The sequence below is a fragment of the Sulfurospirillum sp. E15m genome (assembly GCF_059415145.1).
This window is the reverse complement of the sequence record NZ_JCAHZS010000002.1, coordinates 115,344-172,243: the sequence shown is the minus strand read 5'-3', so window position 1 is coordinate 172,243 and position 56,900 is coordinate 115,344. Positions and strand designations below refer to the sequence as shown.

Below are 56,900 nucleotides of genomic sequence, written 5' to 3'. Positions count from 1 at the left end.
GCGTTGCATCAAGTCATCCACGTTGATATTCCCTCGTTTTGGACAGACCTTTCCAAATTAAGAACACATCTGAATGGCTTTTTGTTTCCGCATATCTTTATTCACACTATTTCGCCTGTTTCACCATCTTTTCATGCACGTTTTGATGCTAAAAAAAGACTGTATCGCTATGTACTGTACGATGGTGTTTACCAACCTTTTTTCGCCAATTATGCTTTACATGTAAAACCTTTAGAGGTACACCTTCTCAACCAATATGCAAAACGCTTTGAGGGATTCCACAACTTTGAGTATTTTAAAAAAACGGGTGGAGGAGCCACGAAAGACGAGCGTACGATTTTTAAGGCGGGTGCGTATCGTCATAAAAATTGGATCGTTATCTATTTCGCAGGCGATGCCTTTTTACGTTCACAAGTACGTATGATGTGCAGTAGCCTTCTTAAGGTCTGTTACGGTGAGCTTAGTGTAGAAGAGTTGATTGAACAAAGAGAGAGGCGCATGAAGGTATCCACAACACTGATTCCAGCGTGTGGACTCTACCTTTCACGTGTTTATTATTGATTAAGAAGCACTTTCCCGCCGACAATTACCTGTTTAACTTTTCCATAAAGCGTGTCTTGATGGTATAAAGAGTGCGTATTAGTGACTTCATAGGTATGATTTGGGTCAAACAGTACCACATCGGCATCATACCCTGCCTCAATTTTTCCTTTGTTATCAAGTCCAAGAACTTTCGCAGGGTTGATACAGCAAATTTCTAACAAAGCATTAAGGCTAATCAGATTATTTTTTACCAAGAAGGTATACGCAAGTGTTAAAAACTCTTCAATTGAACCTAACCCAAACTCTGCGTCCTCAAACGCAACATCCTTATACAAAATCGATTTAGGAGCATGTGCCGAGGTTAAAATATCAATCATACCTGCTTGAAGCCCTTTAATAAGTGCTTGGCGTTCTTCTTCTTCGCGTAAAGGAGGCATAAGTTTTGCATAGGTGTTAAACCCATCACAGCTGTTGTCATTTTTACACAAGTGATGAATAGAAACCTCCGTATAAAGCTTTTCGCTATTGGCTTTATGCTCTTTTGCAATGTCAAGCGAACGTTTGGTTGAGAGAGATTTTAAAACAACAGAAGCATCATAAAAACGTGCCATTTCAGCGACTTTTGCCACTTCTGCCGTTTCTGAAATTTTGGAAATGCCTGAGAGACCTAATTTTGAAGCCACAAAACCATCATTCATCAATCCATTATCGTCTAAATTTGGCTCATAACACTGCACAAAAACAGGTCTATTTTTCATTGTCGCATACTGCATTCCACGGCGTAACAAATTGGCATTTCGGTGTGAATCTGCCAAAATAGCCGCCGCACCATTATTGAGAAGCGTTGCAACATTATGCAACTGGTCTTCTTTTTGATCAGCAAGTGGTGCGCTAATTTTAAGGTCAATCTTGGCTTGATCGATTTTAAATTTAACCAACTCTAAGAGTGTAGCACTCTCAAGTCTTGGCGAGAAGTCTGACATAACAACTGCGGTTGTAACACCACCTTTAATACAACTGCTGGCTAGCTTGTCAATATGCTCTTGGTTGAGTGTGCTGTTTGAAAAACGTACATTGAGGTCTATAAAGCCTGGTAGTACAAAAAGCCCTGTTGCATCAATTTGCTCTTCATCCAACGCCTCAATCTGTTTTTCAACACGTACAATTTTTCCACCTTGAATTAAGACATCGCAAGGAGTTAATCCCTCTTGCGTTGGTACGAATGCATTTTTAATTAACATGGCTTCCTCTCTTTGATAGTTTTTGTTTAAAGCTCACTATACGCGCATACGAACGTTCAATCTGCTCTTTGCTTATTTCACCACTGCGAATCGCATCTGTGATGATTTTTTGTACTGTAAAAGGCATGCTAGCGTTATCGGCAAAATAGTTTGTAAAGACTAAGATATCAGCTCCCGCTTGAATGGTTTTAATAATGCGTTGTTTAAAATCAACACCACTGGGAAATGAATTGGTACGTAAATGGTCCGCAAAAACGACACCCTCAAAGTGCATTTTATCGCGTAATAAATTTTGAATCATGAGCTTGGAGAAGAGAGCTGGATTGCTGGCATCAAGTTCTTTTTGCATGGCATGTGACATGACAACAGCATCTAACTTATGATACGCAATCAAGTCATAATAAGGCTTAAGCTGTTCAAAGCGCCATGAGGCTGTAATATCCGCTTCATGGGAAAAGTCATCTTCTAAATTGGTACCGGCAGAGGGGAAATACTTCGCAACGGGAACAATATTGTGGGCATACATAGCATCCACAAATAACAATGCATAGGTCGTTACTATCTCTTCATAGGCAGAATAGCTTCGTTTGATTTGTTCTTCAGAAGTAACAGATTTTGCTTGTAAATCCAACACAGGCGCAAAATTAACATTAACGCCACTTTTTTCAAGCTCATCACTGATACTTTGATACAACTGTGCGGCTTCACTCATATCTTTTGTCGTTGCCATCAGATGGGCAGGATAAATGTGTGTGTAGCCTTTTTTCACGCTAAATAATGAAGGATCATCCCCTTCATATTCAACACTGACGATAAGAGGTAAGCTTTGAGGCGCTTGCACTTTGAGATAATCGGTTAGCTTTTTAAGTTGTGTGCTATTTTGGATATTTTTATCCGCTAGTATCACACCGCCCACTTTTTCGCGTTTAATATCTTTGGCAATTTGATCTACCCATTTTTCACCCTCTTTTGTACCATCAAAACCAATGACAATCATTTGAGCAATCATCTCTTCTAAAGAAGGTGTTTTTGCAGATAGCAAGGAAACAAGTAAAAATGGAATCAATAAAAATCGCATCATCAATCGGCCAATAAATCTTTAACACTTTGTTTAGGTGCTTTGCCCTGTAAAATAAGTGCTATTTCATGGGCAATGGGTGTATAAATTTGATGCTTTATAGAGAGTTCATGAATTGCTTCGGATGTAAACACACCTTCCGCAACCTCACCCAAAGCCTCTAAAATTGCATCCAGTTTTTTACCTTCTGCTAAAAAAAGCCCAACGCGGTAGTTACGTGAAAGTGTACTTGATGCCGTGAGAAAAAGATCACCTGCCCCGCTTAAACCTAAAAATGTCTCATCATGTGCACCGAAATATTTACCAAAACGGTGCATTTCAACGAGTCCTCTAGCAATAAGACTGGCTCTGGCATTGTTACCAAGTTTTAACCCATCGCAAATGCCACTGGCAATGGCTAAAACATTTTTATACGCACCGCATACTTCTGCGCCAATAACATCTTTGGAGGTATACGTTTTAATAAAAGAAGGAAAAAATGTTGAAAATTCTTTGGAGAGAGTTTCATTGGTTGAATTAATCACAACTGCCGTAGGAAGCCCTTGCATCACTTCGCTTGCGAAGGAAGGACCTGATAAAAAAGCCAGATTGCTCTCAGGAACGAACCTAGCAAAAACTTCATTTAAGAAAGCCCCGCTACCGCATTCTATGCCTTTGGCTGCGACAAGAATCTTTTGATTTTGAAAGACAAAATGCTCTTTTAACCATGAACGAACTACTTGAGCTGGCAAAGCAAAAACCAAATACTCACAGTGTAAAGCTTCTTCTAAACACACAAAATGCTCAATCGCTTTTGTTTGCCTTGATGTAATTTTACATGTAACCGTTTGAGAAATAGCGAAGTGCAGCGCCTGTCCCCATTTACCTGCACCAATGACAGCTATACTCATATCAACCCCAATGACACTATTTTAAGAAAGTCTTGCTTTTAAAAGCTCATTGACTTTTGCAGGATTTGCTGCACCTTTGCTCTCTTTCATGGTTTGCCCAACAAAGAATCCAAAGAGTTTATCTTTACCCGCTTTATATTCAGCTACTTTGTCTGCATTGGCTGCGATAATCGCATCAATAATTGCTAAAATAGCGCTATCATCACTCACTTGTTTCAGACCCAATTTTTCAATGGCATCATCCACGCTTACGCCATTTTCCATCAAATAATCCAGCACTTCTTTTGCCGCTTTACCACTTATGGTTCCATCTTCGATTCTTTTAACAATGGCTGCTAATTTAATTGCATCCACAGGAGAGGTAAGCAGTGTCATGCCATTATTCAAACGCGCCAAAAGCTCAACCGTAAGCCATGTGACAGAGTTTTTAGCACTCGCACCCTCGTGGATCATTGTTTCGTAAAAACGTGCCATTTCAACGCTGGAAGTAATGACATTTGCATCATACTCCTTGATACCATACTCTTTTAAAAAGCGGTCACGTTTCTCATCGGGAAGCTCTGGAATTTGAATGCATTCAGCCAGCATAGCATCAGGAACCACAACAGGCAACAAGTCAGGGTCTGGAAAATAACGATATTCAGCGCTATCTTCTTTTCCTCGCATACTTCTGGTCTCATTTTTTTCAGTATCATAAAGCCTTGTTTCTTGAACAACTTCTTTCTCATACACACCATCTTCCCATGCTTCACGTTGGCGCTCAACCTCATAATCAATCGCCTTTTGGATAAATTTAAATGAGTTTAAGTTCTTGATTTCCGCTCTGGTATATAGTTTGGTGTCCCCTTTTGGGCGAATAGAGACGTTTGCATCACAACGGAAACTTCCTTCTTGCATATTGGCGTCGCTAATGTCTAGGTAACGTAAAATGGCGTGCAATTTTTTAAGATACAAAATTGCCTCTTCACTACTGCGCATATCCGGCTCACTGACGATTTCAAGCAAGGGCGTACCTGCCCTGTTTAAATCCACATGAGAAACATTGCCATGGTGAATATTTTTTCCTGCGTCTTCTTCAAGGTGTGCTCTTGTAACGCCAATACGTTTGGTTGAACCGTCTTCAAAATCAATAATAATCTCACCGGCTTCAACAATAGGTATCTCAAATTGACTAATTTGGTACCCTTTTGGAAGATCAGGATAAAAATAGTTTTTGCGGTTAAAAATAGATTTTTGATTAATGGTTGCGTGAATAGCTGTTCCTAAGGCAATGGCTTTTTTCACAGCCTCTTTATTTAATACAGGTAATGCACCGGGAAGCCCCAAACAAACTTCGCAAACATTGGTGTTAGGTTCTTCTCCAAAACTGGTAGGACAACTGCAAAAAATCTTCGTTTTTGTATTTAATTGAGCATGAACTTCAAGTCCAATAACAACTTCAAATTCCATTAAGTACCCTTTGGATTAATCTAAAAAAAAGCGAATTGAGGCAAATCCTTCTACTCCAACGGCTTCACAAGCGCGTATGTGTTCAGGAGTGACAATGCCACCAAGCGCGAAACATTTAATGTGGATTCTATCATTTATTTCTTTTAACTTCTCTAAACCAACGGGGTTTGCTTTGCCAGGCGAGTGAAAAATCGGGCTAAACGTGATGGCATCAGCACCTTGTTTTTCAGCTTCCAGTGCTTCTTCTAAAGAGTGTGTGCTGATGATAACCTCTAAGTTTAATGCCTTAGCAAGAGGTATATCATTGATTTGAGTCGAGGTCAAATGAATACCATCCACCTGTAATTTTGCCGCTAAGGCGATATGCGTGTGTAAAAAGAGTTTTGAATCTCCTAAGGCATCTTTAGCAGCGGCAATGTGTTGGGCTAATGCTTCATACGCATCGGTTGATTTATCCCGTAAACATATATAATCAACATGATGACGAGCCTTTACATGTAAAAGCGTTTGCAAAAGCGTGTCTGGGGAAGATGTGTAGTAAGAAGGGTCAGTGATAAGATACTGTTTTATCATCGTTTTGGTGTGTGAGTTGCTCAAGAAGCTTAGTCTGTTTTTGAGACTCTTGAAGCTTTGCGCTTTGTATAAAAGCCATCTCAAAAATCGTTACAAAAAACATTCCAGAAAGGAAGAAAAAAAGACCGATAATTGCTGAAATGATAAAGCCAAAAGGGAGGAAAAGAAGAAAAGTATAGCCACCACCCGCTATTGCAAGTGCCCAAGAAGCCCCTTGCAATAAACTGAGTAGTTTTTCAAAACGCATTTGCTTGTTATTAGTGTTCTTCACTAATAAGTACCGCACCTGCAAGATAAACGTATGTTAAAATCATGAAAATAAATGTTTGTAAAAACGCTGAAAATGTTAATAACGCATACGCAGGAAGTGGTGCAATCCATGGTGCTAGCATTAAAACAACCGCCAAGAAAAGGTCATCACCTTTGATGTTACCGAAAAGTCGGAATGTCAAAGAGACAATTCTTGAGAAGTGTGAAACAATTTCAATAGGAAACATTAAAGGAGCCAATACTTTCAATGGTCCCATAAAGTGTGCAAAATAGTGAACAACACCATTCACACGAATACCTTCAAAGTTATAATAAACAAACACCATTAATGCAAGTGCTAATGTCATATTGAGGTTACCCGTTGGTGATTCAAATCCTGGGATAATACCAATAACATTGGCAACAAAAACCATTAAACCAATTGTTGCGACAAGTGGTAAATATTTGCGTGCTAATTCTTCGCCGATAACATCTTTGCCCATAGAGATGACCGCTTCCAGATATGCTTCCATAACGTTTTGTACGCCACTTGGTACAAGTTGCATTTTTGACGTTGCTATTTTTGCAAGTCCAAAACTAATTACGGCTACCAAGACAACATGAGATACAAAGATGAAATCATGGGAGTGACTAATTAGTCCTAAAAAGGTAAACATTTCACCCATTACACTATTCCTTCATTTTTTAATTTTGCGTGATTTTACTAAAAAATCATTTAATAGTTCATTAAGGCTTCGCTTTTTTGCGCAGTTCGCTCACTTGTTGCCCACCTATTCCCCAATTATCCATATCGACTTCATCAATCGTTACAACCGTTGTCGCTGGATTTTTACCAAGAACACTGACTAAAAGATTCGTAACCCCTTCAATGAGTTGTGCTTTTTGCTCTTTGCTCGCACCTTCCTTGGTGATTTTGATATTGACATATGGCATATTATTGCTCCTTGTCTAAAAGTTGATTTGCTCTCATTAAGGCCATATCAATATGGTCTGTAATATTTTCTTTTCCTACTTTTTGATCAAAACCAAGGCGTCGCATCTTGAACTTAATGCGCTCATTAACACCTGAGAGTACAAGAATCGTTCCGTTGCTTTGGCATAAATCAAAAAATTCCTCTAAAGCATGAAGCCCTGTTGCATCAATCATAGGAACATGACGCATACGTAAAATGAATACTTTTGGCGCATCTTCAAGCTCGCCTAAAACATTCTTAAGACGATCTGCTACCCCAAAGAAAAAGGGTCCATTGATTTCATAGACTTCAACATTTTGCGGCACTATTTTCTTGCTAATAGCATGGTCATCATCGACTTCAATAGGTTCATCTTCTTCATCAAAGGGCATTACAATAGTATCTTTCGTATCGACAATACCCGTTACATCAATCATTCGTTTGATAAACAGCAATCCAGCAAGCATAATGCCTGTTTGAACACCCGTATTTAAATCAATCAAAACCGTGAGGAAAAATGTCATCAAAAGCACAACAGCATCATTTCGCTCAGAACGCAACGCAATAGCTTTAAAATGGTGAAGCTCACTCATATTCCATGCAACAACAACTAAAATAGCGGCTAAAGCAGCCAAAGGAATCAGACTAATAAGCTTGGAGAATAAAAACATAAAAACCAATAACATGAGGGAATGAATCATCCCTGAAATTGGACTATAAGCACCTGATTTAATATTGGTAGCGGTTCTAGCAATGGCTCCTGTCGCGGCAATTCCTCCAAAAAGTACGGAGGAAATGTTAGCAATACCTTGCGCCATCAACTCTTTATTAGAGTGGTGACGATCACCTGTCATACCATCGGCGACAACACACGAAAGCAATGATTCAATCGCTCCTAATATCGCTATAGTAATTGCATCAGGAAAAACAGCACGTACTTTTTCCAAAGAAAAAGCAGGAATGTGTGGTAATGGTAACGTAGAAGGTAAATCACCAAATTTTGAACCAATGGTTTCAACAGGCAAATGAAATGCCCAAACCGCGAATGAAGACAAAATAATGACAATCATAGGGGCAGGAACACGTGGAAAACGATGACGCAATCGAATCAGCAACACCATGCTAATCAGTCCAATTCCAAGTGCATAATAATTTACATGTAAAAACTCTTTTGAGTAGAGTATCCACTGTCCTGTAAATTCTGCGGGCATTTTGGAAATCGGTAGCCCAAAAAAATCTTTGACCTGTGATGAAAAGATAATCAACGCAATACCCGTGGTAAAGCCAACGGTGACAGGATACGGAATAAACTTAATAATATTACCCAGTTTAAAAACACCCATCAAAAAGAGCATAGCTCCAGCAAGGAATGTTGCTATAACCAATCCATCATAGCCATGTTTTAAAATAACCGCATAGAGTACCACAACAAAAGCCCCCGTAGGACCTCCAATCTGATACCTACTCCCACCAAATAGGGAGATAATAAACCCTGCTACTATAGCGGTAAAAAGTCCCTTTTCAGGACTAACACCACTAGCGATTGCAAATGCCATTGCAAGTGGTAAGGCGATAATCGCAACTGTGGAACCTGCTACGATGTCCGAAGACAATTTCGCAACAGAGTAACCTTCCTTAAGGACCGTAAAGCTCCGTGGGAGCCAATATTTCACATTCATTGTGAAGCCTTATGGTAAAATTTTCTCTTGTCCTAACCGATAGAGTGCAAAATCAAATTTGATGGGATCATGGGGATCTATACGTTTTAATGTCTCCGTCAGCTCTAAAACAGCTTTAAAATCGTAGGATTTACGCTGAATGAGTCCTAACTTTTTTCCAACGGAAAAAGTATGGGTATCTAAAGGCATTAAGAGATCTTTGGTCTCTACATCTTTCCACAATCCCAAATCAAGTGTATCATCTCGTACCATCCACCGAAGAAACATATGCCATCTCTTGTAGGGGGATGTTGGATTGTCGGATGGAATTGTACCCAATAAAAACTGATATCCACGTGAACGATACGGATTAACTTCGTACAAAGTTTGAATCAGTTCCTTTAATCCATCCATCACATTTTGATGAAGCTTGTATCCTTGTAAAAAAATATTCTCTAAAGATTTTTTATCTTCTCGTAATCGTTTGAGGGTAATAAAAAGTGCTTGAATATCAGCACTTTGTTGAAAACGATAGTAGTGTGAATGAAGAGTCTTTCTGATAGTATCTTCATCTTGATTTAACAAGGAAAAATCCAAGCTTTCTAAAAAACGTACAATAACTTGTGCATTTCCATAAGCAAACAAGGCACAAATAAGAGCAATGTATTCGTCTTTGTAAGGCGATGCTATCATTAAAGGATCGGGCTTATCTGCTGTTAGTTCAGTGCTAGTATTTCGTTTGGATGCTTCGTTTTTTAGAAGCTGTACTATGTCTTCAAACGTCATTTAAAATATCTTTTTCATTACTTTTACTTTGAAGATAATCTGAAATTTGTATCAAAGAGAATGTAATCAAAAAGATCATAAACCCGGGGAAAAAGCTCAGCCACCAAGCGATATCAATGACCTCTTTGCCTTCGCTTAAAATCACTCCCCAACTCATTTGCGGTGGCGTAATTCCTATCCCTAAAAAACTAAGTCCACTCTCCGCTAAAATAGCCCCACTGACACCAAATGTAAAACTAATAAAAAAAATAGGCGCTAACAAAGGGGCAAAATATTTAAAAATAATTTTTAATTTACTGACATTGGCAAGCTTCAAAATCTTAATAAAAGGGGCATTTGAGATAGCAAAACTTTCACTACGAATCAAACGTGCCATTCCCATCCATCCTGTAATGGAGATAATAAATACAAGCACCCAAAGCGATGCATTCATATAGCTAATAAGAGCCAAAAGCAAAAAGAATGTAGGAAACGTAAGAAAAAGGTCAATCAAAACAATGACTAATTTATCAATGCCTTTTTGAAAAAATCCAGCACTAATACCAATCATCAGACCTAAAAGACTCGCAATGAAGGCACTGCTCAAGCCAATCAATAGAGAAACTTGTCCACCAATCATCAAACGAGCCAATAAATCCCTTCCAAGGCGATCTGTTCCAAGATAATGGTGCAAATTGGGGCTCAAAAGAATTGAAGAAGGATCAAGGGTATAAGCAGAAGTAGAATAAAAAAAAGGCAGTATAAAACAGAAGCCAAAAATGAGCACTACCAGTGTAGTGCTCACATACGGAAATTTTTTCACTATGATTTAATTCCTAAGAGAGTATCGAGCATTTGGTCTATCGTTGTAATAACTTTAGCATTAGCACTGTATGAACTTTGGTATTGAATTAAGTTAGTTAGTTCTTCATCCGTATTCACACCGCTTATAGATTGAAATTGCGTTAAAATGGTCGTATGTAAAGCACTATTTGTATCGAAACTGTTTGAAGCTGCCGAAGCATCAGTGGCAATGCTTGTTGTAAGATAACTATAATAGCCTTGAAAGCTCTCTTGGACGGTTGAGCCACTTTTATTATAAAAATTCAAAGTATCGTACTGCAGTTGTAGCATGCTATTGGCCACACTGTTATTGCCGGTGATAGGAGCAGAATAGCCATTCATTGAAGAAGGATCTTTTTTGTACTTTGTGGCAACATCAATATTAGAAGCGTCTGTTCCAGTTAAAAATTGATTGACACCGATAACACCAGGAAAATTTGTCCCGTGATCTTCTATGGCAATTGTATAGCCTGTATTATTTGTCGTAGGAGAGAGTGAAAAGGTTCCATTATCCATAAAAGTGGCTGTAAAATAATCATCGACATCATTTAAAGCATTATTATCGCCGTTATCATCTGTGCTGGTATTTAATTGTGTAACAATACTATCTGTAAACGTATCGTCTGTCATACTCGTAGCCGTACCAATAGTAATCGTTTTACGTGCTATTTCTTTACCATCATTGTCATAAATAATAACATCAAACGAACCGTTCTCAACGTTATTGTATGCATTTTGTAATGCTGTATCGCCTTTGAGGTCCAATGTAGGACTTTGCATATTTGATTGTGCACTTTGCGCATAAATATTATTGGTTTCTGTAATTAAAGTTTGTGCAAAACTATCAAGATTGTCCACATACCCCTGAAGTGTTCCATCTTGGGGATAGCCATCATTCACATCAGGATCAACGACACGACCTCTTAAATCAAGAATAGCACCTACTTTACCGCCAGAGAGCTGTTCTGTAAGATTGTAACGTGTGCCATCTTGAGATTCTGAATAAATTGAATAATAGCTGCTTTGGTTTGAACTATTGTCAATGACAAGAGGATGAAAGGTTGAGCCATCAACAAAAGAAGCACCTGAAATATTCAAATAATAGTCCGTTCCGCCATCAGTCATATTGGCATCAACCATACCATCACTGCTAATAGTACCTTTGGAAACAGAAATACCAACCAATCCTGAGAGCGTTAATTCCAAATTATCTCGTTGATCGCGTAAATCATTGGCATAATTACCCGGTTGGGACTCAATCGTGTTAATTTGTTTATTTAAATCAGCTAATTGCTGACCAATACTATTAATTTCATCTACCGATGTTTTAAGCTGTGCATTCAAGGAATCTTGAAGGGACCGTAATGAGTCACGTGTTGATTTAATATCTTTGGTTAAAGTAAGAGCAGATTGGACTAAGGCAATCTTTTGAGAACCCTCTGAGGCATTGGAGGCGAGGTCATTCCACGATGAAAAATAGTCATCAATATCTTGTGAAATACCCGATTCACTTAAATCTGGAAAATATTGTGCCACTTCTTGAAGCGTCTGCTTAGCATAACTATCATAGGCTAAATTGGTATTGGAAGTGCGTAATTTCGAATAAACAAATTCATCATGAATACGAACAACAGACTTGACAGTAACGCCTGAGCCGATACTAATCCCTTGAGAATTAAGGGCATCGCTGGCAGTAAACTGTACTCTTTGTCTGGTGAAATAATCATTGTCAGCATTCGCAATATTTTGACTGGTCGTAGCAACCGCAACTTGTGCGGCATTCAGTCCAGAAGTACCTGTGTTTAGTGTGCTAAAGAGACTCATGGCTATGCCCTTATTTTTAGAAACGATGCAGGTTTTTGCGTCGTCATTTTATAACCTTCCATATCTCTAGGGAAAATGCTATCAAGCAAGACGTTATAAAATTGACTAATGCTTACAACATATTTTGCATATTGTTTATTGCATACTTTAAGTTCTGAAAGCTTTTGTTTCATCAAGGCTAAAAGTTCTTTTTGGTCTGCATCTAAAAGTTCATCTAATGATTTTTTGCCACTCTCTTTTAGCATTTTCATCAACTCATTGTCTAAAAGAGATTTTTTTGTTTCAAAGGAATGAATTAAATCGTTTTTAATTTTAGCTCTTTCGAAAACCTCGGTATGTTTTGCGACTTTGATATCCGCTATATCTTTATGCGTTTGTTCAATGAGATTCTCGATATCGTTAATAGCATGATGCAAATAGTGTGTTAACATTGTTTATCCTTTACGTTACATGTAAAAGGATTAGAGCAACTCTTCCGCGACTGCATTAGCAGTTTTTGATAGATCGACTTTATAGGTTCCATTTTCGATCTGTGCTTTGAGCGCGGAGACTTTGTCTACCCCTTCGCTTTTCTCAGTTTTTGTAACACCTTTAGCGTTATCGTCTTTTGGTGCACTTGGTTGTATATACGCCGCATTCGACGTTTGAATTGTTGAAATCATTTTAAAACCTTTTGTGATTGGATTCTCTAACAACCATATCGTCTAAAATGATAAAACTTTAACGGTTTTCTTTTAAATAATTAAATAACATCTCGCTAAAGCCTAAATGACCGCTCAATGCATTACTCATGGTGTCGTTATACATGGATTTATAAATTTTATCGCCTGCATCCTTTGGGTATAAGCTATTTTGTTCATCACTGTTTAAAGCAATATCTAAAATCTGTTTGAGAAAAAAAGCTTCAAATTTATCTGTCTGTTCTTTTAAAAGTGCATCATTTTTACTTGTATCCATTTTTGAAACAGAAGCATTGTTATAATTAGCATTTAAAAGCGCTACGCTTGTGTCTGTTGTTTGCATTAGATCACCACCAATTGGGCTGTAATCGCACCTGAACGTTTGATGTTTTCTAAGATTGAGATAATGTCTTTCGGTTTAGCGCCAAGCTTTGTAAGCGCACGAGCGATATTAGCAACCGTCATACTGTCTTCTTTCATCTTGATACGGTTTTCATTAGGAGCGATAGTGACATTACCACCGATATCAATATTTTGATCGTTTGCGACATTATCATTGGGTTCTATTTTAATCGTAATATCGCCATGTGTGACCACAACAGGGTCCACGTGAATATTAACCCCTGAAACAATCGTTCCTGTTCGTTCGTCAATGACAATTTTGTCTTCTCGTTCATACTGCACATTTGTATTGAGTGTTCTGGCTAAAAATTCAACCGTTGTTAGATTGCTAGGTCTCATAAGGCGAATTGTTCGTGAGTCGGTTGCAATAGCAATTTTTGAGCCAAACGCATGGTTGAGTTCGTTTTGAACCGAAACTGCTGTATTAAAGTTAGCTTCTTTTAAAGAGAGATTGACAAATTCTTGATCGTGTAGGTCATATTCAATTTCACGTTCAACAATGCCACCACCAAAAATGTTGGCTGCGGCGGAGTGATTGATTTGTCCTTTTTCTTTACCGTTCATACCACCAATTGTCAAAGAACCTTGTGCTAAAGAATAAATTTTACCATCAACACCTTTGAGCGGCGTTAATAAAAGATTGCCACCTTGTAAAGACTTTGCATCACCAATGGAAGCAACAGAAACATCTAATTTATCACCTTGTCTGGCAAATGCAGGTAATTTTGCAGTGACAATGACAGCTGCAACGTTTTTGGATTTAATAGAGGCAGCATCAATTTTTACATTTACTGTTTGAAGAAGATTGGAAAGTGAGCGAAGGGTAAATTCAGAAGATGATCCATCACCCGTACCATTAAGACCAACGACGAGACCATAGCCAATGAGTTGGTTATCTCGTACACCAATAACGTTTGCAATATCCCCTAAACGCTGAGCATAAAGCGCACTGAGTGTCGTAAGCAATACGAAGGATAATTTTACAATTTTCATCAATTCCCTTTATTGTTTGGCTTTGTTGCCAAGATAAAAGCAATTAATGTTCCAATGTTATTTATGAGCTAAATGCTGTAAGATTTCTTCCATCATATCGATTTGAATACGTTGAATTTCAAACAACTCTTCTTGCTGATGTAAGATAAGATGATCGATTTTTTCATGGAGCATTCGGATTTCAACTTCAGACTTAAGATTAATCATGTAATCATTTTGAGCACGGATGCGGTCTTTTTCCTCTTGCCTATTTTGGCTCATCATAATAATAGGCGCTTGCATCGCGGCAATACACGAAAGAATTAAATTGAGTAAAATAAACGGATAAGGGTCAAAACTTTGGTTTTTAAACCACCAAACATTCATGCCAATCCATAGCAATAAAAAAGCGGAAAAAAGAATAATAAATGTCCAACTTCCCCCAAAAGTAGCTACTTTATCGGCAATTTTTTGACCAAAACTAACTTCTGCATTATCGCTAATATCAATTTTATCGGTTAATGTCGTGTTATTTTGAAAAGAATCTACAACTTTTTTTTCAAGTTCGGTGAGGTCACCTAATTCTTTAGAGAGAAAATCTGAAATATACTCTTCACGAAAAATATTGTACTCGCTCATCGCTAAAAGGCTATCTGCTGAAAAGGAAGGGTTTGTATTTTGTATATAATGTAGCAGAGGTGTACGAATAGCCTTTGCAGATATTCGCTCACTTAAAGGAAAGGGTTTATGCGAAATATCACTGATAAACGTTTTATTTTTCATGGCAGATAGTAACTTAAAGAGCTTTTACCGAATTTTTTCTGTTTTGTTCGTGTATAGATGCCTATTTGTTCTGGAAGTTGTAGCGTACTCATATGCTCAATGGCAATCATTTCAACATGAGACTCTGGCAAAGAAGCGATTAAAGTAAGGACTTTCGTGTAAATATCTTCCATCCCTTCTCGAATAGAAAACGGCGGATCAAAATAAAAATAGGTTTTACATGTAAAAGATGAAAATAGCGTTGGTAATACAGTAAAACTATCACCGTTATACGTCGTGGTTGCTTTTTCATCAATGGCTTTGCAATTGCGTTTTAAAACAGCAAATGCATTTTTATCTTTTTCAATAAAATAGGCATGTTTGGCTCCCCTACTCAAGGCTTCTAGCCCCATAGAACCACTGCCGCCAAACACTTCCACAAAATCTTTATCCATAATGTCATATTGTAACGTATCAAACAAAGAACCTTTCAATATGGCTTTCGTGCTTCGCGTGCTTTCCAGTGACGGTAATTCTAATTTTTTGCCTTTATATTTGCCAGCACTAATCGTTGTAAAAAGCATGTTAATTCCCATAATACCCTCGTATAGTTTGAATAAGGTCTGCTCTAAACTTTTCGGTTAAGGCAGTGATTTTTTCCTCTAAACCATGCGTGTTTTTTGTCTGTGGTAGCATATCATCGACACTGCTGTGCATCATAAGAAGATGCTGATAAAATTTATCAAGTTCAATAAAAAGAGAAGATTTTGAGAAAGGAATCACAAGATTGCCTTCGGCGGAAGAGACATAAAAAATGGGCTTATCGAGCTCAATTTTTTTATCGCTAATCACAAAATCACATTGTTTATACGGCACAATCATATCGCCTAAAAATCTTTTTAAAGCACGACTTAACAATAATGACTGACAAACAATTGCTATTTTCATTGAAACCCTTTAGAGATAATAATTGTGAAATATAACACACTAAATCTTAAAGTGTTAAACAAAAAAAAAGATGTGTCGATTTGGTTTACAGAAAATAATAAGAATGTTAAGGAGGGCTATTATGGACGTATTTAGTGCAACCAGCAAGCAGTTGGAAACTGCGACTGCACCCAAAGCAGTGACCCAAGTTCAGCAAAGACAAGTTGAACAATCCAATGACACGACAAAAGCAACGAAAGAGAATCAGCAAAGCGCATCACCCGAAACACTGAAAAAAACAGTTAAAGATTTAAATGAACAAATGGACTTATTAGATACCAATGTAACATTTGGTTATAATGATAAAATTAGCTTAATGTATGTCAATGTCATGGAAAAAAGTACAGGCAAAAGCATACGTAAAATTCCCACAGAAGAAGCAATGGACCTTTCAGCCAAAATGAAAGAAATTGTAGGAATGATTTTCGACAAAAAAGGATAAGCGATGGCATCTTCAACATCGAGTTTAAGCTCACTTGGACTTGGTAGTAGTGGTGTTTTAAGTTATGACGTTATTGATCAACTCCGTTCTGCTGACGAAGCAGCTCAACTTGATCCTATTGATACAAAACTAACCACCAATTCAACAATGCAAACAGATTTGAGTAAGATTACTTCATTGACATCAACGCTTAAATCTTCAGTGAGTTCATTGGCAGATGAAACCAATTACCTTCAACGCTCTACCTCTGTATCCAATACAGATGTCAGTGTCACAGCAGATGCAGGTACGAATTTACAAGATTTTACACTTCATGTCGATACCCTTGCAAAACAAGATATTTATCAAAGTACCGGCTTTGTATCACAAACCAGTACCTTTACAACCAATTCAGATACACTTAAAATCAATATTGGTGGAAAAGATTATGAATTTAGTGTTTCAGCATCGACAACACTTACTGATTTAAAAGATATGATTAATGATAAACTTGATGGAAAAGTAACAGCATCTATTTTAAATACCGGCGGAACAAATCCCTATCGACTCATCCTGAAATCAGACGATACGGGCGCGGATAATGCAATGACCATAACATCAGGAACAGCCTCTACTTTAACCAGTTTAGGACTCGATAGCGCAGACAATCATCTTCAAACAGCTACAGATGCAAGTTTTACCTACAATGGTATTAGTATCACACGCTCATCTAATATCATTGATGACCTTCAAAATGGTGTCACTATTACACTGAATCAAGCACAAGAAGCCGGCACAAATACAACTGTTTCCATTACACAAGATTGGACGGATGTTAAAGATCAATTGACGAGCCTTGTTTCATCTTATAACGACTTGATGACCAACTTAACTTCTGCAACAAAATACGATAGTGCCACAAATACCTCAGGTGTTTTTCAAGGAGTAAGCCAATTAAATCAACTCAGTACGGATATTCGCAAACAAATTCTTTCCGTAGATAGCCAAGGACGCAGTCTGGTTGATTTTGGTATCTCACTCAATGATTCTGGAACATTGGAATTTGATGAAAGTGCTTTTAACACACTTACAAAAACAGATTCAAAAGGTATTCAAGATTACTTTGTAGGAACGACAAATTATTCTACAACGACGGTCACAGGAAGTAATAGCATACCAGCAGGTGCATTGAATTTTACCTATGGTGATTTAACTATTAATGATATAGGCATTCGCTTTACAACTGACGCAAGCGCAACGGCAGAAGAGAACGTCTTAGCTCTTCAAAAAGCGATTAATGCTGCTAATATTTCGGGTGTTACAGCAACCGTTGGTAAAGACAACAATATCATTCTCCAAAGTGCAACAGGTGACGACATTACTGTTGAAGGCACAAGTTCAGCACTCTCTTCTCTCGGATTAAAAGCAAACACGACTTACGGTAAAAGTACGACAACAGAGGGCGTGTTTACAAAATTCAATAGTATATTAAAAGAGTATACCGATTCGAGTACAGGTATTTTGACACTTTATGCAGATTCTTTGACAACCGAAAAAGATTCTTTGACAACAAGAAGAGCTTCTTTGGTGGACCAACTCGATACAAAATATACAGCAATGGCAAAAAAATTCGCGGCGTACGATAGTATTATCAACAGTCTAACAACCAGCTTCCAATCTGTCTCATACATGATTGATGCTGCATCAAACAGTAGTAGTAACTAATAATTTATTCGATTTAAGGAACCCGTTATGTATTCAAATTTAGCATATGCAACTTATTCACAGAACAATGTCTCCATCGAATCATCTGAAAAGTTGATCAAGATGCTATACGAAGGTATTTTACGTTTTGCTTCTCAAGCGAAAAAAGCCATTGACGATGGTAATATCGAAAAACGTACTTATTGGATTAATCGTACATCTGCTATTTTTGCAGAGTTGATTCATTCACTCAATTACGATGGCGGTCAAATTGCCTTTTATTTAAGAGGTCTCTATACCCACCAACTCAGGTTGCTTACAGAAGCCAATATGAACAACGACACAAGCAAACTTGATGAAGTTATCAATGTTGCAAAAGAGCTTTTACAAGCATGGAAAGACGAGACAGATTATGTCGTGGATTAATGATTTCACCGTTGCTATTGTTGAAGAAAACCCTATGCGAATAGGTGAACTTATCGAAGAAATGCCTCAGTTTACAGATATTAACGAAGCTCGCTCGGCTCAAGCATTGATTCAAGAAGCGTTAGTCCTCTTACATGTTGAGCGAGAAAAAGTTTTTAACGCAATGCAAAAACTAAAAAAAACACGCGCTTTCATCACAACAACATCTTCTGAAACACACCAAAGAGAATACAGAGGGTAAGCCAAAAGCTACTCACCCTCTTACTATTTATTCAGCAAAACACTTTTGAAGCAATGTTTCACTTTCAGGTCTACTCATCAAAGAGACGATAATCGCTGTGAATGCAGACAACGGTAATGCAACAATCATAGCATCCACAAAAATAATTTTTCCACTTAATATCGAATTTGCGCCAAAAATAATTTTACATAAGCCTAGCTCTTTAGCTTCTTGAAAGTGGACAAATAAAAGCCAAAATGTAGAAGCTATGGTTCCGACTATCATTGAGGCTATGGCTCCTTTTTTAGTCATTCGCTTCCAGAAAAGTCCTCCAAAATACGTCGGTAAAAAGATACTGGCACACAACGCGAAAAAGATAGCCGTACTGCGCGCGATAATAGCGGGTTGTTTATCAAAGATATAGGCTAAAACCACTGAGACAATAATCATAAAAACAACGCCTATACGCGTAATAAGCATTGAGTTTTGATTGTGCTTGCCAATGAGTTGTTCAAATACATCACGACCTATTGCCGTTCCCATCGTATGAAATTGACTGGATAGTGTACTCATAGCCGCTGAAATCAAAGCAAATAAGAAGATAAACGCAAACCATTTTGGCATCGCAGCATTGATAAAATGTGGAATCACCTTTCCCACACCACCCGTACTTTGAAGCGCATTTTTACCTTCATTAAATTCATAATACCACACATTGGTGACCGACCCTACCAGATAGATAATACCTGTCATAGCAATGATAAAAATTCCACCAATTAAAACCGCGCGGTTAAGCTCATTTTTACTTTTTACCGTCATAAATCGTACCACCAATTGAGGTTGGGCCAAAACACCAATGCCCACACCCATCGCAATCGTTGTAATAATAAATAGCCATCCTTCGGATAAAAATGTAGGCATTTTATTCCACCCTTGAAAGCCCCAATTCATCGAAAGTTTCATTAAAAAATCAGGACTGCCTGCGGTTAAATCTTTAAGATTCACCTGAGCCAAAGGTGCGACGGTTTTATCCCAAACGGTATCGAGTTTAGAAAGCCCTTCGTTGATGCCGCCCACAGCATTAAATACCATGACCAAAAGAAAAATCATTGCAACAAACATGATAACACCTTGAAGTGCATCGGTCAGCATGACACCTTTAAGCCCGCCGGCTAAAACATACCCTGTGATAATAATAGAAAAGACAAGCAATGCCATATGGTAATCGGTATGAAAATAAGCAACTAAAAACTGTGTCCCGCCGATAAGTACGGCTGAAGCATATAACGGCATAAAAAAAGCAATAAGCACACCACCAAAAACCTGTATAAACTTAGAATTAAAACGTCGTCCTAATAATTCAGGAAAGGTATGTGCATTAAGCCTGATGCCCATTTTGCGGGTTGGATTGCCTAAAAAAACAAAAGCAATAAACACCCCAACAAAGATGTTACAAAAGGTAAGCCAAAGAAGAGAATTACCAAGCCATGCGGCAACACCGCCAAAACCAACGATTGCCGCGGTGGATATAAAGGTAGCACCATAACTGAGTGCCATAACAAAAGGATGCGTATTGCCACCTGCAATCAGATAATCAGTCGAATTTTTTGTCTGCTTATAGCCCACAAATCCTAGGTATCCAAGCAGTGCAAGATAAAGAATAATAATGACATTTTCAATGATACCCATCACAGTTCCTTATTAATTTTTGCTTCATCTTTTTCCCAAGATTTGGTGTTAAGCACCTTTTCCTCTTTGTCTTTATTCCAATGGGTTATCCCATAAATAACGCACAAAAGAGCACTCGCATTCATTAACCAAAAAGCAGACCCTACTCCAAAATCAAATGCACCCATGCCAAACCTTCCTTAGTAAAAGTTCCTAAAAGTAATATAAATCGCTTTAACCAATCTTTAGTCTCCTCTTATAATTATCATAAATATTACTCTAAGTTTCAAAATTCCCCATTTTACATGTAACAAATGTGTCTCATTTCCTTAGATAAGTATTTTATAAAGTAAGTTTCAATACCCTTTAAAACATTACACACTTTGCAACGGAGCACCGTAACGATGAAACAGATTTTGATGGGAAATGACGCTATCGCACTTGCACTTATTCATGCAGGGGTTGATATGGTTTCAGGTTATCCAGGAACACCTTCAAGTGAAATTCTTGGAAATTTTCAAAAATTTAGAGATAAATTTAAATTGGATGCCTACGCACAGTGGGGAACCAATGAAAAAGTAGGATTTGAAGTTGCTTACGCAGGTGCTATTTCGGGTAAACGCACCTGTGCGACCATGAAACAAGTCGGACTCAATGTTGCGAGTGACGCACTGATGAGTGCTTCATACATTGGTCTTAAAGGCGCAATGTTACTCATTTCATGCGATGATCCTGGGTTTTATTCTTCACAAACAGAACAAGACAGTAGAAGCTTTGCGAAGTTTGCTCGTATACCAGTACTTGATCCTAGTACACCGCAAGAAGCATACGATATGGCAAAGCTTGGTCTTGAACTTTCCCATCAATTTGAATCCATTGTCATGCTTCGCCCAGTCATGCGTGTCAGTCATGCAAGAGAAATTTGTGAAGTCGATGATGCGCCGACCATTGCACCGCTCCCAGGCAACTTTGAACGTAACATTCCACGTTGGGCCGCTGTACCTCCAGCGGGTCGTTTTGCGCAAGGATTAGAACAATTAGACCGCCTAGAAGCCATCAAAGTTTGGAACTGGGAACATTTGATTAAGCCTAAAGTTGCACACCTTAAAGGTGAATCTATTTTGTGTCTTACCAGTGGAACAGGAGATGGCTATGTCAAAGAAGCGGTTTTAGAACTAAATATCAAAGCAGATATTCTTAAACTCGATATGCCGTATCCTCTACCAAAAGAAAAACTAGAAGAACTTTTTGTTCAGTACGAAAAAGTGATTGTTTTTGAAGAGAGTTACCCGTGTATTGAAGAGCAATTAAGCTCTCCAAAGTTATGTGGTAAACTCACAAAACATGTCCATCAAATCGATGAATTCTCAAAAGACAAAGTACTCAATACTTTTGTGAAAGTCGGTCTTATTGAACCAAATCATCTTTATAAAAATGATAAATACGATAAAGAGCTTCCCAAACGACCACCCAATCTTTGTCCAGGTTGTCCACACCGCGATGTTTATTATGCTATCACCAAGGTTTTTAAAAAGAAAAAATCAATCTACACCTCTGACATTGGCTGTTATACCTTAGGACTTAACCAGGGCGCTATTGATACCGTTTTATGTATGGGCGCTAGTGTCTCAATGGCGAGTGGTTTTAGTATTTCTGACCCTGACAAAACCGTTATTGCCACTATTGGCGATAGCACGTTTGCGCATTCAGGCGTTGCACCGCTCATTAATGCCGTCTATCAAAATCACAAATTTATTCTCATCATTATGGATAACTCCGTGACCGCGATGACAGGTCGCCAAACCACGCCAGAACGTAGTAATCCTGCGCAAATTGACATCAAGCGTATCGTGGAAGGATGTGGCGTAAGCTGTCATGAGTACGTGTATGAAGCCAATTTAAATAAAACCATGGATTTTATGAAAGAGCTTCAAGCCGCCTATAAAGATGCCCATGCACCCGTCGTCGCAGTCGTTCGAGAATATTGTGTTTTAGATAAAGACAGAGCCTATCTTGGCGTTACGCATCAAAGCGTTGAAGTCGATGAAGATAAATGTGTTGCCTGTGATTCGTGCATCACCAATTATAAATGCCCACCAATGCACTATAACGAAGCGGGTAAAATGGAAATTGATGCCTTTTTATGTGCTGAGTGTAGCTCGTGTTTAGAAGTTGTTTGTCCAACCGACGCATTTGTGAAAAAAGAGGAGAAGTAAGATGAAATACCAAATTGTCATAGCGGGCATCGGCGGACAAGGTGCTGTTTTTTTGGTCAAAGTTTTAAGCATCGCTTCTGCTATCAAAGGTGAAAAATGCTTAGGAACAGAAAATCACGGTATGAGCCAACGTGGCGGTTCCGTTTCGTGTTATGTTAAAATCGGTGATTTTTACGCACCCGCCATTGATGAGGGACAAGCAGATTTGTTGATTGCGCTTGAAGGCAATGAAGCCCTACGCAATATTCAGTATTTACAAAAGCACAAAGGTGTTATTGTCGTAAACGCACCTAAAAATTTTGCAAAAGTTGCCTACGAGACACATGCCTTAGATGCCTTTTCAAAAGCAAAGAAAAAAGAGTTTCCGATTGACGCGCTTAATGTCTATATGCTAGGCGCAACCCTTGCACTCGCTCCTAACTTCCCTTTTACATGTAAAGAAATCGAAGAAGCCATCACACAGATGAACGCCAAAGTCGCAGAAAAAAATATCGCTGTTTTACATCAAGGTATGAATGACGCGAAGGCGCAACAATGATTTGGTCACAAGAAGAGACGCTTCCACGTCATAAACTTACCGAACTTCAAACGCAAAGACTCAAAGACACTGTTGCACGTGTGTATGCCAATGTGCCGTTTTACCAACGTAAATTTACCGAGCTTGGCATCACGCCAGAAGACATTTCGTCTATCGAAGACATTTCAAAATTACCGTTTACGAAAAAACAAGACTTAAGAGACAACTACCCTTTTGGACTGTTTGCAGTGAAAAAAGATGCAGTGGTTCGCATTCATAGTTCCAGTGGCACCACAGGAAAACCAACCGTTGTGGGCTATACCAAAGCTGACCTTGACACATGGAATGAAGTCATGGCGCGTGTTTTTACGATGGCAGGCGTCACCAGCGAAGATACCGCGCATAACGCCTATGGTTACGGACTTTTCACAGGCGGTCTTGGGCTTCATTACGGCGCTGAAACCGTCGGTGCTACGGTTGTTCCAAGTTCAGGTGGATTTACCTCACGCCAACTGATGCTCATGAAAGACTTTGAAGCAACCGTTTTGACCTCTACGCCCTCCTTCGCACTGCATATGGCAGAAGCGGCAATCGCTGAGGGTTACAACATTAAAAACGATTTCAAACTGAAATGCGGTATTTTTGGCGCAGAACCGACCAGCCTTGGGCTCAAAGAAGAAGTCGCTAAAGTATGGGGCATTCATTACTGCGAGATTTATGGACTTTCTGAGATTATTGGACCGGGCGTGTCATCTAACTGTTTTGAGAGCAAAGATTTGCATGTCTTTGAAGACCATTTTTACCCAGAAATTATCGACCCAAAAACACTTGAAGTTTTGCCATTGGGCGAAAAAGGCGAACTGGTCATCACAAGCCTTACCAAACAAGCGTTTCCAATTATTCGCTACCGAACAGGGGACATCACTTCGCTGGATAGAACACCGTGCAAATGTGGACGAACCCATGTGCGCATGAAAAGTGTCATGGGTCGCGTGGACGATATGCTCATTGTCAATGGGGTCAATGTCTTCCCATCGCAAGTCGAACATGTGCTTTCTAACATCGAAGGCATTACGCTGAACTACCAAATCATCGCTGATAAAAAAGGCTACCTCGACAAACTAGAAATCATGGTCGAAGTCACTGAAGATATGCCGCTGGATAGCATCGGCTCTTTAGAAGCTTTGAAGAAAAAAATCCAACACGAACTGCTCAACAACCTCTACATCAACGCGGAGATTAAACTCGTTGAGCCAAGAACCATTGAACGAAGCGTCGGTAAAGCCGTGCGCGTCATCGACAAAAGGAGTCTGTAATGAAATGTAACATCAAACAACTTTCTGTTTTTTTAGAAAATAAAGCGGGAGAACTCTCCGAATTTACGGGGATTCTTTCAAAAAATGGCATTTCGATTAAATCCATTTTACTCGCCGATTCAACCGATTTTGGTCTCATTCGCACCATCGTGGACAATCCTGAAAAAGCTAAAACCGTGCTTGAAGATGAAGGCTTTAGCGTGCGTTTTACCGATGTGTTTGGTGTAAAGATTGAAGATGTCGTGGGCAGTTTTGACAAAGCCGTGAGTGCGCTTTCAAAGGCTGGCATTAACATTCTCTACACGTACAGTTTCTATGAAGCCAGTACGGGTATTTTTATTTTTAGTGTCGATAAAGACCGATTTGACGATGCCATTACCGCACTTCAAGCTCAAAATATTGAGATTGTTCAAGCCAAACATTTTTACATGTAAAAGTGAGACAGTGCAATGACCTTTAGTAAAAACGAAAGTTTGTGTAAAGATGAACTTCAGGCGTGGCAATTAAAGCACCTTAAAGAGACACTCCTTCGTGTCTATCATTTGGTGCCATTCTACAAGAAAAAATTTGACGAACATGGCGTTTTACCACAAGACATTAAAACGCTTGAGGACATCGCCAAACTTCCATTCACCAAAAAACACGACTTAAGAGACAACTACCCCTTTGGCATGTTCTCTGTCGATATGGACCAAATCGTGCGCATTCATAGCAGTAGCGGTACGACGGGAAAACCCACCGTTGTGGGCTACACCGAGCACGATATGGACATCTGGGCAGAAGTGATGGGAAGAGCCTTTACGATGGGCGGCGTGACCTGCCAAGACATCATGCAAAACTCGCACGGTTACGGACTTTTCACGGGCGGACTTGGCTTTCATAACGCCGCTGAACGCATGAAAATCGCCGTCATTCCAAGTTCCACAGGCTTTACCTCTCGCCAACTGTTGCTTTTAAAAGACTTTGGCGCAACCGTCTTGACTGCCACACCCTCTTTCGCGCTTCATATGGCAGAAGTCGCACAAGCGGAAGGCTACGACATCCAAAAAGACTTTAAACTCAGAGTGGGATTTTTCGGAGCAGAGCCTACGAGTGAAGGGCTTAAAAACGAGATCGCGCATATTTGGGGCATTGATTACCATGAGATTTACGGACTCTCCGAGATCATCGGACCGGGCGTGGCATGTAACTGCAAACACTCAAACCTACTGCACATTCATGAAGACCATTTCTACCCTGAGATCATCGACCCAAAAACGGGTGAAGTTTTGCCAGAAGGTACACGCGGTGAGCTGGTCATCACGACGCTCACCAAACAAGGCTTGCCGATCATTCGCTACCGAACGGGTGACATTACCTCTCTCACACGCATTCCATGCCGTTGTGGCAGAACCATCGGTAGAATCGAGAGCATTGTCGGCAGAAGCGACGATATGCTTCTTATCAACGGCGTAAACGTCTTCCCATCGCAAATCGAACACGTACTTTCCAAACAAGAGGGCATCACGCTCAACTACCAAATTATCGCCGACAAAAAAGGCTACCTCGATAAACTCGAAATCGACGTAGAACTCGACGAGCACTTAATAAGCGATGATGTCAGCTACCTCGGAAACCTCAAAAAAGAGCTCCAACACTCTCTTTTAAACAACCTCTACATCAACGTCGAAGTCAAACTCGTCGCACCCAAATCTTTGCAACGAAGCGAGGGAAAAGCGACACGCGTTTTAGATAAACGACCCAAATAGTTTTTACATGTAAAGTCTTCCCGCTTTACATGTAAAACTTTTTTAGCTCTCCAACAGATTGACAATAAGATTGATGATGGTCTCTTTTTGTTTTGGGTCGCTCTTGGCGGTCATCAAAGAAAGTGCCACAAGCGCATTGTCATTTATCTTAAGCTCGCCACTTTTTTTATATAGCATATTGTTTTTCGATAAAAAGAGAATAAACATAAACGCACCAATACGTTTGTTGCCGTCGTTAAACGGATGCCCTTTGATGATGTAATAGAGCAGATTTGCCGCTTTTTCTTCCACACTAGGGAGTAAATCCACACCGCCAAACGTCTGATAGATGTTACGAACCATGCCACCAAACTCTCCTGCTTTTTCATGCCCAAAAAGTTCCGTCGCTTCACCTTTTTTGATAAGCTCTTGTTTCAACTGAGCGATGGCATCTTTTGCTTCATCAACATCTAAAATAAACTTGGCTTCTTGGGATGCTATATTGACATGTAAAGAGTCTTCATCATAGCCTTGCAAAAGCGTCCACGTACGCGAATAATTTAAAATAACATCCAACAAGCCTTTAGCTTCGCTGAGTTCGAGTTCGCTTTTAGAGATAGTGTCTTGCAAAAGAGCAATGGTGTCATTGAGTGACTGAAGCCCCTTTTGCTCTAGTCTCTTTTGATTGAGCGCATAGCCGTTAATAAGATACTCTTTTAAGATTTTGGTCGCCCAAATTCTAAAACTGGTCGCTCTTTTAGAGTTTACTCGGTAGCCCAAAGAGATAATCATATCTAGGTTGTAAAATTCAACTTGATAAATTTTCCCATCGCTTGCAGTTGTTGCATTTTTTGCAACAACTGAATTTCTATCAAGTTCATCTTCTTTCAAAATGTTTTTTATATGCCTTGAAATCACTGATTTATCTCTGTCAAAAAGTATTTCTAGTTGTTTTTGGCTTAACCACACACTCTCATGTTCTAGCGATACATCAAGTTTGACTTCCCCGTTTGTATCTTCGTAAATGATGATTTGATTGTTTGGCTCGGTTGTCATTTTATACCTTTGATGTTAGTGTATTATTAATCATCTAAATTTTGATTCTTATTTTTTTAAATTATCTTTTGTATCTACAACGTCCATCAAGAACAAATTAATTTGTTTGAAATTTTCATTTTGTTCATAAAGCTTTGAAACGTCCTTTTCACCATGATAAAGATTGTTTCTGAGTCGAAAAGCGATATAAAGTAAAGATTCAATTTTATCTTTTAGGGTAGGATTACTATCAAGAAAACTATTTTGAACGAATTGTTTCTGTACATTTTCTGCATTTTCATTTCTTCCAAATTTGAAAGTCCGAAATTTGTTGCCCATAATTCCATTTGGAAAGTATCTATTTTTAAAGTATATAAAAACACTATCAACAATCGTTTGTTTTATTCTTGATTGTATAGACTCTGCTAAAGATTTTGGATGCTGCTCAATCCTAGCGAAATTATTGCAACACTCTTTCTCAAAAATATTCCAGACCAAAGTAAAATAAAAAATATTTTTGAGTTTTGTTTCATCAATATCTGTTGGATAATGTCTATTACGTTTTAACCATTCCAATTCACTCATTGTTTTCCTTTGAGAAGAAAATTTAAGTATGACCTTCATAGTCTACCACATCCCCACTAAGCCTTTTATCAAAAGAATAGCTATAATACTCATAGCTTTTTCAAAGGAAATCCCATGCTCAAAATAGCCGTTTCTGCCTGTTTACTAGGCGAGCAAATTCGTTACGATAAGACGGGACAACGAGACAGATTTATCACCGACAAGCTTGGCAAGTATGCTTCGTTTGTGCCGTTTTGTCCTGAGCATTTGGCGTTTGGTACGCCTCGTGAAACGATACGTATTGTGCTTGAAAATGAACAGAAAAAGGTCATCACAGTCTTTTCAAAAAATGATGTTACAGAGGCGATGAACGAAGCGGTAGCGCAGGAATTGCGCAAGATTCAAAGCGAGCCTATTTGTGGCATTATCCTCAAGTCTAAGTCGCCCAGTTGCGGGCTTGGGAGTACGAAGTATTACAGTGGTGCGATGAGTGAGGGGAAAAAAGATGGGCTTTTTGCGTTTACATGTAAAGAGCATTTTGAGGATTTTCCCATCGAAGAAGAAGCACGTCTTTTAGACCCTTGGCTAAGGGAAAACTTTGTGATGCAAGTTTTTGCCTACCACGATGCGATGATGCTTCGCCAAAATATCAAAACTATGCAAGAACTTGTGAGCTTTCACACGGCGTATAAGTTTTTGCTGCAAAGCAAACACGAGACAAACTACCGGCTTTTGGGCAAAATCGTCGCCAACCATGAGCAAAAAAGTTTGAGAGAAACCACAGAAGCATACATCGCTCTGTTTAAACAAACCATTGCGCACAAAGGCTCGATTGGTAAAACGGTCAATGTGCTGCAACACATGGTGGGTTTTTTCAAAAAAGAGCTGAGCAGTGGTGAAAAACAGGCGTTGCATCTGCAAATCGAAGAGTTTAGAGATGAGATCATTCCGCTCATTGCGGTCATGAGTACCATCGAATTTTTAGCGCAAAAGTATGAAATACACTACCTTTTAGGGCAGAAGTTCTTAAACCCCTACCCTAAAGATTTGGCACTTCGTTCGATGATACAAGAAGGCAAATAATCACGTTTTAAATGTCCCAAGCGTCGCATTGAGATTTTCGGTCATTTGGCGAAGTTCTGTGCTTGCTTGGGCGATTTCTTCTAAGCCTTGCGCATTTTGGTCGGAAAGGGTGTTGATACTCTCAATTTTTTGAACAATCACATCAATATTTTTTTCGGTACTAATATAATCATCCACTGTTTTATCGCTCATGCGTGTTGCCATTTCCATGATGGTTGTTGTCTCTTTGATTTTTTCTTCGACGTCTTGCGCTTTTTGTGTCAAAGCTTGGACTTGTTCAGAGTTTTGGTTCATCTGCTCACCCGAGTCAATAATAGCTTGAACGATCACATTAATCGTCGCATTAATTTCAAGTAAGCTTTTTTGCGTACGCTCAGCTAGTTTTCTGACTTCATCCGCAACCACAGCAAAGCCTCGTCCATGCTCACCCGCACGTGCTGCTTCGATGGCGGCATTGAGCGCTAAAAGATTGGTTTGGTCTGCAATGTCGCTGATGACAGTCAAGACGCTTTTGACTTGTTCGGCATCGGAGCTGAGTTGTTTCATCCGTGTGGCAAGTTCCATTTCGGTTTGTGCGCTCAATTCAACTTGTTCACCTAAAGCCATAATTTCATTGGAAGCGCTTTTTAAATTTTGATTGGCTTTGGAAATTTCCTCTTTTGAGCGTTTGGCTTCACCGACAGAGCTTTCTATCTCTTTACGTAAATTTTGTGAAATTTTTGTCGCGTCATTGATGATAGAAGTCGAATGTTCAACGCGCTTTGTGATGGTTTCAGAAATGGAAGAGAGCTTATGCGAAAGCGTTGCATTTTCACTGCTAGCATTTTTGGCTGAGACCATCGTATGGTGGACTTTTTCAATAAAGTGATTGATTTGTGTTGCGGCTTTGCCGATCTCATCTTGACCGTGAACGTCTAATTTACATGTCAAGTCGCCCTCACCTCTGGCTAAATCAGCCGCTTTTTGAGTCAGTGAATCCAGTGGGCGATTAACCACGCGTCCAAGAATGAGATAAATCAATCCAAAAATAATGACAACCATCACAATACCAGAAACAATCAGCTTCACAATCAAGCTTGTGATATTGTTATCAATTTTCTCTTTTTGAGAGAAGATATTTTGCTCAACATCATTGAGATAAATGCTTGAAACCAAAACCCAATTCCAGTCTTTGAAGTATTTGGCATACACCATCTTAGGCTCAATCTTACCCGTTGATGGATTTTTAAAAGCATACGAGACATATGCACCCTCTTTTTCATTTGCCATACTCTGCTCAACCAAGACTTTACGATAAGCAACGCCGTTCACGTCAGTTTCAGCTAAATCAAAGGCACTGTCTCTAAGCTTTGGATTGCTCCCGTTAAAAACGACACTGTAATGACCGTCTTTGTTCTTTTTGACAGCGTAAAAATAACCGCCATTGCCATATTTTAAATTGGAAAGAATCTCAATCGCACGCTCTTGGTGATATGTGCGAATCAACGACATGTACTCACCCGTTCCAATGATGATATTCAGCGGTTTAAAGTAAAAGTTATACGATATTTTAGGCTCGACTTCACCTGAAAGTGGGTTTTTATTATAATATTTCGCTACGTTATTGCCACCAGGCAGTGCTGATTCAATAATCATCTTAACGGTGAAATTGCCCTTAACGTCTTTACGGTCCATGAGATTTTTGCCGATAAGATTTTTGCTATCGTGCGCGATATTGACACCCTCAGGCGTATAGGCAAAAAAGTATCCCGCACCTTTATTGTAACGATAACTTTGAATTACATGAATCAAAAGGTCTCTGAGCTCTTTCTCGCTGAGCGTATCTTTTTTCTCTTTGTACATTGCGTTTAAAACATCTTCAAACATCAACGCATCTTCTTTGATTTTTTCAACAATTTTGTCTTCACTGGTATTGTCGTACGATGTTTTAACTGCCTCTTGTGCAATTTCTAAGTAGTTTTGCACTTCTTGCTTATTGAGTTTTTTAATCAGCTCTTCTTGGTCAGTCATTTGCGAAGAACCAAGCCCGTACATTCCCCTTACGACCATTGTAAAAAATATGAATGCCATCACCGAAATTGAGACGACAAAGACCATGAGGATTCTCATTTTAAGTGAATAATTCGACATAAGTACCCCTTTATTTTGAGCAAAATTTGCCTATTTTATCAGAAGTATGAGGATATATATGGGATTTTGTAACAACTTAGTTTATAATCATGTAACTTCTTTTCACACGAAAGGTAAATCTACCCATGAAAAAAATTTTATGGTTTCGAAGAGACCTAAGAGTCAAAGACTCCATGCTTTTAGCATTGGATGGTGAAGTTTTACCTATCTTTATTTTTGATACCAAGATTTTAAACAGTCTTGAAAAGAAGGACAGAAGAGTCTCATTTATCTACGAGCAAGTGCTTAAACTCAAAGCCGATCTTAAAGCCCTTGGACTAGACCTTGCTTTGTTTTATGGCACGCCATTTGATGTCTTTACCTCGCTTAAAACGCAAGGCTTTAATGAAGTCTATGCCAGCGTGGATTACGATGATTATGCCAAAGAGCGCGACGCTGAAATTGCAGAAATGCTTAGCGTTCATTTACTGAACGATTGCTACCTTTTTAAACCCGATGAAGTGCTCAAAAAAGATGGCACACCCTATCTTGTTTTCACCCCATATTATCATGCCTGCAAAGCACTTTACACACAATTTTACGCATTAGAATACAAAAAAGGCACACAAAGCCTTGCAAACTTCGACTACAACGTCATTTTAGGCATTCAAGGTCACACACTAAACCCTTTACATGTAACGATAGAAAGTATCGGTTTTGAGTCTTTACATGTAAACAGTTTAGCGCCCGAAAAAGCGCTTGAAATCTTTACATGTAAAGTTGATACGTATGCGCAAAAACGTGATTTTTTAGACGTGGATGCTACATCACATTTAAGTGTACATCTTCGTTTTGGAACGATTTCCATTCGTGAAGTGGTGCGTTATTTGGTCGGACTCAAACAGCAAGGTCACGACACAGAACCCTTTTTCAGGCAGCTTATTTTTCGTGAGTTTTACGCTTACTTGCTCTACCATTTTCCAAGACTTGCATGGGAAAATTATAAATACGCGCCACCTATCTCTAATGATGCAGAAGCTTATGAGCGTTTTTGCACCGCGCAAACGGGGTATCCGCTTGTTGATGCGGCAGTGAGTGAACTACTCAGTACAGGCTTGATGCACAACCGCGCGCGCATGGTGGTTGGCTCATTTTTTACGAAACATCTGATGTTACCGTGGCAAAAGGGGGAGGCATTTTTTGCGAGGTATCTGTTGGATTATGACGCATCAGCGAACATTCTCTCATGGCAGTGGTGCGCGGGAACGGGCATTGACCCGCAACCTTATTTTCGCATCTTTAACCCGTATGCGCAGTCGTTAAAGTTTGACAAAGAGGCACGCTACATCAAACGCTATCTTCCCGTTTTAAACGATATCCCCGCCTCTTCATTGCACAAAGAAGCTTATTTAATGAGCCATAAGATTGCAGGGTATCCTAAACCCATTATTGGGCATGAAAGCGCTAGAAAGCGCTTTTTAGATTCATTTATTTCTTAAATTCTACGACTTCATTTAAAGCCAAACGGATTTTACCACGTTGCTCTTTTGCCCTATAACCAAAAGGAATGACAATAGCACTTTGATAAACAGCCGTATCAATGCCTAAGAGAGCATCGACTTTTTGGTATTCAAACCCTTCAATCGGACACGAATCAATACCAAGAACAGCAGCGGCAGTCATCATATTGCCCGCGGCGATGTAACACTGTTTTTCACTCCACATCTCAATGGTATGGTCATCTCTTCCATCGACCCAACCTTTATACATCGCCATCAAACCTCCAAAATCACTCTCAGGAAGTCCCCAACGACGTAATTGTTGTACGGTAAACGCATCACTGCTTCTTACATCTTTACGCGCTAAGATAATGAGCAAATCACTGCACGTAGAAATTTGTTTTTGGTTCCATGAAACTTTTTCTATCGCTTCTTTTAAAGCTTGGTTTTGAACTACCACGAATTTCCATTGCTCTAAACCGAATGAACTCGGACTCAAACGCCCTGCTTCTAAAATAAATTCTAAATCTTTCTCAGGGATTTTTTTTCCATCAAATAATTTGCATGCGTGGCGGAAATTCATCGCATCCAAAAAAAGTTGTTTTTTATCCATTTATTATCCTTTGTGTTATTTCATTTCATCATAATACATCTTAACTCAAATTGGGGTAAATGTAAAAATCAAGCCCAAGGCTTAAGAGATTTTTTACAATGACTTTGGTTATTTTGCCTTATTAAAAGGTAGGTCGCATATACCTTCTTCATGAATAACGCCATGTTCACCTACATAGCTTCTTCCCCAAACATACATGGCTTCTAATACAGGTCTTAGCGCTTCACCAATAGGCGTCAGAGAATAGACCACTTTAGGGGGAATCTCAGCAAAAACTTCACGCGCAATGATTTTTTTCTCTTCCAACTCTTTGAGTTTTATCGTGAGTGTTTTTTGCGTAATTTCATGAATATCCTCTGAGAGTTCTTTAAAGCGCTTATTATGTTCGAGAAGATGCCAAATAATCGCTAATTTCCATCGGTCATTAAAAACATCCAGTGTCACTGCAACAGAGCATTGGTACTCTTTATTGTTAATACAATACATTGTTTTATCCTTTGAAAATTATTATAGCATAAAGAACATAAAACACTATTACTTACATAAAGTAAAGTAAGCGAAATTAAAGTTTAAAATATTTATAATGCTCTTTATAAATTATAAACACAAGGATACCCTATGCAAAACGATTTTACAAAAGCAATGGACTTTCGTCACGCGTGCAAACTTTTTGACGAGACCAAAAAAATCAGTGAAGAGCAAATGAACTTTATCCTAGAGGCTGGTCACAAATCGCCCTCTTCGTTTGGCATGGAGCCTTGGAAGTTTTTGGTCATCACCAACGATGCGCTTCGTGCGAAACTTCGCCCTGTCTGTTGGGATCAACCCCAAATCACCACCAGTTCCCATCTTGTCATCATTTTAGCGGCGATTGATGCGGTCAAAGTGGAGAGTGGCATTCCGATGAAACGCTTCGCACGACGTGAAATGCCTCAAGAGAAGAAAGATTTTTACATCAACCTTTACGCGAACCACCTTAAAGAGACACTTAGCTCTGATGAAAACGTGTACTCATGGACAGCACGCCAATGCTACATCGCGTGCGCCAACATGATGACAGCAGCAGCGTTTATCGGCATTGATTCATGCCCTATCGAAGGCTTTGAAAAAGAGAAACTTGAAGCGGCTTTAGGACTTGATACGAGCAAATACCAAGTAGCCATGGTCCTTCCATTTGGCTACCGCATCAACCCACAATCCACGCAACTTCGTGTTCCCTTTAACGAAGCGGTTGAATTTATCAAATAGTCTATTTTGACACGTCTCTTGGGTAAAGCTCAAGAGACTACGTTAGCCACTATGGCACTAGAGCTTGCCTCATACGAGGCAGAAATAAACTCTCTCTTATTTCATTTTGAAATATTTTAGCCTTTACATGTAAAAAAATTCTATCATGCGTGCATGAAATTAACCATCGAAAATAAACTCTCCATCTTAGCAGGCAGTGCCAAGTACGATGTCTCCTGTTCTTCCAGTGGCAGTGAGAACAACTACAAAACGGGCGAGCTTGGTTGTGCGCACAACAGTGGCATTTGCCACAGCTTCACGAGTGATGGCAGGTGTGTTTCTCTGTTAAAAGTCTTACTCTCCAATGTCTGTATTTACGACTGCGCGTACTGCATCAACCGTGTGAGCAATGACATCAAACGTACTGCATTTACGCCTAGAGAACTGGCTGACCTTACTATTAATTTTTACAAACGTAACTACATCGAAGGGCTTTTTTTAAGTTCAGGCATCATCAAAAGTGAGGACCACACGATGAGTTTACTGCTTCAAACCTTGCGCATTTTACGCCACGAGTACCGATTTAATGGCTATATTCATGTCAAACTCATCCCAGGAGCTTCTAAAGAGCTCATAGATGAAGCCACCCTTTTAGCACATCGCGTTAGCTCCAACATCGAACTGCCAAGTTCCAAAAGCCTTGCCCTGCTCGCACCCGATAAGACCAAAGAAAAGCTTCTCTCTCCGCTCAAACATGCCCGTGACATTACGTTAGAGCGAAGTAATAAACCCATTTCAATGAGCACGCAGATGATTATTGGGGCAACAAGCGAGAGCGACTTTGAGATATTAAAACTCTCTTCATCCCTATACCAAAAAGCGCTCTTAAAGCGGGTCTATTACTCCGCATACATTGCCGTCAATAACCATAAGCACTTACCAGTTCCAGAGCTTTCAAAACCACCTTTACTTAGAGAACATAGGCTCTATCAAGCCGATTGGTTGTTGCGCTTTTATGGCTTTAGTTACGATGAGATTTTAAGCGAAAACCAAAACTTAGATATTCAATTTGACCCAAAAACCTTTTGGGCGCTCTCCAATTTACATCTCTTTCCCATCGACGTAAACAGTGCCCCCAAAGAGATTTTGGTGCGCATTCCAGGCATCGGCATCCGTGGAACGCTCAAAATTTTGCAAGCCAGACGTTTTAAGAAGCTTTGCTTTGAAGACCTCCTCAATCTTAAAATTTCACTCAAGAAAGCACGCTATTTCATCATTGCGGGTAAAGATTTTCACAGAAGCACCTCTTTGTACACCGAAAAAATCAAACTAGCCCTTATTCATCAAGGCACGAACATCATTCAACCCACCCTTTTTGATACCTCCATCTATACAGGAGAGCTGTGATGATATTGCTTTATGATGGCAGTTTTGAGGGTTTTTTATCTTTAGTTTATGAAGTCTATTACGAGAAATTACCCATCAGTTCTATTGTGAAAAAAATGCCAGAATCTCTTCTGTTCGAGCGTTTTCATGAAATCTTTACCGATGAAACCAAGGCACGCAAAGTTTTAGATGCTATCATCAAACACTTTACCAAAGAGCAACAACGCACTATTTTTAATATCTTTTTATGCGACACGAGAGCGTATGAAATGGCACTTTTGGAGTACCTTCGCATCGGCTTTAAAAACCCAAAAATACTACGTAACATCAACAACCCCAACCTTTTTTACATTCAAAACCTCGAAAAAGAGCTGTTGTGTTTGGTGCATAAAATGTACGGCTTTACCCGCTTTGAAGAGTTGGAAGATGGTACGCTTTATGCCAAAATAGAGACAAAGTTTAACATCGTCCCTTTTTTGGGAGAACATTTTTGCAAACGTTTGGGCAACATTCCTTTCATTATTCATGACATCAAACGCGCTCTTGCCTTTGTGAAAAACGATGAGCTGCATGAAATCCGCTCTATCGCGGCCTTTGATGCACCGAGCTTTTCAAGCGAAGAGGAAAAATTTAAAGCGTTATGGAAAAGTTTTTTTAAAGCAGCATCGGTTGAAAGTAGATACAATCCAAAACTACAGCAAAGTTGGGTTCCTCTTTTATATCGTACGTATATGAGTGAGTTTCAAGCGTAGAAAAAAGGGGTTGTAGTTTTACATGTAAAAAAGCTTTGCGTAAGGGTGTAAATGCCCAAACGCATCGTTTGGACATTTACATGTAAAAAGATTAAAGAGAATCTGCGTGCTTTTCAAACGCCTCTTTGTCCCAACCGCCACCGAGTGATTTGTACAAAGAAACCCCTGAACTAAGCAATGCTTGTTTGGTTTGTGATGTCGCTAATTTGGCTGAGAGTAAATTTCTCTTCGCATCTAAAAGTGTGAGGTAATCACCATAACCACTCTCATACTGTTTTTGAGCCAACAGATAGACTTGCTCAATGTTTTTTTCATAAGCGAGTTGATGTTCAAGCTTTTGGGTAAGCGTATGTCGTTTATTCAAAGCATCATACACATCTTGAAAGGCTTGTTGGACTGTCTTAGCATACGCAATCTCCGCAATTTCTTTATTGGCTTTTGCGCTATCAACATTTGCACTGGTTTTTCCCATATTAAACAGTGGTGCGGCAAGGCTTCCACCAAAGCTATTCATCCCTGATTGAGACTTAAGGAGATTAGAGAGTTGTGTGCTCTCAAACCCAAGCGCTCCTGAGAGACTGATACTTGGGAAATAAGCCGCTCTGGCTACACCAATGTTGGAATTGGCTGCTTTAAGATTCTCTTCGGCTTGCTTTATATCAGGACGTTTGGTTAAAAGCTCTGATGGCAAGTTTGAAGGTACATGAATATCTTGTGGCAACACTCTTGGCAATTGCGTTTGACTAAACAGCGCAATGGCTTCAGGCGATTTACCCACCAAAACAGCGAGTGCGCTTTGTTGCAATAAGATAGATTGCTCTAACGCATCTTTCGTAAGTTGTGCGCTGTTAAGCTCAGCACGATCCGATAAAAGCGTACCTTTAGAAATAGCACCTAAGGCGTATTTAGCCTCATTACGTTTCAACCCTTCTTCTCTTGCTTTGATGGTTTCATTCGTAATGTCTAGTTGCTCATACAAACTAATAAGGGTAAAGTAACTGTCCGCTACACTGGAAGCTAAGGAGATTTCTACCGTATCTTTAGCCGCGTATGTTGCAAGTAAAGAAGCACGAGATGACGCTTCGGCTTCTTTATACTTGCCCCACAAATCGATCTCATAACTAAGCACTGCACTGAGTGAAAAGTCGTTATAAGTCGTGTGCGCTTTAGAATTATACGTATCGCTACTGGTTCGTACACGTTGCCCTGAACCTTGTAAATCAAGACTTGGGTAACGATCCGATGTACTGAGCGATAACGAAGCACGCGCTAAAGAGATATTCGCCATAGCTGTTTGCAAATCATAATTATGGGCAATTGCCTCATCAATAAGAGCATTGAGCGTTGTATCATTGTATGCTTTCCACCACGTTTTATTGACCTCTGACGCCGCTTTAGAAGCATCATTTTGGTACTGAGCGGGAAAAGAAGTTTGAGGAATGTTCAACTCCGGTGAGAGCGAACATCCACCCAATGCAAGTGCAAGAACTGCACTTAAATATAGACTATTCTTCATCTTTTTTTCCTCTACGTGTAAACTTTTCATTGAGTTTGGCTAACCAGTTGTAAAAGAGTGGAATAAAGAAAATAGCAATCGTCGTTGCCGCAATCATACCACCAATAACACCTGTACCAATCGCGTGTCTGCTTCCCGCACCTGCACCTGAGCTAATCGCCAAAGGTAAAACACCAATGGTGAAGGCAAGAGAGGTCATAACAATCGGACGGAAACGTAAACGTGCCGCTTCTAGGGTTGCATCAAAAATAGATTTTCCTCGCTCTTGGGCTTGCATCGCAAACTCAACAATCAAAATCGCATTTTTCGCTGATAAACCAATGAGAACCAACAAACCTATTTGGAAGTAAATATCGTTACTAAGGCCTCTTAAGTAAACAGCCGTAATCGCGCCAAAAACCGCAAATGGAACCGCTGTAACAACGGCGAGTGGCATCAACCATCTCTCATACTGTGCTGCTAGAATCAAGAAGATGAAGACGATACCAAACAAGAACGCTTGAGAACCACTACCTTCCATCGCTTTTTCTTGATACGATGTTCCAGCCCAGCCCATAGAATAACCATAAGGAGCCACTTCATTGACAACTTCTTCAATCGCACGAATAGCGTCACCTGAAGTATAACCAGGCTTTGGCTCACCGACAATTTTAGCCGCCGTAAAAACATTGAAACGGTCTACAATATCAGGGCCTACCGTTCGGTTATAAGAGATAAGCGCACTAATAGGAATCAATTTTCCTGAACTGGATTTGACAAAAACATTTTTCATATCTTCAGGATTTTCTCTAAAATCAACGTCCGATTGGACATTCACCTGATACGTACGACCAAACAAGTTAAAGTCATTCACATAGTATGAGCCAAATGTTGCTTGTAAGGTACTAAAGACATCTTTAATAGCAACACCTAAAGCTTTCGCTTTTTCACGGTCTAGTGTAATCTGATACTGAGGAACAGCTGTATCAAAGGTACTTCTTACCATGGTAAGTTCTGGTCTTTGGCGTGCTTTGTTTACAATTTCATTAGTAACTTTTCCAAGGTCTTGAAGTGTTCCACCTGTTCTATCTTGCAAATACATTTCAAATCCACCAGAGATACTCAAACCCATAATTGGAGGAGGATTAAGCGCAAAAATGGTAGCTTCAGGTATACCAAAGAAAGCACCGTTTAACGTACCACTGATGGCTTCAGAGTGCTGATTTGGTGCCTTACGTTCATTCCAATCTTTAAGAGATAAGAACGTTGTAGCCGCATTCGTTTTTGCAGCTCCACTAATTAAGTCATAACCTGAAATCGCGATATTGTATTCAATATCCGTCATTTTGTTGGTAATTTGACTGATGTCATTGCTCACTTCTTTGGTACGAGTTAAAGAAGAAGCTGGTGGTAATGATGTTATGGAAAGTAAATATCCTTTATCTTCCATTGGAACAAGAGACGTTGGCACTTTTTGGAACAGATGATATGCCGTACCCATTAAAACCGCAAATACCATAATACTAATCAAACCATGGCGAACGACTAAGCTTACGCCACCCGTAAACCAATTAGTTGAAGCATCAAAAAACTCATTAAATTTCTTAACAAACCAAAAGGGTTTTGGCTCTTTTTTCTGAAGAAAAATAGCACAAAGGGCAGGTGTTAACGTAAGAGCGACCATACCAGAAATAACCACTGAGATAACAATCGTAATTGCAAATTGTTGATACATTGACCCCGTAAATCCACCCATAAACGTTACAGGGATAAATACCGCACATAACACTAAAACGATAGCAACAACAGGTCCTGTTACTTCTTGCATAGCTTTAATCGTTGCTTCTTTAACCGTAATATCTTTTTCCGAATGTAAAATACGCTCAACGTTTTCAATAACGATAATAGCATCATCCACAACAATACCAATGGCAAGCACCAGTCCAAAAAGCGTTAAAAGATTAATCGAATATCCAAGTGCGTACATACCCGCAAACGTTCCTACAATAGAAACAGGAATCGCAAGAACGGGAATAATCGTCGCTCGAACATTTTGTAAAAAGAGATACACAATAATCACAACGAGCAACAAAGCTTCAATTAATGTCTTAACAACTTCATTAACCGATTCTTGAATAAATTTCGTTGTATCGTATGGAATGAGGTAAGACATATTTTCAGGAAATGATTTAGATAATTTTTCCATAGCTGCATCAACTCTTTTAGCTGTTTCTAAAGCATTGGCACCCGATTGTAGGTAAATACCGATTGGAACCATCGTCTGGCCATTGAGTGTCGCCGTTACATCGTACGATTTTGCACCAAGTTCCACACGTGCCACATCTTTAAGGCGAAGGGTTGAACCATCTTTGTTTGATTTTAAAATGATGTTTTCAAACTCATCAACCTTATCAAAACGTCCTTGCGTTGTTACCGTATAGGTATACGCTTGCGAACTTTTGGCAGGTGTTTGATTAAAACGTCCTGTTGCAAACTGCGCATTTTGCTCTGAGATAGAATTGATGACATCGTTTGGTGTAAGATTGTATTTTGCCAATTGGTCAGGTTTCATCCAAATGCGCATTGAATAATCAAGTGTTCCAAAAAGTGAAGCATCACCGACACCTTCAACCCGTTTAAGCTCATCAATAACGTTAATCAACGCATAATTCGCCATATAAATCTGATCGTAACTATTGTTTGGCGATATGATAGAAATAACTTTCAAAATCGTGGATGAACGTTTACGAACAGTCACACCTTGTGCTTGTACTTCACTCGGTAAACTACTCAGTGCCGCTTGAACACGGTTATTGACGTTAATCGTCGCTTGATCCGCATCAGTTCCAATTTTAAAATAAACATTAATTGTAAGAGAGCCTGTGGATGAAGCGGTTGAAGACATATAAATCATATCTTCAACACCATTAATCTGCTGTTCTATCGGTGCAGCTACCGTTTTTGAAATCGTTTCTGCACTTGCACCAGCGTAGGTTGCTTGAACCGTAACCTGAGGTGGTGTTACTTGCGGATACTCTTCAATAGGCAAACCTTTAATGCCCATTAGACCAGCAATAATCACAACAATTGAAAGAACCGTTGCAAAAATAGGTCTATTGATAAAAAATTTAGAAAACATTCTTTATTCCTTCGCTTCTGCAACCGTTACGGCTGAACCTGGTCGAAGTTTTGTAAGATTATTGGTAATCACGACATCTCCTGCATGTAAACCACTCTCAATGATGTAGGCATCATTATTCACGGTTCCTGCTTTTACAAGAACTTTTGACGCTTTATTCTCTTTTACGACATATACATATGAACCCGTTGCATCTTGAAGCAGTGCTTTTTGAGGAACGCTCAGTGCATCTTTATAGACCAAACCTTCCACATTCACACGCACAAAAAGACCTGGAATCAAAATGTTATTAGGATTTGCGAAAGTTGCTCTTGCTTTGATTGTTGATGTTTCAGCATCAACATAACTATCTATAAAATCCAATGTTCCATTTTTATCGTAAGTATTGCCATCTGAAGTACTAAGTTGTACGGGAAGCTTTGCTTGCGCAATACTGCTCCAATTACCCGTACCCATCACGTAACGTTTTTTAAGCAACTCAATATCGGGTAAAGAAAACTCAACATACACAGGATCCGTTTGTGTAATTGTCGTCAGAGCCATCGTATCACTGCTTGAGCCTACATAACTTCCTATATCTTGAGTATTTAAACTTGTCATACCACTAATAGGTGCTTTAACTTTCGTATAGTTAAAATCAATCGTTGTTTGCTTAAGCGTTGCTTGCGCGGCTTTAAGGGATGCTGATGCTGATTCAAAAGCAGATAAAGCAGCATCACGCTCTTTTTGGCTTAGGGCATCTTGTTCAAACAACACTTTTGTTCGGTCCCAATCACGGCTTGCTTGTTTGAGTGTAGCTTCTTTGACGCCAACATCTGCCGCAGCCACTTGCATTAATGCCTCGTAACGATCGGAGTCAATTTGATACAGCATATCCCCTGCTTTAACAAAACTACCCTCTGTAAAAAATTTCTTCTCTAAGATACCGCTCACACGGGCAACAACATTGACTTGTTGCAAGCTTTTGACTTTTGCTGGATACTCAAGAGAAACAGGAATATCATGAGGAGCCACTTTATACGTTGCGACACTTAATGGTGGCATCGCTGGCATGCCTTGTGCCCCACTCTTTTTACCTTCACCTGAGCATCCGGTGATAAGGAAAGCTCCCAAAGTTGCTATTAATGCGTAATTAGCATACGCTAAATAAACTCTATTTTTAATCATTTTTATCCTCTCTCATATGATTTATCCCTCATAATATATTCCATTATTACACAGTGTATACATCTAACAACACTAGAATAATAATCCATAATGATTGCCTATTTCCGCCATATTTTACTATGGAAGAACAATACCGAAACATAGTGTAATGTAAATTACATTACATTTTGGTTGGAATTATAGTCACAAAAAGCTTAAGAAGTCAAGCTTATTTTTCCATTACCGAAAAAAATGTAATTATTGTTTATGAAACGCGTAATCCTCTACAAAATATCTTGACAATTTGATTCAGTGCTTTTGTTTGTTTTTCTTCTGAAATATCGGTTTCAACACCTAAAATTCGAGGAAACATAAAAGGTTCTTCGAGTGCATTTAAAAATTGTTGTGCGCACAACGTTGCATCGTCTAACTCAATATGACCTTTTGCCTTTTCATTTTCCAAATATTCTGCAATGATGTTTGTGGGGCGTGCCATAATACTTTTCATAATCTCTTCACCTAATTTTGCATCATTCATATAACCGACAGAGACAATCAAGCGATGAAATAAAACAGCATCATCCGTAATAATTAAATCCAAAAAAAGCTTACCTGTTTGCATTAAAAATTCTTCTATGCGACCTTCATAACAATGACTACGTCGTTCCCACTCACCAAAAAGTTCTTCTGTTTTTTGCTCTAACACATAAATTAAAAGTCGCTCTTTATTACCAAAGTGTTTATATAACGTTGTCAGTGAACCTCCTGCATGTTTCACAATATCGTTCATACTGACGTTTTCGTACCCATTATCTAAAAAAAGTCGATACGCCACATCTAAAAATTTGGTACAGCGTGATTCAGCCTTACCACTTATCTTTTCAAATAAAGAACCAAGGTAACACTTCTTTTCACTCATTCACGTTCTCTCCTTTCACAATTTTCTGCAATTATACAACAAATCAATTTTTGAGCATTAAATGCACATATAATAGTGTTTTAACTAAGGAAGATTATTATATTATTGCTTTACATGTAAAGTTTTTTAGATTTTATCCGATAGTGTTTTATCGTGTAATAACATGTCATATTTTGAAATTTTTTTGGAGCATTATTTATGGATTTAACCGTTATCCTAGGTATGATTCTATCTGTAACCTCAGTTGCTGTTGGAGATCTCATGGAGGGTGGAAATCCTGTACATGTTCTGCATCTCACCTCATTCCTTATTGTTGTTCCTACCGCTATGGCATCCGCTATGACAGGTACTTCGCAAGAATATGTCAAAGCTGCTTTTAAAGAATTTAAGCTTATTTTTAAAAAATCACCGATTGATTTAAACGCACGTATTAAACAGATTATCGACTTTGCCATTATCGCAAGACGCGATGGTATTTTAGCGTTGGAATCTCACGCCAACCAAATGGAAGACGAGTTCTTCAAAAAAGGGCTCAGCATGGCAGTTGATGGTACGGAAGCGCATGAGATTGAAGAAACACTTGAAATTTTAATCGAAGAGACAGAAGAGTACTACCATGGTGCAGCGCATTACTGGCTACTTGCTGGTGAATCATGCCCTGTTATGGGTCTTGTCGGCGCCGTTTTGGGTCTTATCTTGGCACTTCAAAAATTAGACAATCCTGCTGAAATGGCGGCAGGTATCGCGGGTGCATTTACCGCTACGGTCACCGGTATCGCGGGAGCTTATATGTTTTTAGGACCTTGGGGAAATAAGCTCAAGGGCAAGTCACGCGATATTATGAAAGAAAAACATATTATTCTCGCTGGAATTTTAGGCATTTCACATGGTGACAACCCAAGAACATTGGAAATGAAACTTCTTAATTATCTCTCTCCACTTGAAGAGAAAAAAAGCCAGTTTGATAAATAAGGGATAAACCGTGGGTAAAAAGTGTAAAGCAACAGAATGTCCAGCAGGAGAGAAATGGGCTGTACCATATGCCGATTTCCTTAGTCTGCTTTTAGCTCTTTTTATTGCTTTGTACGCACTTGCTTCCGTTAATACTGAAAAAATGAAAGCCCTGAAAGAAGAGTTTGTCAAAATCTATGATTACAGTGCAAAACCTGAAGAAGCCAATCCTGTTATACGGATGAATACCAAATCAGGTGACGCAGCTAAAGATAAAGACAAAGGTAACGCAGGCGGCTCTTCTGCACAGCTGGAGGAGATTTCACGTCTGGCTGAAATGATTCAAAAAATGAACATCGGCGAAGGATCACTCGAGCAAAAAATAGACGGTGCGATTTTAAAACTTCCCACAAAACTTCTCTTTTCACCAGGCTCTGCTGAAATCAATAACAGTGATTCCATGCTGTTCTTAAAACGTGTCTCTGATATTGTGGCAATGCTTCCTAAGAATGTTGAGATTATTGTCAAAGGCTATACCGATAATTTACCACTGCCTAATGGCTCGAAATTTCAAGATAATTTAGAGCTTTCAACCGCACGTGCCAATGCGGTTATTCGTGTGCTGATTCGCAATGGTATCGCACGAGATCGTTTGAGTTCAGCAGGTTATGGCGATACCAGACCCGTCTCTAACAATGATACCTCAGAAGGTCGAGACAAAAACAGTCGTGTTGAATTTACCATGCGTATTTCTGGACCTAATAACGCTAATAAAAAAGAGTCTATTCTAGACACACTTAACTCCATCAATAAAAAAGCAGAATAGTTTTCTGCTTTTGACTTTTACATGTAATGAGTTTTACCTATGATTCAAGTAACAAATTTATCTAAACATTTTGGTGAACAAACCCTGTTCAATAATATCAGTTTCACACTTGGTAGCGGTTACAAAGTTGGCTTTGTCGGGCGTAACGGTTCAGGAAAATCGACCTTCTTTAAAATTTTGCTGGGCGAAGAAGAACATGATGAAGGCGATATTCTTATCCCTAAAAATTATACTATCGGTGCGTTAAGGCAACATATAGAATTTACGCATAAAACCGTTCGTGCAGAATGCGCGTCTGCTTTGAGAGGGGATGAAGCCTTTGAACTCTATAAAATAGAAAAAATGCTTTTTGGCTTGGGATTTTCACAAGACGATTTAGACAAAGACCCTATGAGCTTTTCAGGTGGCTATCAGATTCGCATGAATTTAGTCAAATTGCTTGCTGCAAATCCAAGTTTATTGCTTTTAGATGAGCCAACCAACTATTTGGATATTGTCTCAATGCGTTGGCTCAAAACATTTTTACGTGAATTTAAAGGTGAAATCATTCTTATCACGCATGATAGAGAATTTATGGACGCTGTCACCACCCATACGATGGGATTAAGACGCAAAAGCCTCAAACTGCTTGAGGGCAATAGTATAAAATACTACGCCAAATTAGAAGAGGATGACGAACGATACCTCAAAACCAAAGCCAATTTAGATAAAAAACGTGCTGAACTTGAAGATTTTATTACGCGCCAAAAGGCCAAAGCCTCCAAAGCTGTGATGGCACAAAGCAAAGCAAAACAGTTAGAAAAAATGGGTGAAATGGATGATTTGGAAGAAGAGAGCTCGCTTGAATTCTCTTTTAACTACAAAAAGACTCCTGCAAAAACCATTATGGAAACGCACCATTTATCCTTTGGTTACAATGCGGCTACTCCGCTTTTTCAAAACCTCTCCTTTAGACTTGAAAAAGGGAAATGTTTAGCAATTATCGGTAAAAATGGTAAAGGAAAATCCACACTCCTCAATCTTTTAGCAGGCGAACTTCCCTTACAAGAAGGTGAAATTCGTTTCCATCCAGAGACATCTATCGCGCATTTTGGACAAACCAATATTCAAAGATTAAGCCTGAAAAATACCATTATTGATGAAATATACGAAGTCGATCCTCTTCTTGGTATTACGAAAGTGCGTTCTATTTGTGGCGGTATGATGTTTAGTGGAAAACTTGCCGAAAAAGAGATTAGTATTCTCTCAGGTGGAGAGAGAAGCCGTGTCATGCTTGGAAAAATTATTGCCACACCTGCAAACCTTCTCTTTTTGGATGAACCAACCAACCATCTTGATATGTACTCCATTGATGCGTTATGCGATGCTATTAAAAACTTTGAAGGCTCAACGATTGTCGTCACGCACTCGGAAATGCTTCTTCGAAAACTGGCTGATAATTTGATCATCTTCCATCACGATAAAGCGGAATTTTTTGACGGAACATACGATGATTTCTTGGAAAAAATCGGCTGGGAAGAAGAAGGTGAAACTACGCCTAAAAAAAGCAACCAAAACGACTACAACGAAATCAAAAAGCTGCGTACAAGACTGATTCAAGAGCGTAGCTCCAAACTTTCGCCACTGAAAAAAAACATCGAACATTGTGAAGCTAAAATCATGAAACTGGAAGAAGAAGTGATGCAGAAGAACGAAGCCTTAATCGCCTGTTCTTCCAACAATGACATCGGTGAACTGCAACGCCTTTCAAAAGAAGTTGCAAGCCACGAAAACCTTCTTGAACAGCTTTATGAAGAGTTTGAAACGTTACATGTAAAACATGATGAACTTTTTGAGAGCTATGAAGCACAATTGAAAAACATCGAAAATTAGTGTAAAATTGCAGAAAAAGCAAAGGGCAAAAATGCATTACGATGTTAGACAACTTCTTCAAGAGAGTGGCTGCTCTCCAGAATTTATTGAAGATGCAATGCGTTATGAAAAACTTTATAAAGGCAATATAGATTCTTTTATCGACCAAGTGGAAGAGATTCTAATGAGCGATGAAAAGTATGATGATGCGTTTGAAGACGATGATGAATTTGACGATGAGGAAGACGATCCTATCTATAAGAGCGATTACAATTACGATGGGAACGAAGATGACATCTATTTTGAAGATGAAGATGGCGAAGAAGCTTACGAAGAGGATGAAGAGGACGAGTAAGCCTCTTCACATATCAATAGAAAATCCTTTATCAATATAAGGGTACTTCAAATCACACTGCATATACCTTAACGGCAACAAGGTTTTACAACTCGCGTGAATTAAATAACCATTTTTAGGTGCGATTTTATCAATATATTCGCGCGCACTTTCCCAATTAAGATGCTTAGTCGATACATAATTTGGCTCATAGCATGCATCAAGAAAAAGATATTCTAGAGGTTGCTGACGCAAAAAATCAAGGGATTGCTCAGAGATTCCACCACAATCGGTAAGATACGCCACACAACTTTTGCTAGTTTGAATTACATATCCTTGTGTTATTTTGGAGTGTTCCAGTGGAATAGCAGTGATATGTATGCCTTCGATGTCGATCGTTTCAAAAGGCTTCATCGTATGATAGACAATGGAGTCTTTATGAACCAATAAATCGCCAAACCCCTGTTCATCTTGCGGGATGTAGCATGAAATGCTTTGCGCTGATTTGCGTAGACGTATCAAACCTAAACAGTGATCAGCATGAAAATGGGTCAAAAATACGGCACGGATTTGGGTCGTATTAAACGCTTCACTTAAAATATCATACCCAGCATCAAACAAAATGACACTACCATCTTCTAGTGTTAAATAGGCACAAGTGGAACGGTTGCTCCCACCTTTTTTTCGTGCTTCCTGACAGATAATACACTCGCATTGATGCAGAGGAATGCCTCCCGTATCCGATGTCCCTAAAAACTCAAATTTCACATAACAGCCTTTTTGCAAATGTGAAATTATACAAAATCTACTGCTTTTTTTCTAAAAGCATTTTATTGAACAAAGAAAAAAGTTGTTTTGATGCATTTTCAGCCACTTTAAAATGATTGATAACGCCAGATATATCATTCAAACAATTTCCCTCTTTAACGCATTTTATCGCTTGATTAATCTCATAATGTACCGATTTATGTGGTTCTTCAATTGCCTTAAATGCCGCAGTTTTTCCAAAATTTTCAACACCAATACTTGCGTACCATTTGCCTAAACGACAATTAAGATGGTCACTCAATTCTTTATGGTCTTGGTCAAATACGGAGCCATATCCTGAGAGTTTAAATATTACATGGTCTAACTTGGCAAGTACCGCAAAGATTGTAAATGTAATCTCTTGAGAGTCATTTTGAATCGTCATAGCATTCTCTTGTAACGCCTCAAAGGACTCTTTAAAGCTCTGAATATGCACATTAGATTGCGTCGTGACATTTTCAATAGCTTCATTTTGCTGAAACATTGCGTTGGCATTTTGTTTAAGAACATTGATGTTCATTTCAACTTCAGAAGTCGCTTTTTGTGTTCGCTCAGCTAGTTTTCGTACTTCATCGGCTACAACGGCAAACCCACGTCCATGCTCACCTGCACGTGCCGCTTCAATAGCCGCATTCAGTGCTAAAAGATTGGTTTGATCCGATATGTCTTTAATCAAATTAATGACTTGATTGATTTCATCAATACTTTGATGTAACCCTTCAGCAATATGGCGTGCTTGATTTGAAGATTGTGTGATTTCACTGAGCGAAACAACGAGTTCATTAGAAATATGACTGAGTTCCTCAACGCTTTTTAACGTAAAATCGCCAAGGCTTGCTATCTCCTTAGATGCATCCAAGTTCTCTTCCACATTACGTTGAATCTCCCCAACCCCTCCTCTACAACCACTTAACATTGTACCAATCAGTTCTGTTTTAAGACGATTCTCATTCAATGTTTTTTCTGTTTGCTTTTCAGCTTTTTGAAAATCAGTCAATTGTTCATTCAAGTGTAAAATTTCTAATTTAAGCTGTTCATTTTCTGTATGTAACTCTTCATTTTTTCGTTCGTATACTGCTATTTTTTTGCCAAACATTTACCTTCCTATTTATAACTATAGTGATGAAAAGTATAGTATATTTCTGCAAGAAATATATTTTTTTTTCGTCAAATACAAATCTAAAATCTATTTTTCACTCTAAGTTCTTCTATCGCAAACTGTTTATTGAAATTGTCCCAATTTTAGATTTAGATTTTCTGCAAGTTTAGAAAGATGATCGGCGGCAGATGCAATTTCTTCAACGCTTCTTGCATTTTCACTCGTAATAGAGTTGATATTTGTCACAAGATTCACAATTTTATCCGTATCTTGTGCTATTTTATTAGAATTATTTGCGCTCACCGTCACCGATTCTACGCTTTCATTCATCACACTTGTTGAGCTGACAATCGTCTCTTCAACCGTCGTGGAAACACCTGCCAAACGTCTAATATTTTGTGCATTTTTTGTCATTTTGTCCGATGAATTGACAATGGATTGAACGATAATATTGATGGTTGCGTTAATTTCATTTAAAGAAGATTGCGTTCGCTCTGCTAACTTTCGTACTTCATCCGCAACAACCGCAAAACCACGTCCGTGTTCACCTGCTCGTGCCGCTTCAATAGCCGCATTGAGTGCTAAAAGGTTGGTTTGATCTGCAATATCAGATATGACTGTTAAAATTTGTTTAACTTGTTCAGCATCTTTACTCATTTGTTCTAACTGTTCGGCTAAAGCAGATTCTGCTTCACTTGCAAGTTCGACTTCATTTTTAAGCATCACAACTTCATTTTTGGCTGTTTCGAGTTTTCCACTGGCTAAAGTAATACTCTTTTTCATCTCAACAGAAAGCAATGCAGTTTCTTGAACAAAACGTTTGATTGATACAATTTCTTCAATTGTATTTTCAACAATTTTAGTGCTATCTTCTGCATTTCTACCTATTTGCATACTCGTAGTACTGAGTTCATGTGAAACAGAAGCGTTTTCATTGGATGAGTGTTTGACATCTTCAATAATATGCTCTAAGGTTTCGACTAAACTATTGAAGCTATTGACGATTTCTTGTATCTCATTTTTTTTGCCATAATGAATGCGAAATTTCAACTCTTTATTGTGAACAAATCCTGATATACCATCTCGAATGAGAAAAACACCTTTCATGATATTGTTGCGAATCATAATACCAAAGATGATGACCGTAATAGCAACGATGAATGACAAACCAATCATCATTGTCGTTGCACTCTTTTTTTCAATGACGGCTAATTTTGCATCTTTATCCGCTAATTGTTGGTTATACTCCATATGTTCGTCAATTGTTTTGGTAATATTTTGTGCTAAAGAACGATTTGAAAGAACCAGTGTTTTTACTTCAACATTTTGATTGTTCATCGAAAGTTGTAAAAGCTTTTCTACAAAAGCACTATACTGCTTAAAATACTCTTTTTCTTTTGTGTATAATTCTTCGTCTTTTGCATCAGAAAGAAATGCCTTATAACTCTCTAAATCTTTTGTAAACTCTGCCTTATACGTGAAATATCTCTCTTCTATTGCTTTCATATCTTTTGCATCCGTAGAGCCCATGTGTTCCCAAACCGTAAGACGAATACGGTATAACCCTTTTTGCAATTTTCCCATCAATAAAACACTGGGTAACGAATTTACATTACATGTATTTGTCTCTTCATAAACGCGTTCCATTTTTTGAATACCTATTGTAAAAACTGCCCCTATTCCCACAATGGCAATGAATAGCATTGTCATCAACTGTTTTGATATACTCATGTTTTACACTCCTTAGAAAATCAAGACTCTATTTATTTGAATAGAAAAGATGCTGTTCTAAATTTTCCCATTTATCTATCAATAAATCTTTCAACGCAAAATGTTTTAGGCTTACTTCTATCCCATCAAATCCTACACTGATTTTATATTTAATCTCTTCTTCATTGATTGTTACATGTAAAGGATTGAGAGCAACAAAATCATCACCAAAAATACGAAAGACAAAAGAGGTATAAAATAGGACTTTTAAACGCAGAACAACTTCTTTTAGAAGCGCATTACCGCATTCCCAACCAAAACGACGATTGTAAGGATGCATATGATGCAGTTGAATCACATAACAACATTTAAATCGCTCATTTTCATTGTTGTTATGTAAGAAGTAATTTAAATATTCTCCTGTGTAAGCTGATGTAATGGTATCTTTATAAAAATGGGCAAATCGCTCTTCTTGTATGCTATCTTCAGGCCATCTGTAAATTAATGAAATTTCATTAAACTGATGTAACACCGCTACTGCAACGTTAATGATATCTGGGTCGAACTGTGTTCCGCTGTGTTTTTTAAGTTCTTTGATTGCACTTTCAATTGTTTTGCGCGGCTTGTAAATACGATTGGTTGTCATAGCATCAAACGCATCTGCTACCGATAAAATTCGAGACAGAAAAGGAATCGCTTCACCGCTTAAACCATCCGGATACCCACCGCCGTCATATCGTTCATGATGATGCCTTACAAGAGGCATATACGGTTTAAAAGCGGTGATAAAACTCAGCATTTTTTCACCATCTGCTGAATGATTTTTGATAATTGCGTATTCATGACGATTAAATTTTCGAGGTTTTAATAAAATGGATTCAGGAGTGAGAATCTTGCCTATATCATGCAAAAGCCCCGCTTGATACAAAATATTTTGCTCTTCAATAGAACAACATAATGCTTCAGCGATTTTGCAACTGTACATGGCCACACGTTTAGAATGACCTGCCGTATAGGCATCCTTTTCCTCAATAACTGTTGTAAACATTTCAACAATTTCTTGTTCTACCATAGAAAAAGTATGCACATTGTACTCTTTGATTGAAGTTTTTTATGAAGATGAACCATATTTAATGAAATATATAGTATCTCATATGATAAATAAAAAATCTATTATAGTAGAGTACATCATATAGAATTAAGCAATCATAAAATTATAGGCAAATTAATGGTATTTTTACTCTATGATAATAGATTGTAATGAAATGCATAGAATACTAGACTTTCCTTACGTACAAATCTAGCATAATAGAGTCCAGATATGTTGAAACAACAAAAAAAGAATAATAATATAAATATACCCGTACTCGAATTCAATGAAAAAGATATAAAACTTTTTTATCAAAAAGTTGGGCAAAAAGTACAGCAAATACGCAAGCAAAAAGGACTTAGTCAATTAGAGCTTTCATATCTTATAGGATTTAAATCAACATCATTAATAGCGGGTGCTGAAGCTGGGTATGGAAACATCAAGTTTTCACTGGAACATCTTTATAAAATTGCTATGGCTTTACAAGTGGAAATCAAGGAGTTTTTTGACATAAATCATTAAATCAATTTGAACGCAACCAAACTCACTGCCATAACAAACATACCTAGAACAATGCCCAAAATCGTGGTATGTGCATTGCCATAAACCCTAGCAGAAGGTAGAAGCTCATCAAAAGAGATATACACCATAATACCTGCAACAATGCCAAACGTAATACCAAGTGTGAGCTGTCCCATTAATGGCAGTAAAATAAAAAACCCGATAATTGCTCCAATAGGTTCGGCAAGACCCGATATAAAGGCATACCAAAAAGCACTTTTTCGGTTTCCCGTTGCATGGTATATCGGTAAAGAAACCGCCATACCTTCTGGAATATTATGAATCGCAATTGCAAGAGCGATACTCATGCCAATATGTACATTTTCGAGCGAAGCGATAAAGGTTGCGAAGCCTTCAGGGAAATTGTGAATACCAATGGCTAAGGCTGTAAAAATACCCGTTCGTTTTAAAGCCGCATCATGCATATGACGTGAAGAAGTGCTAGAACTTTTTAATACGCTGAGTTCTTGGTTACTTTTTGGTTCATGAGGATTCACATCTTCTGGAATGAGACGGTCTATCAGCGCACTGATACCAATACCTGCGAAAAAAGAGAGCAATGCTAAGGATTCACCAAGAATAGCGTTATGATAGATAGTGCTAAAAGCCATTTTAGACTTTTGAAGAATTTCAACAAAGGAGACATAAACCATCACTCCTGCTGAAAACCCAAGTCCGATAGATAAAAATGTATGGCTTTTTGCTTTAGAAAAAAAGGCCAGTAAAGCACCGATACCGGTGCTTAAACCAGCTAAAAGCGTGAGGAGAAATGCAGGTAAAAATTGCTCGAAGGTGACATGCAGCATACCCGCTCCTTTATTGAATTATAGAAGTGATTTTTTGATTTCTTGTAAAAATTCACTAATGTCATCATGAAGCGATTGTAAATCCTCTTCATGCTCGACTTCATCCGCTAAAATTTGGGATACCATATCATACGTAACGATATCTTTATCTCGTGTCATATCAACGATATGCGAATACGTTGCAATGGCACATTGTTCTCCTTTGATAGCATCGTTTAATATGGCAACGACATCAAAATCTTTTGGAGCATCATAGCCACAATGCGATTTTTTTAGCCATTCATCAGGATGCAATAGTGGAACTCCACCTAATTGAATAATACGATCAGCAACCATTGTTGCGTGGCGCAATTCATCCGCGGCGTGTTGCGTAAGCTCCGTAATAGCGGCATCTTTCATAAGCCCTTTAATGACTTTAGCCTCAATAAAGTATTGATAATACGCCAACCATTCATCTGCATAAGCGCGATTGAGTTTATTAACAACCTCTTGAACTTCTATTCCTTTGATAATGGACTTACCAACTCTTGCCATGATTGACTCCTTCATTTAAGATAGAATCATCTTACAGTAGTAAAACTAAAAAATATATTAAATAGTAATTTTTATTACTTAAACTCTTTCATTGATAAAGTTTTGAACAATACATCACTTCTTATATGGCTAATCACATCGATAAGCCCTTGATGAAAGCTCCCCATGCCCTGCTTTTTATCAGCCAATTCTCCAGCAATCGCCATCGTTGAAATACCTGCTATGGCACTAGGCAGAGCATTGCGTGATGCACCTAAAAAACTTCCAATCAATGACGTACTCATGCAGCCTGTTCCTGTCACGCTAGTTAAGGCGCTAACACCATTGTTTAATTCAAAACAGCGTTTTCCATCACTAACAATATCAGTTTTTCCCGTAATGGCAATCACGCACGACATCTTTTTTGCTAATGCAATAGCTATTTTACTGCCGTCATTTTCGGCTTCAAGAGAATCCACCCCTGAACTCTTAGCTTCTAGTCCGGCAATCGTTTTTATTTCTGCCATATTGCCTCTGATAACACTAAACGAGATAGCTTCCATCAGTTGCTCAACACTTTTTCGTCGAAATGTCGTCGCACCAACACCGACAGGATCAAGTACAACAGGAATGCCTTTCTCATTGGCTTTTACACCCGCCTTTAACATAGATGCGATGGTTCGTTCATTCGCCGTTCCAATATTCAATACCAACGCATCGCAAATGCCAACCATCTCTTCAACTTCTGTTATTTCATCTGCCATTATGGGCGATGCACCAATAGCTAAAACAACATTGGCACAATCATTAACCGTCACATAATTAGTAATATGGTGAATTAACGCTCGTTTAGAAGTTAAAGCTTCAAAAACTTTTTTTAGTTCTTCAACCATTTCCATGAAGCAACTCCTTTTTTCGTAATAATAAATAAAATACTGGTACACAGCATTGTTGGAAGCGTTGAGCCGAGCGCTAAATCAAAGGTAATAAACTCATAATAAAGCCCTACGCCCACTCCCCAAATGATGAATGAGCCGATATGCAAAGCCAAAGAAGGCTCAATCTGTATTTTTTTAAAGAGAAAATAATCACTCAAAACAATGGCATACAAAGGCCCAAACACAGACCCGATGGCATATAAAAAGTCCTCATACGCTTCAATCGGTGTCAAGAGTGCCACGATAAGTCCAATGAGAGCCATCACAAACGCTATCTTTCGCTCATTCATCGCAGGGAAAATATTGGTCAATGTCACTCCCGCGGAGTACGCATCCAAAAATGTTGTCGTAATGGTGGAGAGTAGAACAATGGCTAATGCAAAAAAACCTAGATGAAGCGTCATCATCATGCTACCAACACTGGCATCTTTGGCATAGAGTGCAATCGCCAGACCGATAGCATACATTAATGAACTACCGATAAAATAGCCCATAAAGCTACCGACTAAGCCACCTTTTTGATGTTTAGCAAAACGCGTATAATCAGCAATGAGCGGTAACCATGAAAGCGGCATAATGATACTAAGTTCCAAAGCAGCACCAAAACTCATGGCTTCTGTGGGTTTTACATGTAAAAAAGTGCCCTCTTGAAAAACGACACTGCATAACACTAAAGTTAAGGCAAACAGCAAGATAACGGCAATGACATTGAGCTTTTGAAACCCTTGTTTACCAAGCCAAATCCACAGAGCGATAAACAAACCAATTGCGATTGCCCATAGGTGGATATTATCCACCCCAAACAAATCGATACTGAGTTCATTCGCAGCGCGCCCACCTGAGATAATCATCACGGCAGTCCAGCCTATAAGTTGTAAAACATTAAGCAGAGAAAAAAGGTAAGAGCCGTAACGCCCAAACGAAATACGCGTGGACATAATGGCAGGAAGTTTACTTTTTGCGCCAATGACACCGCCTAAAATCAAAATAAATCCACCAATAAGATGCCCAAGAAGAATCGCTTTTAAACCTTCTTCAAAACCAAGAGGCGCTAAGAGCCCACCTGTAAAAATTTCTGCTAAAGAGATCGCAGCACCAAACCACAGAGCAAATAACCCAAAACTACTCAGGTATGTTTTTTCTTCTAACATGATAAACCTGCTTTAGTATAAAGTTCGTAAAAATGATGTACAGGACCAACACCTTTTCCGAGCACAAAACCATGTTCAATAGCCAGTGTTATATAGGCTTTAGCCGCTTCTACTGCTTCTTTAATGGGCATGCCTTTGGCAAGATTGGCGGCAATGGTCGAAGAGAGTGTGCACCCTGTTCCATGGGTATTGATTGTATCCAATCGTTTCGAATGAAAGAAATGAAAGGAGGAACCATCAAATAAAACATCGGTTGCATCATCAGCCAAATGCCCTCCTTTAACGAGGACACATTGACAACCTAATTGGTGCAAATCACGAGCCGCTTTTTGCATCAGCTCTATCGTATCAATTTTATAGCCCACGATGACTTCTGCTTCGGGAAGATTGGGGGTGATAAGTGTTGCCATCGGTAAAAGCAGTTCAATTAAACTCTTTTGTGCCTCAGGTTGCAAAAGCGCATAGCCACTTTTAGAAATCATCACAGGGTCAATGACCAAAGGAGGCAATGAATATTTTTTAAGTGTTTGAGCAATGATGGTTATCGTTTCTGGGCGAGAAACCATTCCAATTTTGATGGCATCAACACGAATATCATCAAAAATTGCTTCAATTTGATGCGCAATCACAGAGGGTGTAACATCTTGCACATCAAAGACACCTTGTGTATTTTGAGCTGTAATAGCAGTAATAACACTCATTCCGTACGTGCCATTGGCACTAAACGCTTTCAGGTCTGCTTGGATACCTGCGCCCCCGCAACTATCGGAGCCTGCAATGGTTAAACAATGTTTCATGGAACTTCCTCAAGGATTTACATGTAAAAATAAAAGGAAGTGTTGGAAGGAAAGAAGAGATGTGTTTTTGAAGACAGATTGGCTTTCCTACGCTGGCACTACCCAGATCAGGTCAAGGATCAAAGAATCACTATTCTTTATCTCAGCTGGTTTACCAGCGCTCCTAGCACTAATTTTCAAATCATTTTACACAGATTTGAAACTTTTTTCAAGATTGGTGAAATTCGATTCGATTGCGCCCATTATTTTTTGCGACATACAGTGCTTTATCTGCATACTCAATCATCTCATACAGTGAAGTATATCTGCAAAAACTGCATATTCCAATGCTCAAAGTGATAGGGATGGCATACGTTTGACATTTTGCAAGTTGCTCTTGAATGCGCAGGGCTAT

At 38.9% G+C, this 56,900-nt stretch carries 60 protein-coding genes, 1 pseudogene and 1 riboswitch (2 of these 62 cut by a window edge); of the genes and pseudogenes, 20 read left to right on the top strand and 41 right to left on the bottom strand.

The annotated features are described in order from the left end of the window. Nucleotides 1-561, top strand: the 3' portion of a protein-coding gene (truA, locus tag AC5SLP_RS05005; protein ID WP_495254049.1) for a tRNA pseudouridine(38-40) synthase TruA. It extends 174 nt beyond the left edge of the window; the window shows 561 of its 735 coding nt (coding positions 175-735); its start codon lies beyond the left edge, outside the window; the stop codon is at nt 559-561. Here truA and AC5SLP_RS05000 read toward each other — a convergent pair. The 19 genes from AC5SLP_RS05000 to AC5SLP_RS04910 form a co-directional block, all read right to left on the bottom strand. Continuing rightward, nucleotides 555-1,784 carry an amidohydrolase family protein gene (locus tag AC5SLP_RS05000; protein WP_495254048.1) on the bottom strand — a complete coding sequence of 410 codons (1,230 nt, stop codon included), beginning with the start codon at nt 1,782-1,784 and terminating at the stop codon, nt 555-557. The two genes, truA and AC5SLP_RS05000, sit on opposite strands and share 7 nt — an antisense overlap. Beyond that, complete coding sequence (locus AC5SLP_RS04995) at nt 1,774-2,865, bottom strand: glycoside hydrolase family 3 N-terminal domain-containing protein (RefSeq protein WP_495254047.1); 1,092 nt, start codon at nt 2,863-2,865, stop codon at nt 1,774-1,776. The genes AC5SLP_RS05000 and AC5SLP_RS04995 overlap by 11 nt, the downstream gene beginning before the upstream one ends. Then, a complete protein-coding gene (locus AC5SLP_RS04990; protein WP_495254046.1) occupies nt 2,865-3,752 on the bottom strand; it encodes an NAD(P)H-dependent glycerol-3-phosphate dehydrogenase in 888 nt (295 codons plus the stop codon). Before AC5SLP_RS04990 ends, AC5SLP_RS04995 begins: the two co-directional genes overlap by 1 nt. A 21-nt stretch (nt 3,753-3,773) precedes the next feature. Further along, nucleotides 3,774-5,201: an Asp-tRNA(Asn)/Glu-tRNA(Gln) amidotransferase subunit GatB gene (gatB, locus tag AC5SLP_RS04985; protein ID WP_495254045.1), complete on the bottom strand. Its 1,428-nt coding sequence runs from the start codon at nt 5,199-5,201 to the stop codon at nt 3,774-3,776. Nucleotides 5,202-5,216: 15 nt separating this feature from the next. Then, nucleotides 5,217-5,798, bottom strand: a complete 582-nt coding sequence (locus tag AC5SLP_RS04980; RefSeq protein WP_495254044.1) for a thiamine phosphate synthase — start codon at nt 5,796-5,798, stop codon at nt 5,217-5,219. After that, nucleotides 5,749-6,045: a hypothetical protein gene (locus AC5SLP_RS04975; RefSeq protein WP_495254043.1), complete on the bottom strand. Its 297-nt coding sequence runs from the start codon at nt 6,043-6,045 to the stop codon at nt 5,749-5,751. The genes AC5SLP_RS04980 and AC5SLP_RS04975 overlap by 50 nt, the downstream gene beginning before the upstream one ends. Next, nucleotides 6,032-6,709 (bottom strand): F0F1 ATP synthase subunit A, encoded by a 678-nt coding sequence (locus AC5SLP_RS04970; protein WP_495254042.1) that lies wholly within the window; start codon nt 6,707-6,709, stop codon nt 6,032-6,034. Before AC5SLP_RS04970 ends, AC5SLP_RS04975 begins: the two co-directional genes overlap by 14 nt. 61 nt (nt 6,710-6,770) lie before the next feature. Then, nucleotides 6,771-6,977 carry a tautomerase family protein gene (locus AC5SLP_RS04965; protein WP_495254041.1) on the bottom strand — a complete coding sequence of 69 codons (207 nt, stop codon included), beginning with the start codon at nt 6,975-6,977 and terminating at the stop codon, nt 6,771-6,773. Between the two features lies 1 nt (nt 6,978). Further along, the gene (locus AC5SLP_RS04960) at nt 6,979-8,676 is read right to left on the bottom strand and encodes a SulP family inorganic anion transporter (RefSeq protein WP_495254040.1); all 1,698 of its coding nucleotides are present in this window, start codon (nt 8,674-8,676) and stop codon (nt 6,979-6,981) included. A gap of 9 nt (nt 8,677-8,685) precedes the next feature. Beyond that, on the bottom strand, nt 8,686-9,441 hold the full coding sequence (locus AC5SLP_RS04955; protein WP_495254039.1) for a TIGR02757 family protein: 756 nt from the start codon (nt 9,439-9,441) through the stop codon (nt 8,686-8,688). After that, complete coding sequence (locus AC5SLP_RS04950; RefSeq protein ID WP_495254038.1) at nt 9,431-10,243, bottom strand: ABC transporter permease; 813 nt, start codon at nt 10,241-10,243, stop codon at nt 9,431-9,433. Before AC5SLP_RS04950 ends, AC5SLP_RS04955 begins: the two co-directional genes overlap by 11 nt. Beyond that, complete coding sequence (gene flgK, locus AC5SLP_RS04945; RefSeq protein ID WP_495254037.1) at nt 10,243-12,087, bottom strand: flagellar hook-associated protein FlgK; 1,845 nt, start codon at nt 12,085-12,087, stop codon at nt 10,243-10,245. Before flgK ends, AC5SLP_RS04950 begins: the two co-directional genes overlap by 1 nt. 2 nt (nt 12,088-12,089) lie before the next feature. Continuing rightward, nucleotides 12,090-12,518: a hypothetical protein gene (locus AC5SLP_RS04940; RefSeq protein ID WP_495254036.1), complete on the bottom strand. Its 429-nt coding sequence runs from the start codon at nt 12,516-12,518 to the stop codon at nt 12,090-12,092. 30 nt (nt 12,519-12,548) lie between these two features. After that, the gene (locus AC5SLP_RS04935; protein ID WP_495254035.1) at nt 12,549-12,749 is read right to left on the bottom strand and encodes a flagellar biosynthesis anti-sigma factor FlgM; all 201 of its coding nucleotides are present in this window, start codon (nt 12,747-12,749) and stop codon (nt 12,549-12,551) included. Nucleotides 12,750-12,807: 58 nt separating this feature from the next. After that, nucleotides 12,808-13,110 (bottom strand): rod-binding protein, encoded by a 303-nt coding sequence (locus AC5SLP_RS04930; RefSeq protein ID WP_495254034.1) that lies wholly within the window; start codon nt 13,108-13,110, stop codon nt 12,808-12,810. After that, nucleotides 13,110-14,162, bottom strand: coding sequence for a flagellar basal body P-ring protein FlgI (locus tag AC5SLP_RS04925; RefSeq protein ID WP_495254033.1), 1,053 nt, complete (start codon nt 14,160-14,162; stop codon nt 13,110-13,112). The genes AC5SLP_RS04930 and AC5SLP_RS04925 overlap by 1 nt, the downstream gene beginning before the upstream one ends. A gap of 57 nt (nt 14,163-14,219) precedes the next feature. Continuing rightward, nucleotides 14,220-14,924, bottom strand: a complete 705-nt coding sequence (locus AC5SLP_RS04920; RefSeq protein WP_495254032.1) for a DUF1003 domain-containing protein — start codon at nt 14,922-14,924, stop codon at nt 14,220-14,222. After that, nucleotides 14,921-15,487 (bottom strand): 16S rRNA (guanine(966)-N(2))-methyltransferase RsmD, encoded by a 567-nt coding sequence (rsmD, locus tag AC5SLP_RS04915; protein WP_495254031.1) that lies wholly within the window; start codon nt 15,485-15,487, stop codon nt 14,921-14,923. Before rsmD ends, AC5SLP_RS04920 begins: the two co-directional genes overlap by 4 nt. A 1-nt stretch (nt 15,488) precedes the next feature. Further along, the gene (locus AC5SLP_RS04910) at nt 15,489-15,851 is read right to left on the bottom strand and encodes a hypothetical protein (RefSeq protein WP_495254030.1); all 363 of its coding nucleotides are present in this window, start codon (nt 15,849-15,851) and stop codon (nt 15,489-15,491) included. A gap of 121 nt (nt 15,852-15,972) precedes the next feature. Here AC5SLP_RS04910 and flaG point away from each other — a divergent pair, with 121 nt between their 5' ends. From flaG to AC5SLP_RS04890, 4 genes are read left to right on the top strand one after another with little or no spacing between them, the layout of a single operon-like run. Next, nucleotides 15,973-16,332 carry a flagella length regulator FlaG gene (flaG, locus tag AC5SLP_RS04905; RefSeq protein ID WP_495254029.1) on the top strand — a complete coding sequence of 120 codons (360 nt, stop codon included), beginning with the start codon at nt 15,973-15,975 and terminating at the stop codon, nt 16,330-16,332. A 3-nt stretch (nt 16,333-16,335) separates the two neighbouring features. Beyond that, entirely contained in the window at nt 16,336-18,036 is a 1,701-nt protein-coding gene (gene fliD, locus AC5SLP_RS04900; protein ID WP_495254028.1) for a flagellar filament capping protein FliD, read from the top strand. Between the two features lie 27 nt (nt 18,037-18,063). Then, entirely contained in the window at nt 18,064-18,441 is a 378-nt protein-coding gene (gene fliS, locus AC5SLP_RS04895) for a flagellar export chaperone FliS (RefSeq protein ID WP_495254027.1), read from the top strand. Further along, the gene (locus AC5SLP_RS04890; protein ID WP_495254026.1) at nt 18,428-18,682 is read left to right on the top strand and encodes a hypothetical protein; all 255 of its coding nucleotides are present in this window, start codon (nt 18,428-18,430) and stop codon (nt 18,680-18,682) included. Before fliS ends, AC5SLP_RS04890 begins: the two co-directional genes overlap by 14 nt. A 27-nt stretch (nt 18,683-18,709) precedes the next feature. On the opposite strand, the gene AC5SLP_RS04885 is transcribed toward AC5SLP_RS04890, so the two are convergent. Beyond that, nucleotides 18,710-20,350: a sodium:solute symporter family protein gene (locus tag AC5SLP_RS04885; RefSeq protein ID WP_495254025.1), complete on the bottom strand. Its 1,641-nt coding sequence runs from the start codon at nt 20,348-20,350 to the stop codon at nt 18,710-18,712. After that, entirely contained in the window at nt 20,350-20,517 is a 168-nt protein-coding gene (locus AC5SLP_RS04880; protein ID WP_495254024.1) for a symporter small accessory protein, read from the bottom strand. Before AC5SLP_RS04880 ends, AC5SLP_RS04885 begins: the two co-directional genes overlap by 1 nt. 216 nt (nt 20,518-20,733) lie before the next feature. Between AC5SLP_RS04880 and AC5SLP_RS04875 the strand changes: the two genes are divergently transcribed. The 5 genes from AC5SLP_RS04875 to AC5SLP_RS04855 are packed head-to-tail and all read left to right on the top strand — an operon-like array spanning nt 20,734 to nt 26,126. Then, a complete protein-coding gene (locus tag AC5SLP_RS04875; protein ID WP_495254023.1) occupies nt 20,734-22,545 on the top strand; it encodes a thiamine pyrophosphate-dependent enzyme in 1,812 nt (603 codons plus the stop codon). A 1-nt stretch (nt 22,546) separates the two neighbouring features. Further along, a complete protein-coding gene (locus AC5SLP_RS04870) occupies nt 22,547-23,083 on the top strand; it encodes a 2-oxoacid:acceptor oxidoreductase family protein (protein WP_495254022.1) in 537 nt (178 codons plus the stop codon). Continuing rightward, entirely contained in the window at nt 23,080-24,378 is a 1,299-nt protein-coding gene (locus AC5SLP_RS04865) for a phenylacetate--CoA ligase family protein (RefSeq protein WP_495254021.1), read from the top strand. The genes AC5SLP_RS04870 and AC5SLP_RS04865 overlap by 4 nt, the downstream gene beginning before the upstream one ends. Beyond that, complete coding sequence (locus AC5SLP_RS04860; protein WP_495254020.1) at nt 24,378-24,812, top strand: ACT domain-containing protein; 435 nt, start codon at nt 24,378-24,380, stop codon at nt 24,810-24,812. Before AC5SLP_RS04865 ends, AC5SLP_RS04860 begins: the two co-directional genes overlap by 1 nt. 15 nt (nt 24,813-24,827) lie before the next feature. Then, nucleotides 24,828-26,126 (top strand): phenylacetate--CoA ligase family protein, encoded by a 1,299-nt coding sequence (locus tag AC5SLP_RS04855; RefSeq protein ID WP_495254019.1) that lies wholly within the window; start codon nt 24,828-24,830, stop codon nt 26,124-26,126. 42 nt (nt 26,127-26,168) lie between these two features. Here the strand turns inward: AC5SLP_RS04855 and AC5SLP_RS04850 are convergent, their stop codons facing one another. Both AC5SLP_RS04850 and AC5SLP_RS04845 read right to left on the bottom strand, forming a co-directional pair. Further along, complete coding sequence (locus tag AC5SLP_RS04850; RefSeq protein ID WP_495254018.1) at nt 26,169-27,161, bottom strand: virulence RhuM family protein/type II toxin-antitoxin system death-on-curing family toxin; 993 nt, start codon at nt 27,159-27,161, stop codon at nt 26,169-26,171. A gap of 48 nt (nt 27,162-27,209) precedes the next feature. Beyond that, the gene (locus AC5SLP_RS04845) at nt 27,210-27,725 is read right to left on the bottom strand and encodes a hypothetical protein (RefSeq protein ID WP_495254017.1); all 516 of its coding nucleotides are present in this window, start codon (nt 27,723-27,725) and stop codon (nt 27,210-27,212) included. Between the two features lie 114 nt (nt 27,726-27,839). On the opposite strand from AC5SLP_RS04845, the gene AC5SLP_RS04840 reads away from it, so the two are divergent. Beyond that, nucleotides 27,840-28,787, top strand: a complete 948-nt coding sequence (locus AC5SLP_RS04840; RefSeq protein ID WP_495254016.1) for a YbgA family protein — start codon at nt 27,840-27,842, stop codon at nt 28,785-28,787. Here AC5SLP_RS04840 and AC5SLP_RS04835 read toward each other — a convergent pair whose 3' ends face one another. After that, on the bottom strand, nt 28,788-30,917 hold the full coding sequence (locus AC5SLP_RS04835; RefSeq protein ID WP_495254015.1) for a methyl-accepting chemotaxis protein: 2,130 nt from the start codon (nt 30,915-30,917) through the stop codon (nt 28,788-28,790). It abuts the gene before it with no gap. Nucleotides 30,918-31,042: 125 nt separating this feature from the next. Here AC5SLP_RS04835 and AC5SLP_RS04830 point away from each other — a divergent pair, with 125 nt between their 5' ends. Continuing rightward, a complete protein-coding gene (locus AC5SLP_RS04830) occupies nt 31,043-32,395 on the top strand; it encodes a cryptochrome/photolyase family protein (RefSeq protein ID WP_495254014.1) in 1,353 nt (450 codons plus the stop codon). Here the strand turns inward: AC5SLP_RS04830 and AC5SLP_RS04825 are convergent. Together AC5SLP_RS04825 and AC5SLP_RS04820 are read right to left on the bottom strand one after the other, a co-directional pair. Beyond that, the gene (locus tag AC5SLP_RS04825) at nt 32,385-33,008 is read right to left on the bottom strand and encodes an NAD(P)H-dependent oxidoreductase (protein ID WP_495254013.1); all 624 of its coding nucleotides are present in this window, start codon (nt 33,006-33,008) and stop codon (nt 32,385-32,387) included. The genes AC5SLP_RS04830 and AC5SLP_RS04825 overlap by 11 nt on opposite strands. 108 nt (nt 33,009-33,116) lie before the next feature. Then, entirely contained in the window at nt 33,117-33,494 is a 378-nt protein-coding gene (locus tag AC5SLP_RS04820; protein WP_495254012.1) for a winged helix-turn-helix transcriptional regulator, read from the bottom strand. Nucleotides 33,495-33,626: 132 nt separating this feature from the next. Here AC5SLP_RS04820 and AC5SLP_RS04815 point away from each other — a divergent pair, with 132 nt between their 5' ends. From AC5SLP_RS04815 to AC5SLP_RS04805, 3 genes are all read left to right on the top strand, one after another. Next, nucleotides 33,627-34,256 carry an NAD(P)H-dependent oxidoreductase gene (locus tag AC5SLP_RS04815; protein WP_495254011.1) on the top strand — a complete coding sequence of 210 codons (630 nt, stop codon included), beginning with the start codon at nt 33,627-33,629 and terminating at the stop codon, nt 34,254-34,256. Nucleotides 34,257-34,409: 153 nt separating this feature from the next. Next, nucleotides 34,410-35,642, top strand: a complete 1,233-nt coding sequence (locus AC5SLP_RS04810; protein WP_495254010.1) for a putative DNA modification/repair radical SAM protein — start codon at nt 34,410-34,412, stop codon at nt 35,640-35,642. After that, nucleotides 35,642-36,373, top strand: coding sequence for a TIGR03915 family putative DNA repair protein (locus AC5SLP_RS04805; protein ID WP_495254009.1), 732 nt, complete (start codon nt 35,642-35,644; stop codon nt 36,371-36,373). Before AC5SLP_RS04810 ends, AC5SLP_RS04805 begins: the two co-directional genes overlap by 1 nt. Nucleotides 36,374-36,464: 91 nt before the next feature. On the opposite strand, the gene AC5SLP_RS04800 is transcribed toward AC5SLP_RS04805, so the two are convergent. From AC5SLP_RS04800 to AC5SLP_RS04785, 4 genes are all read right to left on the bottom strand, one after another. Next, nucleotides 36,465-37,889 carry an efflux transporter outer membrane subunit gene (locus AC5SLP_RS04800; RefSeq protein WP_495254008.1) on the bottom strand — a complete coding sequence of 475 codons (1,425 nt, stop codon included), beginning with the start codon at nt 37,887-37,889 and terminating at the stop codon, nt 36,465-36,467. Then, complete coding sequence (locus AC5SLP_RS04795; protein WP_495254007.1) at nt 37,879-41,007, bottom strand: efflux RND transporter permease subunit; 3,129 nt, start codon at nt 41,005-41,007, stop codon at nt 37,879-37,881. Before AC5SLP_RS04795 ends, AC5SLP_RS04800 begins: the two co-directional genes overlap by 11 nt. Before the next feature lie 3 nt (nt 41,008-41,010). Beyond that, nucleotides 41,011-42,174 (bottom strand): efflux RND transporter periplasmic adaptor subunit, encoded by a 1,164-nt coding sequence (locus AC5SLP_RS04790; RefSeq protein ID WP_495254006.1) that lies wholly within the window; start codon nt 42,172-42,174, stop codon nt 41,011-41,013. A 244-nt stretch (nt 42,175-42,418) separates the two neighbouring features. Then, complete coding sequence (locus AC5SLP_RS04785; protein ID WP_495254005.1) at nt 42,419-43,072, bottom strand: TetR/AcrR family transcriptional regulator; 654 nt, start codon at nt 43,070-43,072, stop codon at nt 42,419-42,421. Between the two features lie 198 nt (nt 43,073-43,270). On the opposite strand from AC5SLP_RS04785, the gene motA reads away from it, so the two are divergent. From motA to AC5SLP_RS04765, 4 genes are read left to right on the top strand one after another with little or no spacing between them, the layout of a single operon-like run. After that, nucleotides 43,271-44,044, top strand: a complete 774-nt coding sequence (gene motA / locus AC5SLP_RS04780; protein WP_495254004.1) for a flagellar motor stator protein MotA — start codon at nt 43,271-43,273, stop codon at nt 44,042-44,044. A gap of 10 nt (nt 44,045-44,054) precedes the next feature. After that, nucleotides 44,055-44,849 (top strand): flagellar motor protein MotB, encoded by a 795-nt coding sequence (motB, locus tag AC5SLP_RS04775; protein WP_495254003.1) that lies wholly within the window; start codon nt 44,055-44,057, stop codon nt 44,847-44,849. Nucleotides 44,850-44,888: 39 nt separating this feature from the next. After that, nucleotides 44,889-46,721, top strand: a complete 1,833-nt coding sequence (locus AC5SLP_RS04770) for an ABC-F family ATP-binding cassette domain-containing protein (RefSeq protein ID WP_495254002.1) — start codon at nt 44,889-44,891, stop codon at nt 46,719-46,721. A gap of 31 nt (nt 46,722-46,752) precedes the next feature. Continuing rightward, entirely contained in the window at nt 46,753-47,055 is a 303-nt protein-coding gene (locus AC5SLP_RS04765; RefSeq protein WP_495254001.1) for a hypothetical protein, read from the top strand. Between the two features lie 6 nt (nt 47,056-47,061). Here the strand turns inward: AC5SLP_RS04765 and AC5SLP_RS04760 are convergent, their stop codons facing one another. From AC5SLP_RS04760 to AC5SLP_RS04740, 5 genes and pseudogenes are all read right to left on the bottom strand, one after another. Beyond that, a complete protein-coding gene (locus tag AC5SLP_RS04760; RefSeq protein WP_495254000.1) occupies nt 47,062-47,802 on the bottom strand; it encodes an MBL fold metallo-hydrolase in 741 nt (246 codons plus the stop codon). A 37-nt stretch (nt 47,803-47,839) separates the two neighbouring features. Continuing rightward, on the bottom strand, nt 47,840-48,226 hold the full coding sequence (locus AC5SLP_RS04755) for a CZB domain-containing protein (protein ID WP_495254144.1): 387 nt from the start codon (nt 48,224-48,226) through the stop codon (nt 47,840-47,842). A 24-nt stretch (nt 48,227-48,250) separates the two neighbouring features. After that, nucleotides 48,251-48,514: pseudogene (locus tag AC5SLP_RS04750) on the bottom strand (methyl-accepting chemotaxis protein); the annotation flags it as partial. A gap of 549 nt (nt 48,515-49,063) precedes the next feature. Next, the gene (locus AC5SLP_RS04745; protein WP_495253999.1) at nt 49,064-50,671 is read right to left on the bottom strand and encodes a methyl-accepting chemotaxis protein; all 1,608 of its coding nucleotides are present in this window, start codon (nt 50,669-50,671) and stop codon (nt 49,064-49,066) included. Between the two features lie 28 nt (nt 50,672-50,699). Next, nucleotides 50,700-51,737, bottom strand: coding sequence for a bifunctional diguanylate cyclase/phosphohydrolase (locus AC5SLP_RS04740; protein WP_495253998.1), 1,038 nt, complete (start codon nt 51,735-51,737; stop codon nt 50,700-50,702). Between the two features lie 234 nt (nt 51,738-51,971). Between AC5SLP_RS04740 and AC5SLP_RS04735 the strand changes: the two genes are divergently transcribed. Then, entirely contained in the window at nt 51,972-52,262 is a 291-nt protein-coding gene (locus tag AC5SLP_RS04735; RefSeq protein WP_495253997.1) for a helix-turn-helix domain-containing protein, read from the top strand. Here AC5SLP_RS04735 and zupT read toward each other — a convergent pair. The 6 genes from zupT to AC5SLP_RS04705 form a co-directional block, all read right to left on the bottom strand. Then, the gene (gene zupT / locus AC5SLP_RS04730) at nt 52,259-53,104 is read right to left on the bottom strand and encodes a zinc transporter ZupT (protein ID WP_495254143.1); all 846 of its coding nucleotides are present in this window, start codon (nt 53,102-53,104) and stop codon (nt 52,259-52,261) included. The two genes, AC5SLP_RS04735 and zupT, sit on opposite strands and share 4 nt — an antisense overlap. 21 nt (nt 53,105-53,125) lie before the next feature. Next, nucleotides 53,126-53,641 carry a ferritin-like domain-containing protein gene (locus AC5SLP_RS04725; RefSeq protein ID WP_495253996.1) on the bottom strand — a complete coding sequence of 172 codons (516 nt, stop codon included), beginning with the start codon at nt 53,639-53,641 and terminating at the stop codon, nt 53,126-53,128. A 74-nt stretch (nt 53,642-53,715) separates the two neighbouring features. After that, nucleotides 53,716-54,519, bottom strand: a complete 804-nt coding sequence (thiM, locus tag AC5SLP_RS04720; protein ID WP_495253995.1) for a hydroxyethylthiazole kinase — start codon at nt 54,517-54,519, stop codon at nt 53,716-53,718. Beyond that, on the bottom strand, nt 54,498-55,709 hold the full coding sequence (gene cytX / locus AC5SLP_RS04715) for a putative hydroxymethylpyrimidine transporter CytX (RefSeq protein ID WP_495253994.1): 1,212 nt from the start codon (nt 55,707-55,709) through the stop codon (nt 54,498-54,500). The genes thiM and cytX overlap by 22 nt, the downstream gene beginning before the upstream one ends. Beyond that, nucleotides 55,703-56,506 (bottom strand): bifunctional hydroxymethylpyrimidine kinase/phosphomethylpyrimidine kinase, encoded by an 804-nt coding sequence (thiD, locus tag AC5SLP_RS04710; RefSeq protein ID WP_495253993.1) that lies wholly within the window; start codon nt 56,504-56,506, stop codon nt 55,703-55,705. Before thiD ends, cytX begins: the two co-directional genes overlap by 7 nt. A 67-nt stretch (nt 56,507-56,573) precedes the next feature. After that, nucleotides 56,574-56,681: riboswitch (TPP riboswitch) on the bottom strand. Between the two features lie 33 nt (nt 56,682-56,714). Beyond that, nucleotides 56,715-56,900, bottom strand: partial view of a GGDEF domain-containing protein gene (locus tag AC5SLP_RS04705; protein ID WP_495253992.1) — the 3' end only. The gene runs 423 nt beyond the window's last position; only the last 186 of its 609 coding nucleotides appear in the window; its start codon lies beyond the right edge, outside the window; it ends in the stop codon at nt 56,715-56,717.

Excerpts from the sequence above, each read along its gene's own strand:
- AC5SLP_RS04870 (WP_495254022.1), top strand. The coding sequence starts at position 22,547 with ATGAAATACCAAATTGTCATAGCGGGCATCGGCGGACAAGGTGCTGTT.
- AC5SLP_RS04990 (WP_495254046.1), bottom strand. The coding sequence starts at position 3,752 with ATGAGTATAGCTGTCATTGGTGCAGGTAAATGGGGACAGGCGCTGCAC.
- AC5SLP_RS04940 (WP_495254036.1), bottom strand. The coding sequence starts at position 12,518 with ATGTTAACACACTATTTGCATCATGCTATTAACGATATCGAGAATCTC.
- gatB (WP_495254045.1), bottom strand. The coding sequence starts at position 5,201 with ATGGAATTTGAAGTTGTTATTGGACTTGAAGTTCATGCTCAATTAAAT.
- thiM (WP_495253995.1), bottom strand. The coding sequence starts at position 54,519 with ATGGAAATGGTTGAAGAACTAAAAAAAGTTTTTGAAGCTTTAACTTCT.
- AC5SLP_RS04790 (WP_495254006.1), bottom strand. The coding sequence starts at position 42,174 with ATGATTAAAAATAGAGTTTATTTAGCGTATGCTAATTACGCATTAATA.
- fliS (WP_495254027.1), top strand. The coding sequence starts at position 18,064 with ATGTATTCAAATTTAGCATATGCAACTTATTCACAGAACAATGTCTCC.
- AC5SLP_RS04890 (WP_495254026.1), top strand. The coding sequence starts at position 18,428 with ATGTCGTGGATTAATGATTTCACCGTTGCTATTGTTGAAGAAAACCCT.
- AC5SLP_RS04820 (WP_495254012.1), bottom strand. The coding sequence starts at position 33,494 with ATGTATTGTATTAACAATAAAGAGTACCAATGCTCTGTTGCAGTGACA.
- AC5SLP_RS04770 (WP_495254002.1), top strand. The coding sequence starts at position 44,889 with ATGATTCAAGTAACAAATTTATCTAAACATTTTGGTGAACAAACCCTG.
- AC5SLP_RS04875 (WP_495254023.1), top strand. The coding sequence starts at position 20,734 with ATGAAACAGATTTTGATGGGAAATGACGCTATCGCACTTGCACTTATT.
- AC5SLP_RS04725 (WP_495253996.1), bottom strand. The coding sequence starts at position 53,641 with ATGGCAAGAGTTGGTAAGTCCATTATCAAAGGAATAGAAGTTCAAGAG.
- AC5SLP_RS04885 (WP_495254025.1), bottom strand. The coding sequence starts at position 20,350 with ATGGGTATCATTGAAAATGTCATTATTATTCTTTATCTTGCACTGCTT.
- AC5SLP_RS04845 (WP_495254017.1), bottom strand. The coding sequence starts at position 27,725 with ATGAGTGAATTGGAATGGTTAAAACGTAATAGACATTATCCAACAGAT.
- AC5SLP_RS04995 (WP_495254047.1), bottom strand. The coding sequence starts at position 2,865 with ATGATGCGATTTTTATTGATTCCATTTTTACTTGTTTCCTTGCTATCT.
- AC5SLP_RS05000 (WP_495254048.1), bottom strand. The coding sequence starts at position 1,784 with ATGTTAATTAAAAATGCATTCGTACCAACGCAAGAGGGATTAACTCCT.
- motA (WP_495254004.1), top strand. The coding sequence starts at position 43,271 with ATGGATTTAACCGTTATCCTAGGTATGATTCTATCTGTAACCTCAGTT.
- AC5SLP_RS04960 (WP_495254040.1), bottom strand. The coding sequence starts at position 8,676 with ATGAATGTGAAATATTGGCTCCCACGGAGCTTTACGGTCCTTAAGGAA.
- thiD (WP_495253993.1), bottom strand. The coding sequence starts at position 56,506 with ATGAAACATTGTTTAACCATTGCAGGCTCCGATAGTTGCGGGGGCGCA.
- AC5SLP_RS04880 (WP_495254024.1), bottom strand. The coding sequence starts at position 20,517 with ATGGGTGCATTTGATTTTGGAGTAGGGTCTGCTTTTTGGTTAATGAAT.
- AC5SLP_RS04935 (WP_495254035.1), bottom strand. The coding sequence starts at position 12,749 with ATGATTTCAACAATTCAAACGTCGAATGCGGCGTATATACAACCAAGT.
- AC5SLP_RS04795 (WP_495254007.1), bottom strand. The coding sequence starts at position 41,007 with ATGTTTTCTAAATTTTTTATCAATAGACCTATTTTTGCAACGGTTCTT.
- AC5SLP_RS04965 (WP_495254041.1), bottom strand. The coding sequence starts at position 6,977 with ATGCCATATGTCAATATCAAAATCACCAAGGAAGGTGCGAGCAAAGAG.
- cytX (WP_495253994.1), bottom strand. The coding sequence starts at position 55,709 with ATGTTAGAAGAAAAAACATACCTGAGTAGTTTTGGGTTATTTGCTCTG.
- AC5SLP_RS04800 (WP_495254008.1), bottom strand. The coding sequence starts at position 37,889 with ATGAAGAATAGTCTATATTTAAGTGCAGTTCTTGCACTTGCATTGGGT.
- AC5SLP_RS04840 (WP_495254016.1), top strand. The coding sequence starts at position 27,840 with ATGCTCAAAATAGCCGTTTCTGCCTGTTTACTAGGCGAGCAAATTCGT.
- AC5SLP_RS04755 (WP_495254144.1), bottom strand. The coding sequence starts at position 48,226 with ATGACGATTCAAAATGACTCTCAAGAGATTACATTTACAATCTTTGCG.
- AC5SLP_RS04855 (WP_495254019.1), top strand. The coding sequence starts at position 24,828 with ATGACCTTTAGTAAAAACGAAAGTTTGTGTAAAGATGAACTTCAGGCG.
- AC5SLP_RS04825 (WP_495254013.1), bottom strand. The coding sequence starts at position 33,008 with ATGGATAAAAAACAACTTTTTTTGGATGCGATGAATTTCCGCCACGCA.
- rsmD (WP_495254031.1), bottom strand. The coding sequence starts at position 15,487 with ATGCTTTTTACAACGATTAGTGCTGGCAAATATAAAGGCAAAAAATTA.
- AC5SLP_RS04765 (WP_495254001.1), top strand. The coding sequence starts at position 46,753 with ATGCATTACGATGTTAGACAACTTCTTCAAGAGAGTGGCTGCTCTCCA.
- AC5SLP_RS04955 (WP_495254039.1), bottom strand. The coding sequence starts at position 9,441 with ATGACGTTTGAAGACATAGTACAGCTTCTAAAAAACGAAGCATCCAAA.
- AC5SLP_RS04865 (WP_495254021.1), top strand. The coding sequence starts at position 23,080 with ATGATTTGGTCACAAGAAGAGACGCTTCCACGTCATAAACTTACCGAA.
- AC5SLP_RS04970 (WP_495254042.1), bottom strand. The coding sequence starts at position 6,709 with ATGGGTGAAATGTTTACCTTTTTAGGACTAATTAGTCACTCCCATGAT.
- AC5SLP_RS04850 (WP_495254018.1), bottom strand. The coding sequence starts at position 27,161 with ATGACAACCGAGCCAAACAATCAAATCATCATTTACGAAGATACAAAC.
- AC5SLP_RS04745 (WP_495253999.1), bottom strand. The coding sequence starts at position 50,671 with ATGAGTATATCAAAACAGTTGATGACAATGCTATTCATTGCCATTGTG.
- AC5SLP_RS04920 (WP_495254032.1), bottom strand. The coding sequence starts at position 14,924 with ATGAAAAATAAAACGTTTATCAGTGATATTTCGCATAAACCCTTTCCT.
- fliD (WP_495254028.1), top strand. The coding sequence starts at position 16,336 with ATGGCATCTTCAACATCGAGTTTAAGCTCACTTGGACTTGGTAGTAGT.
- AC5SLP_RS04785 (WP_495254005.1), bottom strand. The coding sequence starts at position 43,072 with ATGAGTGAAAAGAAGTGTTACCTTGGTTCTTTATTTGAAAAGATAAGT.
- AC5SLP_RS04830 (WP_495254014.1), top strand. The coding sequence starts at position 31,043 with ATGAAAAAAATTTTATGGTTTCGAAGAGACCTAAGAGTCAAAGACTCC.
- AC5SLP_RS04930 (WP_495254034.1), bottom strand. The coding sequence starts at position 13,110 with ATGCAAACAACAGACACAAGCGTAGCGCTTTTAAATGCTAATTATAAC.
- AC5SLP_RS04925 (WP_495254033.1), bottom strand. The coding sequence starts at position 14,162 with ATGAAAATTGTAAAATTATCCTTCGTATTGCTTACGACACTCAGTGCG.
- AC5SLP_RS04735 (WP_495253997.1), top strand. The coding sequence starts at position 51,972 with ATGTTGAAACAACAAAAAAAGAATAATAATATAAATATACCCGTACTC.
- AC5SLP_RS04835 (WP_495254015.1), bottom strand. The coding sequence starts at position 30,917 with ATGTCGAATTATTCACTTAAAATGAGAATCCTCATGGTCTTTGTCGTC.
- AC5SLP_RS04810 (WP_495254010.1), top strand. The coding sequence starts at position 34,410 with ATGAAATTAACCATCGAAAATAAACTCTCCATCTTAGCAGGCAGTGCC.
- flgK (WP_495254037.1), bottom strand. The coding sequence starts at position 12,087 with ATGAGTCTCTTTAGCACACTAAACACAGGTACTTCTGGACTGAATGCC.
- AC5SLP_RS04815 (WP_495254011.1), top strand. The coding sequence starts at position 33,627 with ATGCAAAACGATTTTACAAAAGCAATGGACTTTCGTCACGCGTGCAAA.
- AC5SLP_RS04910 (WP_495254030.1), bottom strand. The coding sequence starts at position 15,851 with ATGAAAATAGCAATTGTTTGTCAGTCATTATTGTTAAGTCGTGCTTTA.
- flaG (WP_495254029.1), top strand. The coding sequence starts at position 15,973 with ATGGACGTATTTAGTGCAACCAGCAAGCAGTTGGAAACTGCGACTGCA.
- AC5SLP_RS04860 (WP_495254020.1), top strand. The coding sequence starts at position 24,378 with ATGAAATGTAACATCAAACAACTTTCTGTTTTTTTAGAAAATAAAGCG.
- AC5SLP_RS04805 (WP_495254009.1), top strand. The coding sequence starts at position 35,642 with ATGATATTGCTTTATGATGGCAGTTTTGAGGGTTTTTTATCTTTAGTT.